Genomic DNA, 57,671 nt, shown 5'->3' with positions numbered 1-57,671 from the left:
CGATATCCCGGCTTGGCATCGCATCAACAACAGGAAGTGCTCTAGGAAGTTGCTCTAGGTTTTACGGGGGGGTGATTCAGCGCATGACGCGGGGGCCTCGGAGGGTGATTCAGCGCACGGAGGGGCGGGCGATTCAGCGTGGATAAGTCTCTGCGCTTGTGGTTTATCCACAGGGGTTGTCAATCAATCTGGCGGACGTTTGCAGTGCTCACGGAAACGAGAGTGCGAGGGATCGGAGACCGTGACGGTTGAAGAATCAGCCCGCCTGGAGCATCACGGAGCTTGGCATCCGGGTAGACGGTGCATACCTGCTGCAAAGCGTGACGGAATGCCTTCTTGAAGTCCTTGGATCGCCTGTAGTCTTGGCCGAACTGATCCTTGAGATTCGACCAACTGACCTTTGTTCCGATGGGATTGCTCACGCGCGGGAGTCGATGGGCGAGCCATGTGTAGATGTCCAAGGCGAGTGCCGAGTGTTTGAGGGCTCCAAGAGCCCGGTAGTCGAGCGGAACGGCGTGCCGTGTGAGAGTGTCGAAGAAGTCCTCCGACAACTCGAGCTCTCCCGGCCACAGCGTCCGCTGTGACCCATCATGTTCTCCATTCAGCAGCCAAGCGTCGAAACGCTTGATCGGCTTTGCGTCGATGGTTGAGACGCGGTCGCCATCGGTCATGCCGAGCGTCATGCGACAGGCTGCAAGCGCCTGAAGCTGCTTCTTGAGTGCGGTATACCCACCGCGGGGTCCGCCGCTGGTTTGTAGTCCAAGCTGCGTCAGGAATTGACGCATGCTCTCGCCCACGTCGATGACGCGGCTCTTCGTTCTGACCGCCTCGGTGCTGATGTGAACCATGACGAGACGGGGAATCGCTCCGTAGGGTAAGGGCTGGTCAGTCCATGACAGCCCGTTCCACAGGCTGCCGGCCTCGATGAGCACGCTGAGCTTTCCGTTTGAACGCTCATAGCGTCGCTCGGGCGTGTGCTTGCGTGGAAGGCCTACCTGGCAGAGCACAGAGTGAGAGAACTGCAACCGATCCGGCGGCTCCTGGCGGACCTGATCGCCGGTGATGAGCAGGCCCCACTGTTGTCTCGTGAGACCCGAGACCGGCGGCGGTGGCAACTCGTCGATGTTCACGAGACGTAGCCATGGGCTTTGAGCCACGGCTCGATCGCCTCCTCCAGGATGTCCTGAAGAGTGTTGGGTTCGATCGCCTTGAGTTGGCGTTCAAGGGATGCCCTCTTGAGGGCGAGTGCGAAGTCGGCACGCACGCGCGTGCTGATCGGTATTCGGCCAAGTCCGGCTGTGCCGCCAGCGGGTGCGGACTCCTTTCCGGCGAAGACGAAATCTCGCTCCTTGCCCCTGTCAACGGGTGGCGGTGTGGCCTTGAGCCCCTCGGTGAGTGTGCGTCTATCAACCATGGGTTCCCTCCTCTATCTGGATGTGATCTTCTGCCTCCCCGCACCGATCGCGACGGGTTTGCGAACGGCGTGCGGGAGAATCTCTCGGAACAGTTGATCCGCCTCGTCGGCGGCATCGCGGGCCCGTGCGCCCATGTCCCACACCACGGCTCCCTGGCCGGGTGCGTCCGCGTAGATTTGACGGAGGATCATCGCCGTGGAGGCCAGCGGCAATGACAGGGCCGAGGCAGCGTCTTTCATGTCTTGGGTGAGCCGGTAGTTCTTGCCCACCATGCTGAGCACGATCACGGCCTTGGGATGACCGGCGCGGATGTCCTGAGCCTGGCGGAGTACGTCGGTCGCCTTCGCCAAAGCGCGGACCTCCAGCATGCTTGCCTTGCATGGGACGATGGCAAGGTCGCCGCGGAGCAACAGAGCCCGGCTGGTCTCGGTCTGGCTGCCCGGTCCATCGGCGACAACGAAATCAGCGTCCTGGGCGAGGACCGGGAGTTCATTCAGGATGGTGTCGGGATTGTCGAGGCGCACGGTGTTGACCTGAGGCCGTGCTTCTCGAATCCACTCCGACGATGACTGCTGCGTGTCGCAATCTGCGAGCGCGACGCGATGGCCTTGATGCGAGAGCCATGCGGCGAGGTGGACGGCAAGAGTGGACTTGCCGACACCGCCCTTGGAGTTTGCGACGACGATGATCATGCTTCAACCGATAGCACGATTGCAGGCTTGCCGGCAAGCACTATTTCACGCTGGCAGGACAGCACGCTGTTCGCCTTGCTTGCGGGCGTGCTTGCATGCTGACGTGCCACCATGATGGCACGATTGGCAGCCAGCCAGCTATCCAGACAGCAGGCTGGCAGGGCGGCAAGATGGCAGGATGGCATGTCAGCCAGCCTTCAAGCTTTCACGGTGAAAGACTGCCTAAGCACCGCTTAGGGGAGACGTCTGAATCAAAGTACTCTCTGCCTGCCACCTTCCGACTTCCGGATAATCAGTCAGCGCAGACCACGCCCGTGCGTTCAGAATGCCTGCGGTTCAGGGGGTCAACGATGAGTCGTTTCGGTTGCGCTCGGAGGCCGCCAGCGCGTGCTCGTAGAGCCGGAAGGCGAGCCGCCTGGTCGCCTCCGGGTCGGGCCACTGTTGTTCATGCTCGGCCTGCTCCACGAACGCTCGTAGAGCGCATCGGTGGAAGAGGTCGTCGCAGACAGCCTTATCGCTCACCGGCGGGCCCCGTACAGCTCGCGGCGTACGACTTCGAGTACTTCCAGTCCGACTCCCTCTACGGGCACGCGAAGCGGTTGATCGATGGCCCGCATCTCCGACGCGATGACCAGGTGGTCCTTGAGGTCGCGCGAGATGAGCACGCACCGCTCTTCGGTGCAGAAGACCTGCCACGGGAATCGTTCGGCGTCTTGGCTGTAGATCACCCCGGTCACGCCGAGCTCCGCGGCGACGGCCGCCCGATACCCGGCCTCGTAGGCGTCGCCGAGCGACTGGGTGAGGCATGAGACGGACACATCGTGGAAGTCGAGAGAATCGCGGTTGCGAACCGCCAGCGTCTCGATGCCCAGCCGCTCGCGTGCGATGCCGGCCAGGATATGGGTGATGGGGTTGTCGATCGTGTTCATGGCCGCGCCTCCTTTCTCGTGGGCGTGCGTGGTTTCTCGTAGACCACGCACACGTCGTGCAGGCCGGGGATGAACGAGGATCGGTACACCTTCCGGCCGCTCGACGCGCCGTGGCTGAATCGAACGATGTCGGTGCAACACTGCACGAGTCCGGCGTCGAAGGCAAGACGTTTCGTGTGGTACACGAGCGGCACAAAGCCAGCGTCACGGTCCTGGTAGTCGCCCATGAGGATGGCCAGCTTGCCGCCGGGCCGGAGAACACCGGCCGCGGCCTCGATGAACAGCGCGTACCGCTCCAGAAATGCTCCGAGCGTCGGCGCTCGGGACAGGTCGCGTCCGTCGGCGGAGTAGAGCTTCTGCCGCCAGTAGGGCGGGTGGGCCCAGACGAAGTCGGCCAGACCCCCACCGGCAAGAGCCTGCATCGTTTCGGCACTGGTCGCGTCGAACCCTTCGTGGATGTCGCCGCTTCGGCATTCAAGCCGAAGCTCACGGCACACATCGCGGCAAGTTCCGCTCCCGCTCATCGGGTCGAGCACAAGTCGGGGCATGAAGTAGAGCAGTAGGTCGCGGATGAGGTTGCCGCCGCAGTTGCCCGGGTAGCTCCGTTTCCCGTATGCGCCCGCGTCGGCATGGTGGTACAGGCTCGTAAGCCTTGGCACGGGGCTCGTGTTGATCGGAGCCTGCGGGAGCCGGGCGAACATCGGTTCGGGCTGCCGTGATGGAACGGCGTGTCGTTCTGTACGACGGCGCATGAAGAACGGGTTGATCTCAGAAACTCTCATCGTCGCCTCCGACCTGTTCGAGTGCGACCTGCGCCTCGACTCCCTCCGGCAGCAACGCCGTGCTGACGAGGTATCCGATGCGGTTGACCAGGTGTACGCCGCTGGCGAGGTACTGCCCCCCGTCGTCGCCGTCGATCAGTGTCCAGACTGAGCGCGGGTTCTGCTGCCGGACAAAGTCCAGTTCGGGTCCGTAGGTCTCGAAGAGACAGCCGCCGGAGCCGTTCAGGCACCAGGTGGCGTTGGGATTCAGGTGATTCGATACGAGCGGGAAGAGGGCATCGAAGGCGTCTTCGGTAAGTTCGATAAAGGTCGATGTCATGGTGTAGTCCTTTCTGAAGGGTGGGCGAGCCGATCGGCCCGCCCTAGTTGATCGCTAGTCCTTGATGTCTGAGAGAACCCGAAGGCTGATCCGCCCGTCGAGAGGCACGGCCTCTATCTGAATGTTGAAGCCTTTTCCGTCAGCGTGCGGCCACGCTGAACCGATTCGGGTCCAGATGCCCTTCTTGCCCTCGCGATCACGAACCTGGTAGGCGATGTGGCTGGGGGTGCGGGCGCTGCCGCTGCTGTTGGTGGTGTTAGTGTCGGTCATGTGAAGTCTCCTTTGCTGTGTGCGGAACACGCCCATCGCGTCCCGATGGCACGTCAACGAAGCGGCGAGAGACGGTGCGCAGCGCATCGGTCAAGCGAAAGGCCGAAGGCTTCCGCTCGCGGAAAGCGGTCTTGGCAGCTTGAACGGACCGGCTGCCGATTCACAGTGCCATGAACGGGACGCGGGCGGCGTTCTGCTCGGCATGAGACTTCGCCGACGCCTTCATCACCCGGCGGCAGTGTTGACACATACTTCGCAACCATGCGATCTGCGCGGCGTAGCAGTGTGATCATCGATGCACACACTGTGCGATCGTTCAGCGTTAACGGATTGGCAGGATTTCCGTGCTAGGGTGAACCATGCTTCGCGTGACACAGAGCAGCAGCGCGGCGCGTGCCAAGAGCTACTACAGCACAGCCGACTACTACACCGAAGGCCAGGAGCTCGTCGGCCACTGGCGTGGGAAGGGCGCCGCTCGGCTCCAGCTCTCCGGGATGATTGATCGCAGTGACTGGGACCTGCTCTGCGACAATCGCCAGCCCGGAACCGGCGATCCGCTCACGGCCCGGCGCAAGAGCGAGCGACGGGTCGGCTACGACTTCAACTTCCACTGTCCCAAGAGCGTGTCGCTCTTGTACGGACTCACTCAGAATGAGCGGATTCTCTCGGCATTCCGGGAGTCCGTCGATGCGACGATGGAGGACATCGAGGCGGAAGCAAAGGCTCGCGTGAGGCGCGGCGGAAAAAACGAAGACAGACTGACCGGCAATCTCGTCTGGGGTGAGTTCATCCATTTCACCGCACGGCCAGAAGACGGCGTGCCCGATCCCCATCTGCACGCACACTGCTTCGTGTTCAATGGGACATTTGACCCGGAGGAGAACCGGTGGAAGGCTGCGCAGTTCGGAGACATCAAGCGGGACGCGCCGTATTTCGAGGCGGTCTTCCACTCACGGCTTGCGCGCCGGCTCGAAGAGCTCGGTCTTGACACCCAGCGCACCGCGACCGGCTGGGAGCTTCGGGGCATCGCGCCGGAGACGCTCGGCAAGTTCTCTCGCCGGACGGCCCGGATTGAGAAGCTCGCCAAGGAGCGTGGGATCACCAGCCCGGATGCGAAGGCTGAACTGGGAGCGCAGACCCGGTCGGGCAAAGCGAAGGAACTTTCCATGCCCGAGCTTGACGGGCTGTGGCGCTCGCGCATAACCGAACAGGAAGCCGCGGCTCTCAATAGCCTCACGCGGCGCATCGGACGTGTGTCAATCGGAGAGGATGACCGTGCGGCAGTTGACGCCGTGGAACGGGCGATGGCGCACAGTTTCGAGCGGTCCTCTGTGCTTCCGGAGCGAACCTTGCAGGCGGAGGCTCTGCGGCAGGGTGTGGGAGTGGCCTCGCGCGAGTCCATCGAACGCCTCACCGCCGCGCAGCCGCTCATTCGCGCCACTCGGGATGGCCGTCGCCTCGTCACCACACGCGAAGTGCTGGAAGAGGAGACACACATGTTGGCGTTCGCCCGAGGAGGACGCGGCTCGTGCCGGCCGATCAGCCTGGACAAGCAGCAGTGTCACCGTGAATGGTTGAACACCCAGCAGAAGGCCGCTGTCTCGCATGTTCTGCAATCGCGCGATCGGGTGGTGCTCATTCGCGGAGCGGCGGGGACGGGCAAGACCACCATGATGCAGGAGGCACGCGAGGCAATGGAGCAAGCCGGAGTGCGTGTGTTTGCCTTCGCTCCCTCCGCCGATGCCGGAAGGGGGGTCCTGCGAGAAGCGGGCTTTGAATCTGCCGATACAGTTGCCCGACTGCTCGCTGATCAGAAGCTCCAGGCTGAACTGTCCGGCGGCGTCATCTGGATTGACGAAGCCGGCCTGGTCGGCACGCGGACGATGCGCCAGGTCTTCGATCTGGCGGAGCGACAGAATGCCCGCGTGGTGCTATCCGGCGACCGGCGTCAGCACGGCTCTGTCGAACGCGGCGCCGCCCTGCGCCTTCTTGAGGATGAGGCCGGGCTGCGGCCCGCGGAAATCCGTGAGATTCAACGGCAGAAGGATCAGTACAAGGCCGCGGTGAAGGATCTGAGTGAGGATCGAACGGAGGCGGGGTTCCGGCGGCTCGATCAACTCGGCTGGATTCGGGCAGTGCCGGATGAGGACCGCTACAGGGCGATCGCGGATGAATACGTTGATGCGGTCAATGCTGGGAAGTCCGCGTTGGTGGTATCGCCCACACACGCTGAGGGCGATCGAATCACGGATGAGATTCGCTCTCGACTGCGGTCGGAGGGCAGGCTGGGTAAAGAGACGCGGGAGTTCGCGCAGCTTGTTCCCGCCAACCTGACGCTCGGCCAGCGCCATGATCCGGCCAGCTATCAGCCCGACGATGTCCTGATCTTCCATCAGAACGCCAAGGGCCACGGGAAGGGCGATCGCGTCCTCGTCGGTCATGGCCGGGTGCCGCTCGATCAGGCAGCGCGATACAGCGTCTATCGTCAATGTCGGATCGACCTGTCTCCTGGCGATCGCATCCGCATCACGCGGAATGGTGCGACAGCAGGAGGCGGCCACCGCCTGAACAACGGTGATCTCCACACAATCAAGGCGTTTGCCCCCAGCGGGGATATCGTGCTTGAGAATGGATGGGTCGTTCCGAGGGACTATGGCCATCTGACGCATGGCCTGGTCGTGACCAGCCATGCCAGCCAAGGGAAGACGTTCGACCGGGTGATCGTCGGACAGTCGTCTGAGTCCTTCCCGGCATCCTCGCGGGAGCAGTTCTACGTGAGCGCGTCGCGCGGGCGGGAGCGCGTCGTCGTGTTCACGGACGATAAAGCCGAGCTCTTGCGTGCCGTGAGCCGCAGCGAAGAGCGCCTGAGCGGCACTGAACTCGTCGAAGGTCTTGATCCAGTCCGTCATCGCGTGATTCGCGAGCGCGTTGTCGAGCAGGAAGGGCAGCACGCCGACGCTGGCGTCGGACGTGCGATTGACAGGGAGGCACTCGACTATGACCGATAGTCTCATCGACAAGTACGCCAAGCGTGGGGCTCCAAGTGAAGTCGCCCGACCCGGCTCGGAAGTCAGCGATGAAGAAGACATGGGTTGCTTCGGATGGCTTCGTGGTGTCCGCGATCGATCGATCATGCTCGAACTGCGCCGGAAGGACGGGCACGTTCTGGCCGTTGGATACGGCTGGATCGAACGCATCGAGTTGGACCCCGCGAAGGGCATCACCCTGCATCTGCCTGGACGATCCATCACGATCACAGGATCAGGGCTCAACAAGGAAACTCGCCCGACCGTTCGCCTCTTTGATGGGCTGGTGCGGCATCGTGTGCCATGGATCAAGGAGACCGAGCGAGCTGAGGCGATGAGGGCCGACCCGAGCGGCACTGTCATCGACGGCATCAAGTGGTCGTGAGTGACGCCTCGCGATCCTGCTGGCGGTTGTCACCGTGTCAGCGGCGGGCGCTGACATGGGAGTAGCGCATGGCCGGCGTCACGGGACGCCGGTACCCGGATAAACTGGGTCAGAATGAGTCCTAGGCAGACTACTCCGCTTCAGCGTCAACTCGCTGCGCTCTCGCGCGGTGAGAGCAGGCGGCTCGACCTTGGGAGCAACTCTGGGGTTACGACCTTCGGCGCCCGGGATTATCAGAGTCTTCAGCGACACGCGAAGCAGGGTGCGTTGGATCTGGTCGACACTCTCGCGTTTCGCGAAAGCCTCGTTGACCCGGAATGGTGGAATCAGCTCGTCTGCCTAAGCCCCTTCATGCCGCGCTTGACTTGCATCGATCTGTATCGGTGGGAGATTGGCGATTTGGGCGTGCGCTGTCTGTGTGACGCGGCACGGGACGGACACCTTGCGTCCCTCCGATACCTTGATCTTGGTTGGACCGGGCTGGGTGACACGGGCGTTGCCGAGCTAGTAGACGCGCGACAGTCGTTTAGCGCTCTGGAAACACTTCGGCTGGAGTGGGCGACGCTATCGGCCGCTTCCATGGAGAGGCTTGGTCGTAGTGTCCTCGGCTTTCCATCCTTACGCTCCCTCACTCTGCGAAACGTCGGCTTGGATACCGAGCGACTCCGCGCACTAATCGGGGCATGGGACGTTGCACATCCGACACTCATCGATCTCGACCTCAGTCACAATCCGATGCACGACCACGGGGCACGGCTTCTGGCGGGATGGCTTCAACGAGCAGCAACGGAGCTCCGGAGCCTTCATTTATCAAACACCCGCCTTGGCGCTGATGGCGCTCTCGCCATGGCAACGATGTGGAAGCGCGGCTTGATGCACAACGTGTACGCTCTTGATGTCAGCGCCAATTGGCTTGGCTCGTCCGGAATCGCTGCCTGGGCAGAAGCTCTGGAGAACGCGGGGAGTGAGCGCTGCGAGACCCTCAACTTCAGCGCCAATCAGGCTGGCCCGATCGGTTGCGCCGCGTTGTGCAACGCTCTACGCAAAGCGAGCACGTTGTCTGTGCTTGACCTCAGCGATAACGCGATCGGCTCTCAGGGTGCAAGGTTAGTTGCGAATCTGGACAGCCAGTGTCCGTCACTGACAACGTTGAACATTGCTCACAACGATATTGATGACCTTGGTCTGCGTCCACTACTCGATGCATTGCTCCGCGAGCCTTGGGCATCGAGCTTGAAGTCCTTTATCGCAAAGCAAAGGTGCGTAGAAGCCATTCCGCAAGAAGTGATTGAGTCCCGCGAAGCGAAAACATGGCGTGACTACGCATCACAGTTACCCGCTGTGCCAACCCAGCTGCAAGATGCGGTGACTCGCAGCCCTCGCGTTGCAAAAAGAGCCGTCGCCGAGTTTGAGAAGAGCATCCTTGCCCTGCTGGACACTTGTTTGGCGTGGCCCGAGGATGCCGTATCAGCTCGTCGTCTGGCGAGGTCCGCCCTACTCATCGCAAACAGGAAACAGGTGGGATTGAAGGACGCTGCTCTACCGGGCGCGACGACGGTACACAACCACCTCGTGTATCTGGCCAAACGTTGTGGCATGCCCACTCTGCTCGAAGTATCACAGAATCGACAAGCCGCACGATTTAAGCCTGGTGCGCTCTCCCGGTTGGCACAGTTGCGACCGAGCCTCCAGGCCGAACTTGTCAAAGCCGAGCAATTGGCGTCCGCTGGCATGTAGCACTGCCGTCGATGAAGCTTGACATACACCCACGCGTTGTGCTCATGTGCATGTCATACATGGAGTGATAACGGTGTTGTGAGCGACGGAAGCGACAAGCCTGCGAGTGTGGATTGGACGACAGTTCCATTTCCGAGTGATCGCTTGTTGTTGGGCGCAGTACGCACGCGCGCAGCAAGCGACCCCGAAGCGATTGGAGTGTTGATCTACAACCTGGTGAGCCATGAGCGCGAGCTGGCGGCCAGAGTCTTCGCTTGTGCGTTGGAGCCTCACGGTTCTGACGGCAAGCGTCTCCGCGACAGCCTAATTGAAGAAAGCGGACGGGAGCTCGCGGCTCGCTACACAGCGATGGGCGTCGCGAGTGGCAGGCATGATGGGACGCGGCTTGTGGGTGAGCTGACGGCCACGGTGAAGGCTCTGGCTCGCGAAGGCTTGGGCCGCAGTCCCACCTGAGCGCCCAATGGCGGCTGGCGATTCCTGGGAGGCTGTTCTCCTAGCACGTGTTCGGCATGTATTGAGCACGTTGTCTACCGCCAATGCGCACGTATGTTCCACGTGCTCGCCGCGGCATGTAGATCGCGGCACGAATGACACCTCTGGCGAATAGGAGCGCATTCATGGCGAATCCGATCCAGACCCTGCTTGCACGCTGTCGCACTGGCTTCACGCCCGTCGAGAAGTTCATCGCGTTTGGAGCCGGCGTGGGATACGTGCTGTGCCCGCTCGATTTCGACTTCATTCCTGCAATCGGCTGGATCGACGACGGCTACGCGATCTACCTCGTGTGGCGGGTCCTGAGCTCCCCGACGATCTCGGAGGAGGAACTCGGTCGGCAGTCCGCATCACCTACGCAAGAGCGTTCTGCTCGGAGCGATGCGGAACTCGCCCTCAAACCCGATGAGGAGGGCTGAACGATGCCGCAGCAAGTTCATGAAGCCCTAGTCGAATTGCTTGTGTGCCGGCCGCAGGTCAGAGACCGAACCGGCTTTGGAGCGGACGATCTCGCCGGCTTGGCAGCAAGCATCCGGGAGTCCGGTGGCATTCACACGCCTCTCCTGGTGCGGCGAGAGGGTGACACCCTCGTAGTGCTCGACGGTGAACGCCGAGTACGAGCCGCGAAGATGCTCGGTCTGACCAAGGTGCCGGTTGTTGTCACCGATGAGGAGCTTGGCGAGGACGATGTCATTCACCGCCAACTCGTGATCGATGCGCAACGTGTGGGACTGGGACCGCTGGAGCGGGCCAAAGCGATTGAACGGCTGATGACTCTCTCGTCCTGGAACGCAGAACAGGTCGCTCGCAAGCTCGGCCTCTCGGGGGCGACGGTGTCTCGCTCGCTCGCGCTCCTCACACTGCCGGAGTCCATTCAGGCTCAGGTGGCAAGCGGAGGCATCTCTGCGGACGCCGCGTATCACCTTGCCCGAGTCGATGACCCGCAAGAACAGGAGTCGCTCGCCGCGGAGGCGGCGGGCCGGATGCTGTCACGCGATGCGCTCACCCGGAAGCTCAAGAGCGCGCGCCGTGCGGAGGAAGCGGAGCGGGCCGGAGTCGTGCGAGCGACCGCGCTGTTGGGTGCCGACCGGGCGGTCACGATCACAGGCAAAGGGCTCACCCTCGATTCGATGATCGAATGGCTCGAACCCCTGCTGGCGCGAGCCAGGAAGGCCAAGGCACAGGGGCTCTCGCTCCACACATTCATCCGCACGCTCAAGGACCAGGCATCGACCTGAGGAGGATCAGTCATGGGATGGTTCTTCGGCAAACGGCGCAGGAAGCGTTGTCACGCGAACTGGGACTTGGAGGCGCCGCTCCTTGACTGGACGGCGGGTGCGCCTTGGTCGATCGGGTCCTCATTTCAAGGCGCACAGGTGCTTGGATCGACAGGCTCCGGGAAGACTAGTGGCGCAATGGCTGCAATGTGTAAGGCTTTTCTTGGGGCCGGATACGGTGGCCTGTTTCTCACCGCAAAGAGTGATGACCGGGCGCTTTACACGAGATACGTGCGGGATGCGGGGCGTCTGGACGATCTCCTCGTGTTCTCACCCGACGATCGCATCCGCTACAACTTTATCGCGGAAGAGCAACGGCAGAGCAGGGGACCCGTCGGGCTCGTCGAGAATCTGACGGCCCTGCTGATGACGGTGACGGAGTTGAACGATCGGCGTTCCTCTGGCGGAGGAGGCGGCGACAGCGAGCGGTACTTCCGTCTTGAAAGCATGCGGCTTGCCCGCAACAGCCTGCTCGTGCTGAGTCTGGCCCGGCCAGCCGTGACAGTGCCCGATCTACACCGTCTCATCACGACCACTCCAGTGTCGCTTGAACAGGTGCAGAGCGAAGCCTGGCAGAAGAGTTCATTCTGCTTCCAATGCCTCCAGGCGGCGGACAAAGCTCCGAAGGCGGAATCGCAGAAGGCCGACTTCGATCTTGCTCTGAGCTACCTGCTGCACGAACTGCCCGCGCTGAGTTCGCGCACCCGGAGTGTGGTGCAAAGCACGCTCACATCGGCGACCGATCTCCTGAGCCGTGGAGCGGCACGCGACATGCTCTCGTCACCCACGCCGAACGTGTCACCGTCGATGATGTACGACGGCGCGATCATGATCGCAGACTTTCCGGTGCTCGTGCATAACGAAGTCGGCGCACTGATCCAGGTCATCCTGAAGTTCGCGTGGCAACGGGCGCACGCCCGTCGCGATGTCTCCCGGAATCCGCGCCCCACCTTCATCGTGGCCGACGAGAGCCAGCTGCTTGTCGTCGATGCCGACCAGCACTTCCAAGCCATCGCACGAAGCACGCGGACGGCGGTGGTCTACGCCACCCAGAGCATCTCCGGCATGATCGACGCTCTCGGTCCACACTCCGAAGCGAAAGTACACAGCCTCTTGACCAATTTGCAGACTCGAATCTGCCACCAGCAGACCGATGTCAGGACCATCCAGTACATGCAGGAGCTCGTCGGTCGCTCCCGGCAGTTGATGATGAGCGGAAACCAGACGCGCGACGGCGGCGACTGGCTTGCTCCCATTTGGGGCGGGTCGTCCGGCGCATCTGCAGGATTCAGCGAAGTCTGGGAGCACGAACTCCAGGCCTCGGACCTCAACAGCCTTGCGAAGGGCGGGCCGCCGCACTGGATCACGGAGGCCATTGTCTATCAGGGTGGCAAGCGCTTTCCGAACGGCCGGACGTGGCTGCGAACCGGTTTCCGTCAGAGGAAGTGACCGAACAGAAGGGATCGACTCATGCAGGATCAGCAACCCAAAGGCTGGACACCAATCGAGGACGCCAGGAAGGGCGCCAACTTCATGGTGCTCGCGGCTCAGGTGCTCGCCAGTCCGATCGAAGTCTTCTTGCGCACACGATTCGGCTCACGCTACTTCGGCGCGCCGTCGGCGATCGCCATCCTCGCACTACCGTTCTGGGGTGTCTTGTGGCCCCGCGAGGACCCGCGTCCACTGCTGATCTTCTGGGGCCTTTACATCGTCATGCAGCTTCGCGCCCGCATCGAGGGCTTGCGCATGGCGGCCCGGGGTGACCATGTTCACAGCCGATACAACGGCCGGCCGCGACTAGATCGCGTCTTCCGGAAGATGCCTGAACAGAAGATCAAGGTGGTAGCCGAGACAGTGGTCGTGTGCGTGGTTGGCGTTCTGATGCTGCCGATCAGCGAATCGCTCGGAAGCTACCTCATGGTCGCGGCCTTCGCATCGGGGCTGCTCAACAGCACCATCGATGCGGTCGAGCGGGCCCGCACCGTGGAACTGAACGATGCGTGGATCGAGCAGCAGGCGCTCGCGGATCGGTTCCGCGAAATGCGGCAGGATCGCAACCGGTAATCGCACCTCAAGGAGAGTGTCCTATGAATTTGCGTGAGAACATCAGCCGGTCAAAGGAAGTCCTCGGGGCGTACTTCAGGCAGGGGCTTCACGAGCTGGGCTCGGCACTGTACGGACCCGGCACCGCCGCGCAGCATCCTGAGTACGGAATGCTGGGCACCAAGCCTCCGTCGATGGTTGTAGAAGGCTTGAAGGGTGAGCACGATGCCGTACCGTCACGAAACGACGCCGCGCCGTCGCAGCTGGAAACCCACCTAGAGCAAGCGAAGGGACGGGGGGAACCGCTTCGAGAGCCTGAACGCGATGAACGACCAATGGACCGGGAGTAACCCATGGCCCCGTGCGTGATTGCGGCCTTAATCATCGCAGCGGCGGTCTGCGTGCTCGCTGTAGCCATTGTGCTCAAAGACCCACTCACATTACTCGTATGCATTCTCGTGTTGTGGTGGTGGGCTCATCGTGTGCGAAGGGCACGCACTCTAGAAGCTCGGCCAGTCTTGGCGAATGGCGGCCCGCGAACTCAGCACGCGGTGTTTCAGGACCGGGGAGCGATCCACGGGCCCATCGACGAGAAGCGGTCTGGCTTGGAGGCGGAGAGTGGTCCGACGAGCGCACAAACCTGACGCGGCTGCCGCAGTGGGAGCGCCGGATCTCGTCCTGCCAGCCGGCGTGCCGGACTGGATCACCCCAGAGCTTGTGCGGCTGACGCTCCACGTTTGGCAGCGGTATTACTCAAAGCCACTCACCGTCGATGACGCCGTTACAATCATCCAGAACGCGGGTCGGTTGATCGACGCCCTGGTTCTGGAGGGATGACGATGAAACGCTTTGTGGCGCTCGCACGGGTCAGCAGCCGCGAGCAGGAAAGAGAAGGCTTTTCGCTCGCGGTCCAAGAGGATGCGCTCAAGCGGTACGCCGTCGCGGCGGGCGGCGAAATCGTCCGGCTCTTTCGCATCGCCGAGACGGCGAGCAAGAGTGATGAGCGGAAGACGTACCGCGAGCTCATCGCATATGCGAAGAAGAACGCGACGGAACTCGACGCACTCCTGTTCTACAAGGTCGATCGGGCAGCCCGCAATCTCTTCGACTACGTCGAACTCGAAAGACTGGAAAGCGAGCATGGTCTTGCCTTCGTGTCGGTGTCTCAGCCGACTGAGAACAATCCCGCGGGGCGCATGATGCGGCGGACGCTCGCCAACATGGCGAGCTTCTACACCGAGCAGCAGTCCGTCGATGTCCGGGAGGGCCTCGCTCGTCGAGTGCAAGAAGGCTGGTTCGTGGGGAAGGCGCCCTATGGATATCGCAACGTCCGGAAGGACGGACGCTGTGTCACCGAAGTTGATGCCGCGGCTGGGGAAGTCGTCCGTCGGGTCTTTCACCTCTACGCCTACGAGCCGCTCACGCTCGATGCGCTGCGGGATCGTCTGCACGCAGAAGGCGTGAGCTATCGAGGTGACTCTCACCGGTTCACGCGGAGCAAGCTCCACGCGATGCTGACGGATCGGTCGTACATCGGCGAGATCCCGTTCAAGGGGCAGTGGTACCCCGGCAAGCAGAAGCCGCTTGTTGACCGTGCAACGTGGGACCGTGTGCAGGCTCTCTTGGGCGACAAGGTCTACCACGCCCACCAGATGACCTACGCCGGCGACGCCATCGCCTGTGCCCACTGCGGTAGGGCGGTGACGGGCGAGAGGAAAACGAAAGGGACCAAGTCCGGCGATCGGCACTACGTCTACTACCGGTGCAGCGGATACACCGCGCCCGGGCACCCCCGTGTCCGTGTCACGGAAGCGGAACTCGATCGGCAGGTTCTCGAACTCTTCGGCCGGATGCGGATCGATGATCCGGAGATTCAGGACTGGTTCCGGGCGGTCCTCGCGTCCCAGACGCGGGACGCCCAGTCAGACGCCCGGGCCCAGCGGGAGGAACTCCTGCGGCAATCCTCGCTCTTGGTAGCCCAGCAGGACAGGCTCCTGAACCTTCGGCTTGGCGATGACGTGGATCAGGAAACCTTCGCTCGCAAGCACACAGAGCTTCGGGACCGGCTGTCGTCCATCAAGCTCCAACTCGACGTTCTGGACCGTTCGCACGACGAAACGGCCGAACTCGCGGCCAAGGTGTTTGAACTCTCGCAAACACTGCAAAACACGTGGATTTCTGCTGATTACGCCACCAAGCGGCGAATCCTCGAAATCGTCTGTTTGAACTGCACCCTTGATGGCACAACTCTTTGCCCTGTAACGAGAAAGCCCTTCGACGTGCTCGTCGAAGGGCTTGATCTCTCGAAAAGTCGGGGTGATAGGATTTGAACCTACGACCTTCTCGTCCCGAACGAGACGCGCTACCAAGCTGCGCTACACCCCGATGGTGTGTTCAAGCGGGCGATCCTACCCCCGGGGGGGGCTCCGGGACAAGGCGGGGGTGGGGAAAGGGTCGGGTGGGGGTGGAAACGGTGCTTTGAGGGCGGGGGCCGCCCCCGGGGGCTCGGGGGCGGGGGTGGTTCCGGGGGTCAGTCCTCGTCGGGGGTGGCGCGGAGGGTGATGGTTTGTTCGATGTCCAGGGCCTTCTCGGCGGTGAAGCGGAGGGTGAGGGGGGCGCCTTCGGGGGCGTTGACGAGGAAGCGGACGATGCGGCCGCCGCGGGCCGGGACGCCCTCGTTGAAGAGGACGCGTGAGGGCTCGAAGCGGACCTCGTCGGCGCTGGTCGCGCGCCAGTTGCTGAGGGTGGTGGCGGCGACGACGCTCACGCCGTTATTCCCCGTGGCTTCCAGTTTGTCGGGCTGTCCGATGTTGTTGCGTGCCGCGACGGCCAGGCGTGTGGGGATGGCGCGTTCGTTGCGCACCTCGGTGGTCACCGCCCAGAGTTGCGCGCCGAGTCGTTCGACCTTCGTGCGTCCCCAGGAGAGGACGGGCATCTGGTCGGCGTGCATGGTGGTGAAGGCGAAGTTGCGGTGGCACTCTTCCTCGAGCAGGAAGGTGGGGGTGACGCGGCTGGACCACTTGTTGGGCCCGCCCACGAGGACCTTGCCGTGCTGGGGGTGGTCGACCTCGGTGTAGTCCTTGAACTCCTGTCCGAACTGGAGGCGGTCGCGCCAGATCCAGGTCTGCTCTTCGCTGGGGCGGGAGGAGTCCTTCTGGAACATCTTGGAGGGCGTCCACATCTCGTTGGTGAAGGAGAGGATGCCGAGGCCTTCGGCGAGCCAGTTCACGAACCCGCCGTGGACGGTGTAGAGGTCTTTGTGGATGATGAGGTAGCGGTAGTAGGGGACGATCTGCTCGCCGAGTTTGCCGATCTCGTCGTAGGCGCGGATGTCGGAGGGCGGGTAGAGGTCTCCGGCGTAGGCGGCGCCGGGTCCCCGGAGGAACATGCCGCCCATGTTGTGGTAGGACTGACCACCGGCGATGTTGGGGTGCTGGAGGATGAACATGCCGATGGCGCGGGTCTCGGGCGCGCTGAAGGGGTAGGGGCCTGCGCCGCCCTGGATGTGCGTGGGCTGCCAGTCGGAGGGCCAGTTGCGGTTCATGTCGTCGCCGCCCACGCCGTCTTCGTTGGTGCGTCCGTCGCCGTCGGTGTCGATGCCTTCCTGTCCGAGGAGCGTCCAGTCGCCCTTCTGTCCGGGCTGGACGCGTGTGAAGATGCGCGGGTCGTCGAGGGAGCGTCGCCAGTCGCCGTTGGGGTCGCGCTTCCACATCATGGTGATGGAGCCGTCGCCGTCGAGGTCGTTGGGCTCGTCCTCGTCGATGAGCCCGTCGTTGTCGCTGTCGACGGGGCGTGTGTTGGAGCGCGAGGAGGAGGAGGTCTGGGGGTGCTCGAACCAGCGTTCGCGCCCGTCGGGGTTCTGGGCGGGGAGAAGGTAGAAGGCCTTCTCGTCCATGATGCGTGTGATCTCGGGGGTGACGCCGTAGTGCTTGGTGAGGTACCAGAGTGTGTAGACGACGACCTCGGCGGACTGGATCTCGTTGCCGTGGACATTGCCGTCGATGTACATGGCGGGCTTTTCGGTGTGCTTGGGGCCCTTCTTCGGGTTGACGATGGCGACGATGAGGTCGCGCCCTTCGAGACTCTTGCCGATGGTGCGGAGTTCGACGAGGTCTGGGTAGGCGGCGGCGATGTCGCGGAATTGCTGCTCGATCTGGGCGTAGGTGTAGTAGCGGTTGAAGGCGATCTCGACCTTGCCGGGCACGTGGGGCTGCGCGAGCGCGGGGGAAGAAAGAGCGGCGAGGGAGAGCGTGAGCGTGGTGGCGAGGCGGTTCATCGTCCGGCCTCCTTGGTGTCGCGCAGGGTGGCGCGGATGGTGCGATCGTCGAACTGGGGGCCGCGTGCGGTGATGGTGAGGGTGGAGTTGGCGTCGCCCGCGACGAGCCACTCGAAGCGATGGTGTGCGCCCGGGGCGATGGTTGCGGCGCGCTGGACGCGATCTCCAGCGAGGACATTCTTCATGTCGCCCTCGGGGCGGAGGACGATGGGGCGTTTGGCGCGCGACTTGACGGCGATCGCGCTGGCGGTTGGGAGTTGCCCCTCGTTGCGCACGACGACGGTGACTCGGTAGACGCCGTTGCCGACGCGCTCGACGACGGGCTCATCGAAGACGACGCGGGGGATGCGGTCGATCACCGTGGCGAGGAACTGCGTTTGCTCGTCGATGAGACGGGCGTGCTCGGAGGGGGGCGGGTTGAGTTTGAAGCCGGGGACGAAGCCGCCGATCTCGACGCGGCCGAGTTGGGGGTGGTCGAAGGGCTGCCAGTCGAGGAAGCCCTCGGCGCGCTCTTTGGCGAGCGCGTGCCACTTGGCGTCGTCGGAGTCTTTACGCGCAGAGGCGGGCGCGGCTGCGCCTGCGGGGCGTCCGGCTCGCGCCGGCTGCGCGGGTCTTGCCTGCGGCGGCGGTTCCTGTCCCTGCGCCATGGCCATGAGGCGTGCCTGCACGCTGGGGGGCATGGTGGCGTACTGGCGCATCATCTCGGCCTGGCGCTCCTCGGTGGCGCTCGTGTACTCGGCGACGAGGGCGCGGAGTTCGGCGTCGGAGGGGCCTTCGGGGGCGGCGGGCTGCGCGTCGCGTGCCGCTGGTGGGGGAGCATCCCCCTGTGCGTCGTCTTTCTTCTCGGCGTCGCGCTTGACGAGGTCGGGTCGGACCCAGACCGGCGTGCTGACGGCCCATGTCCCGGCCTGCGCGTAGGCCCAGGAGTGGAACGCGCCCTTGTTGTCTTTGGCGGCGCCGGCGGCGGTCATGCCGGTGATCTTCTTGAAGGCGTCGCTGAGTTTCTCGAAGTGGGTCTTGTCGGCGTCCTCGATGCCCAGGGGCGCGCGGTTGGTGCGGTCCATGCGCCCGGAGACGGGGAGCGTGACGAGCGTGTCGTGGGGGCCGAAGACGACGACGGCTTCGATGCGGTCGCGTTCGAGGACGAAGGTGGCGAGGGCGAGGGCTTCGGGCTCGGAGAGTTGGTAGGCGCCGGCGCCGTCGGCGTACTCGGGCCAGAGGTGGGGGAAGTTCATGTCGAGGTCGACGCCGCCGCCTCCTGCGCCGCCGACGCCGTCTTCGTTGAACCGGCCGTCGCCGTCGTTGTCGATGCCCTCGAGGAGGAGCGCGTGGTCGGCGCGTTCGCCCTTGGCGGCGTCGGGCTCGCGCATGAGGGAGGGGTTGTCGGGGTCGATGATGTGGGTGGCGCGCAGGTGGGGCGGGGGGTTCTTGACGCGCATCATGGAGACGACGCCGTCGTTGTTGAGGTCTTCGGGCGGGTCTTCGCCGGTGCGTCGGTCGCGGTCGGCGTCGACGGGCGTGAGCGTGCGCGGTCGCGACATGCGCGGCGCGTTGCGCTGGCTGTGCGCATGGGCGGCGTCGATGTTGAGTCGCGGGACGATGTAGACGGTGGTGTGTTCGAGGAGGTCCCCGTGCTTGTCGGCGAGTTGGCGCGCGACGCCGAGGGCGACATCGGAGCCGACCCAGTGGTCGCCGTGGATGCCGGCGACGAGGAGGACGGCGGGGTTCTTGTCGCGTTTCTCGACTGCGCCGAGGACGAGCATGGGGATGTCGCGTCCCTGGCCGCTCTTGCCGAGCGTGGTGAGTTGCACGCGCGGTGCGGCCGAGAGCGAGCGCAGCGGCTGGGCGATGTCGGTCGGCGCAGCTGGTGATTGCGCGAGCGACATCGTGGAGCCGGCGAGGGCGACGACCGACGCGCACGCCGCGACGAGAAGGAACGCACGGGGATGTGATGGCATGGGGGCTTCCTGCTTTCCGGCGGGGAGGGTTGCCGGTGTGCTCTCAACCGTCGAAGGGACGGAGGGATGCGGGCAGGTTACCGGGAGGGGCGTTCGCGTGCCGCCTCGAGTGCGCGGACGAGGTTATCCAGATTCGTGCGCATGGTGGCGTCCCAGTCCCCCGAACCGAGTGGGTCGAACTCGACGACGGAGGCGCCGGTCTGCGCGGCCAGGCGATCTGCGCCGGTCCGCGCGGTCTGGGGCTCGACGAACACCAGCGCGAGGGGCGCGGCGCGCAGGGCGTCGGCGGCCTGCCGGATCGCCCCGGGAGAGGGCTCGGCGCCCTCGTGGGCGTGGAGCGAGCCGGCGTTGATCAGGTTGTACCGGGCGGCGAATCGCCGGTAGGCGTCGTGCGTCGCGACGATCGCGGCGCCCTCGAAGGGGGCCAGGCGTTGGGCGAACTCGGCGTGGAGGGCGTCGACGCGCGCGAGCAGGTCGTCGCGACGGGCCGCGAGGGCTGCGAGCGCGTCGTCGTCCGCGGCGCGCCGGCGCATCACGCGAGCGAGGGCGTCGTGCGTCTCGTTGACCATGTCGCGCATCAGGGGCGGGTCGAGCCAGAGGTGCGCGTCGGTGGCGCAGGGGTCGTCGTGGGACGCGTGGTCGTGGTCGTCGTGGGAGTGCGCGTGGGCCGCGGCGGCCTGGGCGGCGACGCCGCTGGCGTTGGCGAACACGACGACGGCGCGTCCGCCCCGCGGGTTGTTGCGAAGGATGCGATCGGCGGCGGGCTCGAGGCCCATCCCGACCATGAGGACGACATCGGCCGAGGCGAACGCGCCGACGCGAGAGGGGGGCGGTTCGTAGCCGTGCTCGCTGGCGCCTGGGGGGAGCAGGGTGGAGACGGTTGCGCCCTCGGGGGCGAGCCCGTGCGCGATCCACGCGAGGGGGGGGATCGTCGTTGCCAGACGCAGTTCGTTGGTGTGGGCGTCGGCACGCTCCTCGGCGCACCCGGCGGGCAAGCACGCGAGCAGCGCGATCGCGCCGAGGGCGACGAGGCGTGCGGCGATGGTCGTGAGGGTGGGCATTGGGCGTCCAAGCGAGAACGAAAAACCCCCAACCGGGGTCGGGGGTTCACACCAGGGAAGTGGGCGCAACAGGACTCGAACCTGTGACCTCTGCTATGTGACAGCAGCGCTCTAGCCAACTGAGCTATGCGCCCATCGGGGCGGGCTGTCGCTCGCCGCGAGGGGGGAGACCAAGAATAGCCGGTCGGGGCGGGCCTTCCAGTCCGGCGCGAGGGCGAGGGAGCGGCGCCGGCGCAGAAGTCGGCCGGGCGTGGTAGGTTGGCGCCCGATCGCGGATTGTTTCACAGGTGCGCCAGCAGGAAGGACCGTTCGGCGTGGCTCGCAGAGCAGAGTTCATCGTGGTCGCCAACCGCCTCCCGGTTCGGAAGGTGAAGAAAGGCGCAGGCGAAGCGTGGGCGACGAGCCCCGGCGGGCTTGTCACGGCGCTCGCCCCGATCCTGCGCGAGCGCGGCGGGACCTGGGTCGGCTGGGCCGGCCAGCCCGACGAAGCCCCGGCGCCCTTCACGCACGACGGCATCCACATCCGCGCCGTGCCCATCTCGGCCGACGAGATCGCGACCTTTTACGAGGGCTTCTCGAACAGCACGCTCTGGCCCCTCTACCACGACGCGGTGCGCCGCCCGGAATTCCATCGCTCGTGGTGGTGGCGATACGTCGAGGTCAACCGGCGCTTCGCGGAAGCCGCGGCCAAGGCGCTCGGCCCCGACGGGACGGTGTGGATCCACGACTACCAGCTCCAGCTCGTCCCGGGGATGCTTCGCGAGCTGCGCCCGGACGCCCGGATCGGGTTCTTCCTGCACATCCCCTTCCCGCCGGTCGAGCTGTTCGCCCAGCTCCCGTGGCGCCAGCAGCTGCTCGAGGGCCTGCTCGGCGCCGACCTCGTCGGCTTCCATACGAAGAACGGGGTGCAGAACTTCATCCGCACCTGCAAGCGCTACGGGGAAGTGGACGGCACAACGACGACGCTGGCGTACAAGGGGCGCGAGGTGCGCGTCGGGCCGTTCCCGATCTCCATCGATGTCGGTGAGTTCGAGACGCGCGCGTCCGACCCGCAGGTGATCCAGCGCGCCGCGCAGCTGCGACAGATGCTGGGCGACTGGCGCAAGGTCATCCTGGGCGTCGACCGGCTCGATTACACCAAGGGCATCGACATCCGCCTGCGCGCCTTCGACGACCTGCTGCGCCAGAAGCTGCGGACCGCGAACGACTGCGTCTTCGTGCAGGTCGCGGTGCCCAGCCGCGAGCAGGTGGGGGAGTACGCCGACCTGCGCTCGCGCGTCGAGCAGCTCGTGGGCCACATCAACGGCGAGCACGGCGAGGCCGGCATGGCCGCGGTGCATTACCTCTACCGCAACCTGCCCTTCGACGAGCTGATCGCGTTCTACCTCGCGGCGGATGTCATGATGGTGACGCCCCTGCGCGACGGGATGAACCTGGTCGCGAAGGAGTGGGTCACCTGCCGGCGCGACAACACCGGCGTGATGATCCTGAGCGAATTCACCGGCGCGGCCCGAGAACTCACGCAGGCGCTGCTCGTGAACCCCCACGACATCGACGGGCTCTCCTCGACGCTCAACGCGGCCCTCTCGCTGCCCGAAGAAGAGCAGAAGCGCCGGATGATCGCCATGCGCCGGGTCGTCAAGCGAAACGATGTGTTCCACTGGGCCGCGACCTTCCTCGAGAATCTCCATCAGCAGTGACTCCAGAACTCCGTGAACGAATCGTCCAGGCGTCCCGCGCGCCGATCCTCCTCGTCGCGAGCGACTACGACGGCACGATCTCCCCGATCGTCGCCAACCCGCTCGACGCGAGGCCGCAGCGTGAGTCGATCGTTGCGCTCCAGGCGCTCGCCCAGATGCCGCAGACCCACGTCGCGGTGATTTCCGGGCGTTCGCTGCGCCAGCTCGCCGAGATGACTGGCCTTCCAGAGTCGGTGCACCTGGTCGGCAGCCACGGGAGCGAGTTCGACCCCGATTTCGCGTCGCGCCTCAGCGCCGAGCAGCAGCGTCTTCGCGACCGGCTGATCGAGTCGCTGGGCGCGCTCGCCGCGGCGCACCCGGGCTGCACGGTCGAGGAGAAGCCGGCGAGCGTCGCGTTCCATTACCGCAACGCGTCGGAGATCGACGCGCCCCGCGCGCTGCGAGCGGTCGAAGAGGGGCCGATGGCGTTCGAGGGCGTCACGGTCAAGCGCGGCAAGATGGTGATCGAGCTGTGCGTCACGCCCGTGAGCAAGGCCGACGCGCTGGAGCGCATCCGGCATCGAGTCGGCGCCGCCGTCGCGATCTTCGTGGGCGACGACGTGACCGACGAGGACGCGTTCGGCGTGCTGTCCGGCCCGGACCTGGCGATCAAGGTGGGGGAGGGCGAGACGCGCGCGTCGCTGCGTGTGGACGACACGCAGGAGGTCGCGCGGATGCTCGCCGAGCTCGCTGAGCTGCGCGAGGAATGGGTCCGCGGATGCGACGCGACGCCCATCGAGCAGCACTCGTACCTCTCCGATCAGCGCACCGGGGCGCTCGTGACCCCCGACGGTCGCGTCTCGTGGCTGTGCGCGCCGCGGGTCGATTCCCCGGCGATGTTCGCGCACCTTCTCGGGGGCGAGTCGGCCGGGCACTTCACGATCAGGCCGGCCCACCCCGACGCGAAGCCGCTCGAACAACGGTACGTAGGCGATTCGCTCGTGCTCGAGACGCGCTGGCGCGACCTGCGCGTCGTCGACTATCTCGACGTCTCATCGGGCCGCTCATCGCAGCGCGCCGGGCGCGTCGATCTCGTGCGCGTGGTCGAGGGCGAGGGCGCGGTCGAGATCACCTTCGCGCCGCGGCTGGACTTCGGGCGCGTCGGCACGACGCTCGAGGAGATCAACGACGGGCTCGCGGTCGAAGACACCCACGACCCAATCTCGCTGCGCGCGCCGGGCGTCGCGTGGACGATCACGCGCGAAGGACCGCACGACACGGCGCGCGCGCTCGTCGAAGTTTCGCCCGACCGCCCGCTCGTCCTCGAGCTGCGATACGGCGCGGGCGGCGGCGCCAGCGCCCACCCCGAGCCCGAGCGCCGAGAGCAGAGCCGGCGCGCGTGGGCGTCGTGGGCGTCGCGGCTCACACTCCCCGAGATCGAGCCCGAGCTCGTCCGGCGATCGGCGCTCACGCTCAAATCCCTCTGCTACGCGCCCACCGGCGCGATTCTCGCGGCCGCGACCACGAGTCTGCCCGAACACATCGGCGGCGTGCGCAACTGGGACTACCGCTACTGCTGGCTGCGCGACGGCGCGATGGCCGCCGCCGCCCTCGTCAAGCTCGGCAGCACCGGCGAGGCGATGCGCTTTCTCGACTGGGTGCTCGACGTCGTCGATCGCACCGATTCACCCGAGCGCCTCCACCCGCTCTACACGGTCAGCGGCGGGGAGCTGGGCGCCGAGGCCACGATCCAGGAGCTCTCCGGCTATCGCGGGTCGCGCCCGGTGCGCGTGGGCAACGCCGCGTCGCGCCAGGTGCAGCTCGACGTGTTCGGCCCGATCGTCGACCTGATCTGGCTGCTCCACGAGCGCGGCGCCCCGATCAGCGGCGAGCACTGGCGCCTCGTCGAGGCGATGGTCTCCGCCGTCCAGCGGCGCTGGCGCGAGCCCGACCACGGCATCTGGGAGGTCCGCGGCCCGCGCAGGCATCACACCCACTCCAAGCTTGAGTGCTGGGTCGCCGCCGACCGCGCCGTGCTGCTCGCGCAGCGGTTCCTGGGCCGGACGCGCGACGACTGGATCGCCCTGCGCGACACCATCGCGAAAGACCTGCTCGATCGCGCCTGGAGCGAGGAGCTCGGCGCCTACGGCGCGGCGTACGACCTGCACGAGCCAGACGCCGCGGTGCTCCCGCTCGCGATCTGCGGGCTCGTCAAGCCCGACGACGAGCGTTTCCGGCGCACGGTCGAGGTGATCGAGAAGCGACTCCGCCTCGGACCGGCGGTGTACCGCTATCGCTACGACGACGGGCTGCCCGGCCCCGAGGGCGCGTTCCACCTGTGCACCTCGTGGCTGATCCGCGCGTACCTGCTGGTTGGTCGCCGCGCCGAAGCGGAGGGCCTTTTCCGCGAGATGATCGCGCTTGCCGGGCCTACCGGGCTCCTGCCCGAGCAATACGGCCCCAAGACGCGCCGGGCGCTGGGGAATCACCCCCAGGCGTTCTCGCATCTGGGGCTCATCGAGGCCGCGATCGCGATCGATCGGGCGGACTGACTCCACAGGGAACCGTGCTCGGTCCGATACAGTGGGGGTACAGGACCATCCCTGCGCGCCCACGCTGCGCGCTCGACTCTCAGGAGCCCCTCGCATGCGCACCAGCGCCGTTTCATGGATCATCGCGGCATCGCTGCTCGTCGGCTGCGCCGGTTCGACGCGCGAGTCCCAGACCGCTGACCGTCCCCAGCCCCAGGCCGCCCCGGCGCAGCCCGCCGCGCTGCGCGAGGTGCAGCTCGCTCACCCGGCGAAGACCATCGCCGATTTCGAGCAGGCGGCGCGCGCCCGGCGCGTGCGGATCGAGATCCCCCGGTTCGAGACCACGCCGGGCGATGTCGTCGCCGCCGTCGACTCGTCGATCAACGCGGCCGAGTCCGCCATCGCGCAGTTCGTCGCGCAGGACCCCGACCGGACGACCTTCCAGACCACGGTGGCGCGCCTCGACGACATCGTGTACCCCGTGACGAATGTCACGAGCCGGCTGTACCTCATCAAGGAGTCGAGTCTCGACCCGGCGGTGCGCGCCGCCGCCACCGAGCAGGTCGCCCGCCTGCAGGAGTGGTTCGTCGGGCTGCAGTACCGCGAAGAGGTCTTCGGCGTGATCAAGGCGTTCAGCGATCGCTACGAGGCGGGGCGCGGCACGCGTCTGCGCGGCGAAGACCTCAAGCTCTACCAGGACACGATGCGCGACTTCCGGCGCGCCGGCCTGCACCTGGACCCGGCGACGCGCGCTCGCGTCGAGGACCTGCGCAAGCAGCTCGCGCGAGTGAGCACCGAGTTCGACACCAACATCACCAACGCCGATGTCAGCATCGCGTTCACGAAGGCCGAGCTCGAGGGCGTCCCGGAGCAGATGCTCGCCGGCTTCGCGCGCCAGGGCGACTCCTACACGCTTCGCCCGACCGTCATCACGAACTTCCTCGCGGTGATGAACAACGCGACGCGTGAGGAGACCCGTCGCAAGATGAAAATCGCGAGATTCTCCGTCGCGCAGGAGGAGAACACGCCGATCCTGAACGAGATGGTGCGCCTGCGCCAGGAGATCGCCGGCATACTCGGTTACTCCAGCTGGGCGGACTTCCAGATCGAGCCCCGGATGGCCAGGACCGGCGCGAGGGCGCTCGCGTTCTGCGAGGACGCGAAGCGCGGCCTTGATCCGAAGTTCATCGACGAGATCGCGCAGATGCGCGCGATGAAGATCAACGACACCGGCGACTCCAGCGCGACCATCCAGATCTGGGACTGGCGCTACTACGAGAACCAGCTCAAGAAAGCGAAGTACCAGGTCGACGCCGAGGCCCTGCGGGCCTATTTCCCGCTCGACCGCTCGCTCGCCGGGATGTTCAACGTCTTCGAGTCGATCTTCGACCTGCGCATCGAGCAGATCGAGAACCCCCAGCCGATGGCCGAGGGCGTGACGCTCTACGCGGTCTCCGACGCGCGCACCAGCGAGCCGCTCGGGCTGTTCTACCTCGACCTGTTCCCGCGCGAGGGCAAGTACAACCACTTCGCGCAGTTCGGCATCATCGACGGCAAGCTGCTCGCCGACGGGACCTACCAGCGCCCCGCCGTCGCGCTCGTCTGCAACTTCAACCCTCCGTCGGGGGATCGCCCCTCGCTCCTGAGCCACCAGGAGGTCGAGACGCTCTTCCACGAGTTCGGCCACGCGCTGCACACGATCCTCACGCGCGCCAAGTACGTCGCGTTCTCGGGCACCAGCGTCCCGCGCGACTTCGTCGAGGCGCCATCCCAGATGCTCGAGAACTGGGTGTGGGACATGGACGTGCTCAACTCCTTCGCCGCGGATTACCGCGATCCGTCGAAGAAGATCCCGGCCGAACTCCTCGAGCGCATGGAGGCGGCCAAGCTCGCGACCATCGGGACGTTCTACCGGCGCCAGCTCGCCTTCGCGATCGGCGACCTGCGCCTGCACACCGGCTCGGGCACCCCCGACGCGCAGCGCGTCGTCAACGGCGCGATGTCGGATGTCTTCCTGCCCGTCCCCGAGGGCACGCACTTCGCCGCCTACTGGGGCCACCTGTCCGGCTACGACGCCGGGTACTACGGCTACGCGTGGGCCGACGCGATCGCCGCCGACATGGCGACGCGGTTCTTCGGCGCGCCCGACGGCCTGATGGACAAGCGGGTGGGCATGGCGCTCCGCAACGAGATCTACGCCGTGGGCGGCTCGCGCGACGCCGAGGAATCGATCCGCGCGTTCCTCGGTCGTGAGCGATCGAACCAGGCGTTCTATGAGAGTCTCGGCATCACGCCGGGCAAGTGATCACCCGCCGACCGCGCGACCAACGGGCCTGATGTAGGCCACACGCTCCGAAAACTGCTCGAAGCCCGCCGCGCGGTACAGCCGCTTGGCGGGCTCGTTCCGTTGGTCGACGGCGCAGGTGATCACGCGCTCGGGGCGGCGCTCCAGCGCCCGGAGCCCCTCGTCGAGCAGGTCCTTCGCGAGCCCGCGCCCCCGGAGCGAGGGCGCGATGCCCAGATACACCAGCTCGATATGCGTGTGCTGCGGGCTCGGCGAGAAAAGCATCGCGCCCGACGGCTCTCCCCGGTCGCGCACCAGCCACCACAGCGACGGGTGAAACTCCCCGGCTGCCTTGTGGCTCTCCAGCACATCGGATGTGTCGCGCAGGCCGCAGAGCTCCGGGCAGTCGAGCGTGTCGGCGTAACTGCGTTCGAGGGCGGCGATGAAGTCCTGATCGAGTCCCGGGCGCCACTGCTCGAGCGTGACCCCCTCGGGGAGAAAGTCTCGCGACCGTTTGCTCGTAGGCGGCGCGGTGCGGCGCGAGCGCGGCGCGCGACGCCTGAGATACCCGAGCGTCGCGAGACGCCGGAACCCGGCGCGCTCGAACGCGATCGCCTGGGGGATGTCGTCCGAGTCGAGCAGTGCCTGCGCAAGCCCGCGCGTCGCGATCGCGCCGCACGCCGCGTCGAGCGCGACAGCGAGACCGTGGGCCTCCTCGGAGGTCCTGACATGCGAGGTGAAGCACATGTGCGTCCTGCCCGAGCCGGGCGTCGCGAGCGCCGCGTGCCGCACGGAGCCATGGGCGTCCAGCACGCCCCACAGGTTCGACAGGTCGAGCCCGTGCTCGCGAGCGGCGTCGAGGAACCGCCTGCCCCCGAGGCGTCGGTCCGGCTCGACCTCGGCGACGAGCGCCCCGGCGGCGTCGAGCAGCAGGTCCTGCCCGATCCGGACCGCTTCGAGCGCCTGCGCGTCGGCGTCGACCGAGAGGAGGGGCCGGAGCTTGTCGGGCGGGTTGGGCTGGGCCGTCGTCACGAACGCGTCACTCCGGGCGCTGCGGGCTGGAACCGGTCGCGCGGGGATTCCGAACCGGGGGGCTCCAGCGAACCGCGTTCTGGCGTACCGTGACGGGTCTTGCCCGATGCGCCGTTGACGGGTCCGGCTCGTTCAATAGACTAGCCGCCCACTCGAAAGGGAGTCGCCCCCTGTGAAGTCCAGCGTGAAGCACCGCCTTGTCCGTCCGATCCGGGCCCTTGCCCTCTGCGTCGCCGCGTCGACGGCGATCCTCGTGGCGACGCCCGCGTCGTCGGTCGCGGCGCCCGAGCCCAGCCCGGTCCCGCTGCGCTGGCAGCTCGACCTGACCCCAGGCCCCCTGCGCGTCGCGATGGTCGAGGTGCAGGGCCAGGGCATGCGCGCCTTCTTCTACATGCCCTACAAGGTCGTGAACAACACCGGGCAGGACCTGTACTTCGCCCCGATCCTCGAACTCTCGACCGACGAGGGCGACCTGCTCCGGGCCGGGCGCGAGGTGCCCACCGAGGTCGTCCGCTCCATCATGGACCGGCTCAGCAACCCCTTCCTGGTCGAGCCCGTCAAGGCGATCGGCACCCTCCAGCAGGGCCAGGAGTTCGCGCTCGAAAGCGTCGCGATCTGGCCGGCCCCCAACCTCTCGGTGGACCGGGTGACCGTCTACGCCGCCGGGTTCAGCGGCGAGACCCGCCGGGTGACCAAGCCCTTCGTCGAGCCCGCCGCCCAGGAAGAGCCCGACGAGAACGGCGAGGTCGACCCCCTGCGAAACCCCAACGAGGTCCTCCTGCGCAAGACCCTCATGCTCGTCCACGAGACCCCGGGCGAGCTGACCCGGATGGGCAACCAGCCCATCGCCAGGACCGCCCAGCGCTGGATTATGCGCTGAGGGGGGTCTACTGTTCGGCCCTCGCCGCACCGCGGCGGGGCTGTTGTTTCAATGACCGCACCCTCCCGCTGGGGAGTCTCCAGACATGGCACATAAAAAGGGACAGGGCTCGACCAAGAACGGTCGCGACTCCAACCCCCAGTATCTCGGCGTCAAGCTCTACGGCGGTCAGGTCGCGAAGGCCGGATCGATCATCATCCGGCAGCGCGGCACGCCCATCAAGGCCGGCTTCATGGTCAAGCGCGCCAAGGACGACACCCTGTTCGCCCTCTGCGCCGGCTCGGTGATCTTCCAGAACGGCAAGGTCCACATCGACCCGTTCGACACGACGATCCCCAAGCCCTTCTACCTCAAGACCGCCGCCACCGCCTGATACCCCCTCGTCCGTTTCAGACCGCCCACGCCCCGACGGTCGTGGGCGTTTTCGTGCGCACGCCACTCTCACGCTGAGCCACACCAGACATGCTCGCCGACAACGCGGTCATCCACATCCAGGCAGGCAACGGGGGCGACGGATGCGTCTCCTTCCGGCGCGAGAAGTACATCCCCAAGGGCGGGCCCGACGGCGGTGACGGCGGCAAGGGCGGCGATGTCATCGCCATCGGCGACGAGAATGTCCACACCCTCCTCGACTTCCGCGGCAAGCACCACTGGAAGGGACGCAACGGCGAGATGGGGCGCGGCAAGCAGCAGACCGGCGCCGACGGAGAGGAATCCGTCCTGCGCCTGCCCCCCGGCACCATGATCTACAACCATGAGACGGGCGAGCTGATCGCCGACCTCAAGCCGGGCGACCGAGTCGTGATCGCCAAGGGCGGGCAGGGGGGCAAGGGCAACATCAACTTCGCGACCTCGACCCACCAGACGCCGCGCGAGTTCACGCCGGGCGAACCGGGGGAGGGCTTCGATTGCCGGCTGGAACTGAAACTCATCGCCGACATCGGGCTGGTGGGCAAGCCCAACGCGGGCAAGAGCACCTTCCTGACGGCGAGCACGCGTGCGCGCGCGAAGGTGGCGGACTACCCGTTCACGACGCTGTCGCCGCAGTTGGGCATCGCGGAACTCGACGCCGATCGGCGCCTGGTGATCGCGGATATTCCCGGTTTGATCGAGGGCGCGTCGGAGGGCGCCGGGCTGGGGCACGACTTCCTCAAGCACATCGAGCGCACGCGCGTGCTCGTGCATGTGCTGGATGTGATGCCCAGCGACGAGACGACGCCCGAAGACAACTACCGCGCGATCCGCGCCGAGCTGGAGGCGTACTCGCCGATCCTCGCGGAGAAGCCGGAGATCATCGCGCTGAACAAACTCGACCTGCTGCCGGATGAGGAGTCTCGCGAGGAGGCGATCAAGGGCATGCGCGCGTCGCTGCGGCTGGGCGTGGACACGCTGGTCTTCGGCATCTCGGGCGCGACGGGCATGGGCGTGCGCGACCTGATGGAGCAGTGCTGGAAGATCGCGGGCACGGAGCGACTGATGCGCAAGCCGGCGTTCGTGAATGCGCCGAAGGAGTGAGGGGCTTTCTCTCCTGACTTCCCCCTCTCCTGTCGAGCGCAGCGAGATGGGAGAGGGTTGGGGGGAGGGCTACCCAAACTCCGGGCTTCCCTTCCTAATCTCTGCCTTCTCTGCCATCAAGCACGGGTACCCGCCAGCCGCGCGGTACCGACTGGTGCGTGCGCGGCGGTGGATTTACGACCGGGCGGCGTACGAGTACACTGGGCTCGGCTGGCGGATCCGCGCCCGATCGGACGACCCCTGCGGTCTTCACCATCGCACGATTTCGGCGATTCACGACTGCTCGCGGGCTTCCTGGCTTCTCTGTACGGAGACACTGAGTGCCGATGAATCATTCCACGCGTCGCTTCCTCGTGATCTTCTCGGCATTGATATCTTTCGGGCAAGGTCTCTCGACCGGGGCTTTGGGAGAACCAGAGGATCCCGTCAAGTCGGCTGCTCAAGGATGGGTCCATCAGCAGATGAACGCCATCTCTTCTGTCCACAAGCCCAGCGAGGATGATCTTGCCGCGATCGCCATGGCGCGTGCAGAAATGAAATGTTTGACATGGGAACTCGCTCAAACGCTCGTTCAGCCGGAAATCGATGCTCTCGAGCGCATACTCGCTGAGGGCTTCGACCCAAAGGCGTTCGACCCGTTCGCTCACGAGCTGCTCAAGGTTTATCGAGCTAGAGGCGACCTGGAGGCGCGACTCAGATTTATCGTCGCGGAAGATCCAAGAATTGTCGTGATGCGAGAAGACGCCGCCTTGGTCGCTAGCGCCATCCTCGCCGCCGCATCTCTTCATGGGGATCGCGAGACTCAAAGGCCCATCATCTTCGTACAACAGTCAGGCTGTGGTGGGTCACTATCCGCCTTTGCCATGAGCGTTGACCTGACATATCGGCTATCCATCGAGATAATCTTGGACGCTGTAGAGGCCCGCATTGCCTCGAAACCCGAGTTATTGCCACCGGGCGTTGACCGTCAGGCGGCGCTTTCGGCCGTACAGCAGATTCGGGCGAACTATAAACCTTCGTCGACGAACCATCCCGCGGGTGTGTCAGTATGGCCCCGCTTCGGGGATCTCGATGACACAGACCCCGGGAGCACTGATGTTGCTGTCTTGTTCTCTGCGACGGTTGGCGGCTCTCGGTTGTCCCAAGCGCGATGAGTGGTCCGCCATGAAGTCCGTGCTGATCTCGGCGGCGATGCGATGGATGTGCGAGAGCGATTCGGCGAGGGGCGCGGCGTCGCCGCGGTAGAGCCGGATGCGAGAAGAAAAAAGCAGAGGGGTCGGAGCGAAGCCCGAAGGCGGGGTAGCCCTCACCCCAACCCTCTCCCATTCGGCTGCGCCGAACAGGAGAGGGGGCGGGAAAGGGTGGCACTGGCAAGCCCAGTTTGCCTGTGCGATGTGTCCACCTTCCTCAATGGGTGGCACGGCCAAGCGAATGCTTGACCGTGCGGAATGATCGCAGGGTCGAGGCGTGGTAGATGGGGAGCCGGGATCAGGAATGCCCAAAGGCGCCGGAGATTGCCCGGCGGTGCGTGTTCGGGTGGGGGCCAACGGCCGTTCGGCCTGCGAGGACCATGGGCTCGGCTGGTAGATCTCTGCTCGATCGGACGACCCGTTGAACCTGATGGGGCGCCCGCCGAAGGAGGGGCATGTCCTGCAGGGCTAGCATTGCGTGTCGGCCGCTGCTTCGGCCATAGCTGCTTCTGCGGCGATTGAGACACTTCGCATGTTGCGATTCGGCGCTGCGTTTCTGCTCTTGTTCGTGACAAACCTGATCGCGGGGCTTCTTTGGATCCCGCCGATCGACATCGCGGTGGTGATCTTTGTGATCGCCGCGGCGTGTGCGGCGGGCGCCCTGGGCGGAGTCGTTGCGGGAATCGGGAGTGCGCACGAAGACTCCGCGCCATCTGCTGCGAGATGGGCATTCCGCGCGCCGCTTCTCGCGATTCCTCCCCTCGCGATGGCCATCAAGATCTGGGCCTTCCCATCGACGGTTCTCATAGTGGCAATGCAAGTATCCTTATCACTGCTGGCCGTGGCTGGCTTTGGTGTCTGGAGTCTGAGTTGCCGCCGGCCGGCTGTTCGTGTCTTGATGTATGCAATCGTTCTGTCATTCGGCGGCGCGATTTGCGCGATCGTCTTTCGCGGATACCAAGGCGAGATCTTTGTCAGCCCTCTGCATCGGACGGTGCTCAAAGCCGAGTCGAACGACATGCAGCATCGGTGGGAAGCCAGGCACTTTCTGCAGAATCAGCCGGAAGAGGCGTTGGCGCAAGCGTATATCGATGAACCATCGGACGCATGGAGGCGTCGATACATCGCTGCTCTCAAAGCCAATCTTCACGGCGAGGTGTTCTCCAGAGTCATGGCGACTCTGGCGGAGATGGAGAGGGTTTCAGGTTCACGAGAAGGATTCGATACAAAGTAGGGAACTTCGTGAACAGGCCGTGGACGGGCTGTGCCGCCGAGACTAGCTTCGCCTGTAGCATTGTGGATATGGCGTCCAGTTGTGCATTGCTGATCTCGGTGGATGTGCTGGAGTGATTCGATGATCGCACGGGCGCCGCAGCGGTAGAACCTGATGTGAGAAGAGAAAGGCAGAGGGGGAAGAGCGAAGCCCGAAGGCGGGGTAGCCCTCACCCCAACCCTCTCCCATTCGGCTGCGCCGAACAGGAGAGGGAGCATTCAGGAGTACGGAACACTCACACCCTCGCCAGCGCCACGATCCACTCCGCGTTGCCCTTCTTCTTGCCGCGGGTTTCGCCGCCGAGGATGGGGGACTTGGTGAGGCCGACGACGCGGACGCCCAGCGAGGGGAGGTCGGCGACGACGCGGTCCACGATGCGTTTCGCGTCGTCCTCGTCGAGCACGCCGTCTTTGAGGAGCGTGGTCTTCTCGTCGTGGTTCAGTTCGTACTGGGGCTTGATGAGCGAGAGGATGCGCGCGTCGGGCGAGTCGTGGCGCAGCCAGCGCAGGGCGGCGGGGATCGCCTGTTTCTGCGGCGTCCAGCCAAGATCAATCGAGATCAGGTCGATGGGTGTTCCCTGGCTGCCCTCGGGGAGCATCGCGTAGAGCGCGTTGGTGCGCTCCATGACGGTGACGCGCTTGTCGACGCGCAGGCGGTAGTCGAGTTGGCCGTAGGCGGTGTCGACCGCGAAGACGCGGGCGGCGCCGCGTCGGAGGAGCGCGTCGACGAATCCGCCCGTCGAGCAGCCGAAGTCGGCGCAGGTCTTTCCCTCAACGACGATGCCGAACTCGGCGAGCGCGTGGTCGAGTTTGAGCGCGCCGCGGCTGGCCCAGGAAGGGGGCGGTCGCTGGTCGGGCTGGGGCGCGTGGTCGGTCAACGGGACGATGATGGTGGAAAGTGCGCGAGAGTGCAAAAAGCAAACCGCCGCGAGGGGAGGCCTCGCGGCGATTGGTCAGATCAGATCATTCGCCGCCTTTGTGCGGCGTGGTCCTCTCTCGATCGCTTACTTGCTCGGCTTGCCGGGCTTGGAGGGCGCCGGGGTCGAGGGCTTGGCGGGCTGACCGGGCTTGGAAGGACCAGCGCTGACGGGCTTGGTGGACATTGAAAGACGCTGCTCTCGCAACGCCTCCCGGTCGACGGGCAAGTCGCCCGACCTGAGAACACCTCGGGTCACCGGCGCGCTACGGCGTCGGCATGCGGCGGCCGTCCGTCGACGCATGATTGATCGGCGGGTCGACGCGGGTTTCAAGAGGGACATCGTAAAAGTCCGCGAGATGAATGACGCGGCGGCGTCGTTCGTCATCCGTTCGCATCAGGGGCGCGGGACGCCCACCACCGCGACGCCCAGTTCGTCGGCCAGGGCCAGCACGCGCGGCTTGTCGATCAGGATGACATCCCCGACGCCCAGAGCCAGGCAGGTCCCCCCGGCGGCGTGGACATTGCGGATTGTTTCGACGCCCACGGTGGGAACATCGGCGCGCCGGTCGTGGTCGGGGGAGCAACTCTTGAGCATCGTCCATCCGCCGCGACGGCAGAGGAGGCCGGCGCGCTCGATCATCCGGTCGGTGCCCTCGACGGCTTCGACGGCGACGACATCCTTCTCGCTGACGGCGATGCACTGGCCGATGTGCAGGCGCAGGAGTTCCTGCAGGATGGGCCAGCCGAAGCGGATGTCCTCGGACTCGCCGGTGGAGGGCTGTCGTTTGGTCATGACGCCGGGCGTGGCCATGTGCTCGGGGATGTGCGCGGTCGAGTCGATGAGCGAGACCCCTCGTTCGTGCAGCGTGTCGGCGATCGCGCCGAGGATCGCCGGGGAGCGCCGGTCGTGGCGCAGGCGACGATACCACACGAGCAGCGTGGTCGCGTCGGGCATGAAGCGGATCCAGCGGAAGCGGACATGCATCATGGCGGCCTTGTCGACGCGCCCGACCATGACCGCCTCGCGGGCGCCGCTGCGGCGCAGCGTTCGAGCCCACGCGTTGAGGCGGAAGGGGGAGACGGCGCGGAACTCGTCGCAGAGCGCGGGCAGTTCGGGCAGGTACTGGCTGGTGAGCCCGACGCACGCGACGCGGTAGCCGCGGGCGCGCATGCCCTCTGCGACGATCACGGGGAGTCGCCCCTGCCCGGCGATGAGGCCGAGCACGGGCTTCGCGGGCATTCCGGGGGCGGGGGCGGGGCGGGAGGCCGTCATCGGGTCGGCAGTGTACGGCGATTCTCGACTCCTAGAGTCCTCCCGATGAGCGATCAGACGCCCGGGCAGACGGGCCAGACCAAGCCGGAGTGGTACGCGAAGGGCCTGCGCTTCGAGTGCACCCAGTGCGGCAACTGCTGCACGGGCGGGCCCGGATATGTCGCCTTCACCGAGGACGAGGGCAAGGCCATCGCCAAGGTGCTGGGGATCTCGCACGAGCGGTTCCTGAAGGACTACACCAAGCGCGAGGGCGGCGGGCGCTCGCTGAAAGAGAACAAGACGCATCGCGGCTACGACTGCGTGTTTCTCGATTTCGACGAGCAGGGTCTTGCGATCTGCAAGGTGTATCAGGCGAGGCCCTTGCAGTGCCGCACGTTTCCGTGGTGGCCTGAGAACCTGCGGAGCGAGGCGAACTGGAAACGGCTGGCGCGCGGGTGCGAGGGGATCGGGCGGGGGAACTTCGTGCCGATCGAGCACATCCGCGTCGAACGCGACCGACAAGCGGCGGACGCGGGGCTGGATATCGACGGGCCGTACCGGTGATCCCTCCGGAAGAGATCGCGGCGGCGCGCGGGTGGCTCGACGCGGCGCGGAATGAGTTCCTGTGCGCGGAACTCGAGACGATCTATGACGAGGTGCGGCGCGAGACGGCGGCGCAGAAGCCGGTGTGCGTCGCGAGCGGGCGATGCTGCCGCTTCGAGGAGTACGGGCACCGGCTGTATGTGACGGGCTTCGAGGCGGCGTACACGCTGGCGCGTCTGCCCTCGGCGCTGACGCGCGAGGCGCTGGATGACGCGAGAGCGGCGGGGGGTTGCCCGTTTCAGGTCGAGAACCTGTGCAAGGTGCACACGATCAAGCCGCTGGGGTGCCGGACCTATTACTGCGACGAGACGGCGCAGGAGTGGCAAAAGGACCTGACGGAGCGGATGCTCTGGAAGATCCGCGCGCTGCACGACCGGCACGGGCTGGAGTACCGGTACGGGGAGTGGCGGGGGATGATGGGGGTGGTGATGGAGGCAGAGGAAGTGGAGCCAAGCCAAGAGGTTGGGTAGCCCTCACCCCGGCCCTCTCCCATCTCGCTGCGCTCGAGAGGAGAGGGGGCAGAAGGAAAGGGGCAAGAAGAGAGCAAGCCCGCTTACTTCTTCAGCAACCGCTCGAGGTAGTGGATGTCCATCCCGCCGGCGCGGAAGGCGCTGTTGCGCATGAGTTCGCGGTGGAGGGGGATGGTCGTCTTGATGGGCTCGACCGTCATCTCGCGCAGGGCGCGTTCGGCGCGGGCGATGGCTTCCTCGCGCGTGTCGGCGTGGACGATCAGTTTGCCGATCATCGAGTCGTAGTTCGGGGGCACGCGATACCCGGTGATGCAGTGCGAATCGAGGCGCACGCCCGGGCCCCCGGGGGTGTCGAAGCGGGTGATCGTGCCGGGCGAGGGCGAGAAGTTCTTCGAGGGGTCCTCGGCGTTGATGCGGCACTCGATCGCGTGGCCGTTGATCTTCACATCCTTCTGCTTGAACCACAGGGGCTCGCCGGCGGCGACGCGGATCTGCGCCTTCACGAGGTCCACGCCGGTGATCGCTTCGGTCACCGGGTGCTCGACCTGGAGGCGCGTGTTCACCTCGAGCATGTAGAAGTTCTGGCGCTCGTCCATCAGGAACTCGACGGTCGCGGCGCCGGAGTAATTCGCGCGCTTGATGAGACGGGCGGCGGACTTGCAGACATCCTCGCGCCGGCGCTGGTCGACATGGGGCGCGGGCGCCTCTTCGATGAGTTTCTGGTGTCGACGCTGGGTGGAGCAGTCGCGTTCGTAGAGGTGGATCGCGTTGCCGTGCTTGTCGCCGAGGACCTGGACCTCGATGTGCCGGGCGGATTCGAGGAACTTCTCGATGTAGACCGAGCCGTTTCCGAAGGCGGCTTCGGCCTCGGTGGAGGCGGACTTGACGCCGGTGCGCAGCGCGGCTTCGTTGTGGACGACGCGCATGCCGCGCCCGCCGCCGCCGGCCGCGGCCTTGACGATGACGGGGTAGCCGATCTTGTCGGCGAGTTTGACGGCTTCTTCGATGTCTTCGATCGCGGACTCGGAGCCGGGGAAGATCGGGACTTTGGCTTCCTTCGCGGTGGCGCGGCAGGAGACCTTGTCTCCGAGTTTGGCCATCGCTTCGGGCGAGGGGCCGATGAACTCGATCTTGCAGTCGCGGCAGACGGACGCGAAGTGCGCGTTCTCGGAGAGGAAGCCGTAGCCGGGGTGGATCGCGTCGACATCGGCGATCTCTGCGGCGGAGATGATGCGCGGGATGTTGAGGTAGGACTTGTTCGCCGGGCCTTCGCCGATGCAGATAGCGCGGTCGGCGAGTCGGAGGTAGGGCGCGTCGGCGTCGGCCTGGCTGTAGACGCAGACCGCCTCGATGCCGAGTTCGTGGCAGGCGCGGATGACGCGCAGCGCGATCTCGCCGCGGTTGGCGATCAGGATGCGCGAGAACAGCGGTGTCTTGGGCACTGGTCGGGTCTCGTGCGTTGGTGTGCGGCGATCAGGAGGGACGCACGAGGAACAGCTTCTGCCCGAACTCGACGGGCTCGCCGTTCTTGACGAGGATCTTCTCGATGGTGCCGGAGACTTCCGCCTTGATCTCGTTGAAGACCTTCATGGCCTCGATGATGCAGACGACGCTGTCGCCGGTGATCTGCATGCCGGGCTTGGCGAAGGGGGGGCTGTCGGGCGAGGCGGCGGAGTAGTAGGTGCCGACCATGGGCGACGAGATAGCGACGAGGCCGGCGTCGGGGTCGGCGCTGGCAGGCGCAGGGGCGGGCGCGCCGCCTGCGGGCGCGGCGTGGTTCGCCGGCGCGTGGTGGGCGACCGGCGCCGCGGAGTAGACGACCTGGCCGCCGCCGCGCTTGAGCGAGACGGATTCCTGCTCGTCGTGGAGTTCCACCTCGGAGAGGTCGTTGTCGACCATGAGGCGGACGAGTTCCTTGAGTGTGTCGAGGTTGATCATCGTGCGCGTGGTCTATGTGGAGTGCGCCGGGCGTGCCGGCGCTGGGGTGCGTGGGAGGGTGAGCGTGAGGGGGCGAGTATAAGCGACCCGGTCTGGCGTCGCAGGGGGCGTCAGAAGCTGGGGCGGCTGAGCGGGTCGCGCATGCTGACGGGCTCGCGGAGGATTTCCGAGAGGATGATGCCGCGCCGCCAGTCGTCGGCGTCCATGCCCGCCAGGAGCGCCGCCCCGGAAGTGGTGGCGTCGTGCGCGTCGGGGGTTACGAGCGGCCCGCCCCGAAGGCCCTTGAAGGTCGCGAGCGCGGGGCGGAGGACCTCGTCGCCGGCATCGGGCGTGGCGGCGAGGGAGGGCGTGCCGCGCATCATCTGCTGACGCCGCAGGGCCTCTTCCTGGCGGAGCCGGGAGATTCGCTCGAGGTCGTCGCCCATCGCGGTGCCCGAGCGCGAGAGCGTCGTGCGCTTCGCGGCGGGGGTTGGCTGGCGTGCGGGCGCCCGCTGGGGGGCGGGGCTCGGTGGGCGCTGGGCGCTGGGGGCTGGTTGTGATCGCGAAGGACGGGAGGGCTGCGGGGTCGGCACGCGGCTGGCAGGGGGCGGAATCGGGGACTGTCGCGCCGGCGCGCTCGACGGTCCCGTCCCGGCGCGGGTTCTCGCTCTGGCCTGCGTCTCCATCTGCTTGCGACGCAGCTCCCGGAGCTGTTCCTGGCGGCGTTCGATCGCCTGTCGCTGCTTGTCGTCGAGGGCGGTGCGCGTCTGCTGCGCCTCGCGCTGTTCACGCTGCGCCGCTTCGGGAGCGCGCCCGGTGCGCAGCGCCTCCTCGTTCTTGCGGCGGGCGGCCTCTCGCGCCCGGTTGATCGCCGCCTGCTCGCGGATCCGCTGCACCACCCACTGCAGGAAGGACAGCCCGACGACCGCGAGGATGATCCACAGGTTGGGGTTGTTCCAGTTCATCCGCCCCAAGTGTAGCGGGGGGCCGGGGAACCGGTTCACTCGCCCGGTCGGTCGTCGCGGGCGCCGGGCAGCGAGGGCAGGAGCGCGCCGCGCCCGTCCTGTCGGATCGTGTCGAAGCGCGTGCCGTAGAGCGATTCGAGCATCCCCGCCGTCAGCGTGCGCTCGGTCGGCCCTCTCGCCGCGACGCGCCCGTCGCAGGACAGGGCGAGAACGTCGTCGGCGAGGCGCAGCGCCGTGGTCGCGTCGTGGAGAACGACGACGACCGTGGCGCCCCGGCGAGCGAGCCGGCGCATGTGCGAGGCGGCGATCCCGACGAACCGCGGGTCCATCGCGCTCATCGGCTCGTCGGCGAGCAGCGTCTTTCCGACGAGCGGCTCGGCGTCGTCAAGCGCGCCGAGCTGGGCGAGCGCCCTTGCGAGGGCGACGCGCTGCTGCTGCCCGACGCTCAGCGTGGCGAACGGGCGGTCGGAGAACCGGTCGAGTTCGAGCGAGACGAGCGCGTGTTCGACGAGATCGTCGCGCGCCGGCAGGGCGTGCCTGCCCAGCGTCACGACCCGGCGCGCCGTGAACGCGCCGGCGACCTCGGGGCGTTGCGGGACATAGGCGAGGCGCGCGACGCGCTCTGCGCCCGGGAGCGAGCGGATGTCGCGCGCGCCGAGCGTCACGCGACCGCTCCATGGCTTTACGAACCCCAGCGCGGCGCGGAGCAGCGTGGACTTGCCCGCGCCGTTCGGGCCGAGGATCGCCGCGACGCGCCCGGGCTCGAACGCCGCGCTCACCTCGCGCAGGATCGGCTCGGCGCGCCGGTAGCCGAAGGTGAGTGCCTCGATGGCGAGCGTCATCGGCGCAGCTCCCTTCGGAGCAGCGCGATGAAGACCGGTCCCCCGACGAGCGCCGTCAGCACGCCGATGGGCATCCGACCGGACCCCAGGTCGATGAGTTTCACGCCGGCGTCGGCGCTCACGATCGCCGCGGCGCCGAGCAGCGCCGAGCCGACCACGAGCGTGCGATGCCCGGGCCCGGCGACGAGTCTGACCAGGTGGGGACACACGAGGCCGACGAACCCGATCGGCCCGGCGAGCACGACGCTTCCCGCCGCCAGCGCGCCGGACATCAGGAACAGCGCCGCGCGCAGCGCGCCGAGGCGCACGCCCACGCTGCGCGCTTCGTCGTCGCTGAGACTCGCGGCGTCCATCGAGGGGCCAAGCCACGCGCCCAGCGCGACGCTCGCGAGCGTCATCGCGCCGACGCCGACGAGCCATCTCAGCGGCACATCGTCCGAGATCGCGCCGAGCACCCAGCGCGACGCCAGCGCGACGCCCCGGTCCGGCAGCAGGTGCTGCACGAACATGACCCCGGCGCCGCAGATCAGCGAGAGCACCACGCCGACGAGGATGAGCGCCGTGGGATCGATGAGCCCCCGGCGTTGCCCGAGCGCCCCGACGACGCCCAGGGCGCCGAGCGAACCGAAGAGCGCCGGGAGGATCGGCGCCTGGTACTGCACGATCGCGCCCGTCGCGAGAAAGCCGGAATAGATCCAGAGCACGACGCCAAGCCCGGCGCCCCCGGTCAGGCCCAGCACCGCCGGCTCGGCGAGGGGGTTGCGCAGCAGCGCCTGCAGGAACACCCCGGCGCTCGCGAGGGCGGCGCCCACGACAAGCCCGCTGGCGATCCGCCCGGAGCGGAGCTGCCACTCGATCGCGTCACGGGGCCACTCGAGGCCCTCCGGCGACGCGAGCAGGCGCAGCACGACCGCCAGTGCAGCGAACGCCGCGAATGCCGACACCGCGATCCATGGGTTGCGACGCACGGGCGGTCAAGCGTACCCGTCAGGGGACATCCGCTAGGAAAGGCCACGAGGAGATCGCCTCGCGGAGCTGGTTCGCGACGTCGATCACCGCCGGGCCGGGGACCTGCGCGCTGGGATGGTTCACGATCGCGACGCGTCCCGAGTTCACGGCGCGAAGGTCCAGCGACGCAAGGATCCCGAGCAGTTCGGCCTTGCGCGACGGGTCGGCCCCGGGGATGAACAGCGCGATCGAGTCCGGGTAGAGGCGGCGCGTGTCCTCGGCGTCGAGCTCCTGGTACGCGCGCCCGGTGTCGACGGCGAGCATCGCCCCGAGCGAGCGCACGATCTCCGCGTGGTACGACCCCGGGCCGGCGACCCCGATCGGATCAGTCCAGTACAGCAGCAGCATGCGCCCGGCGCGATCGTCGATCTGCTCCAGCGGGCTCAACGCCTCGTCCAGCGCGGCAAGCAGCTCCGACGCGCGCTCGTTGACCCCCTCCACGCGAAAGAGCGTGGTCAGGAACCCGATGCACCCCCGGATGTCGTCGAGCGTCAGCATCGGGATCTCGCGGACGACAAAGCCCTTCGACCCGGCGAAGCCGTCGAGGCGGGGCGGGGCGCCGGACGCGCTGCGTTCGAGCAGCACGTGCGTCGGCTCCAGACGGAGAAGACGCTCGTAGTCGATCCCGTTCTGATCGCCCACCACGGGGATGTCGTCGGGCCGGTTCCGGTCGAAGGCGTGTCGACCCACGACGAACTCGCCAAGCCCCAGCGCGTCGAGCGTCTCTCCGATGCCGGGGCTGAGCACGACGATCCGAGGCGTCGAGGTCGACGCGTTGGCCTCGGCGTCGGACGAGGAGCCCGGCCCGCCGCAGGCGGTCACCAGGCCCCCGAGGAGCGCGAGGAGCAGGGCGAGGGCGGCGGCAAGGCGTTGGGCTGGTCGTCGCATACCACGGATGGTATTGACAAAGGTCGCGTTGCGGCCCGCCCCCGGGTCGGCTACGGTGAGGCACGGTCGGCGGAGCCGCCCGATGGTCTGGGTATCGCCCCTGAAAGGAGTCGCCGCGTGGGCCTTCTCAAGAGCATCTCGTCCCTCTTCAGCGCCAAGCCGAGCGCCGCGGCGCCCGCGTCGTCGCAGTTCCGCCCGGCCTCGTCGCGCCCCTCCGAGCCGGTCAGGATCGATATCTCCGACGACGCCGCCCAGAGCGCGCGCCACGCGGACGACGACGACCTGCTGCGCCTCGACGACGACCTCCCCGAGCCCCGGCGCTCGCTGACGCACCTGGCGGCCCCGGCCCCGGCGCCCAAGTCCAAGAACGAGATCATCGCCGACCTCCAGAAGAACTACGCCGAGGTCATGGAGCTGATCCGCAAGGTCAGCAACCACCTCGACCGCGAGTCCGAGCGATCCGAACGCTTGATGGAGATCGCCGAGCGGATCCCGGCGGCCCTCGACACGCTGCCCGAGCTTCGCGCGCAGAACGAAGAGATGCTCCTGGCCCTGCGCGACGCGGCGTCCGACGCCGCCCGGAGAGACGAGGCCGCGTCGCAGACCCTCGAGCGCCTCGGCGAGCGCATGAACGAGGCGCGCGAGAGCGACCAGCAGCTCGTGGGGACCATGGCAGAATTCCGCGGCACGCTGCGCGAGATGGCCGACAGCAGCGAGAAGACCGGCCAGACCCTCTCGGTGATGAACGAGCGGAACGCCGCCCGCGAGCAGGAACTGCACAACATCCTGCAGCTCACCCGGCGCCGGATCACCATCGCGACCATCGTGGGCGTGATCCTGGTCATGGTCGCGACCGCCGCGGTGCTCATGCTCGCCGCTCGCGGCTGAGCGGGCTTCTTACGAGAAAAGGGCGTCGATCGCGCTCGCCAGAGACCCCAGCGCGTCGCGCGGGTGCAGCGCGAACGCCCATGTTCTGTCGTTGGCGAGCCCCGCCGCGTCGTGCCTGCGGCGGAGCGTCTCGGCCGCGTCGCGAAACCGCGTGATTTCCTCGGAGTGCGCCCCGCGGGTGCGATCGAGCAGCGCGTGCATCTCGCGGTAGAGCGCGGCTCGCTCGGCGCTCCTGCGAGGCGCCGCGGCGATCCGCGCGAGCAGGCCTCGCTTGGCGGCGGCGCCAGCGGGGTCGTCCAGCCGCGCCGGGTCGTGCGCCGCGCGGTGCGCCGCCCAGGCGGCGTCGGCGACTTCGCGCTCCGTCGGCGGCGCGTCCGACAGCAGCGGCAGGCGCAGCGTCGCCGTCGCGAGGGTCATCGGCGCGAGTTCGACGCCCAGCCACTCGCGCGCGAGCCGCTCCGTGATGCGGTCGTACTCCCACCCCCCGGCGCCGTGGATGAACAGGTCGCACGCCCCGGCGCGCACGAGCAGAGTCATGAGCAGCGCGCGCGGCGCGAGGGACAACGGCGCGACCCCCCCGAGCTGGTCCGAGAGCACCCGGCGCCTCGCCTCGCGTGCGCCGACGCGCCACAGCGGTGCCTCGTGCACACCCCTCGCGTCGTCGGTCGCGAGCATCGCGACCCCTGCGTTCGGGTGCGCCGCGGCGGCGTCGTTGTGCAGTCGGACGAACCGGGCCGGGTCCTCACGCAGGCGCGCGAGAACTCGCTCGAAGAGCGCCGTCGACGAGAGGGACGACGCCAGCACGTGCGACGCATCGCCCGTGAACGGGCGCATGAGATCGAACGACGCGAGCGCGCTCTGGGCGGCGAGCGACGACGCGTCGGCGTGCGCGCGCAGCGCGCCCACGATCGACGCGACGCCCTCGCGAACAAAGCCCCAGGGCGATCGCGCCAGCGCAGCGGCGTCGGGCTGTCGCGGCGCGCCGGGACCGACGAACCCCGCGGGCACGCCGGGGCCGGGCGAGGGCAGCAGGCGGAGCGTCGACTCGCCTATCTCGTCGTTCGCGTTGAGCGTGGGCACGCGCAGCGCGCCGGGGTCGGTCTCGTCCTGATCGACGACGAGGAACGCGGCATGAGCGCCCGTGCGCGAGGCGAGCGCGCGGGCCGCCATGTATTTCGCCAGCACCCCGGCGTGGAACACCACCGGCTGATGCCCGGTCATCACGACGGGCCTGTCGGTGGGCAGACCCAGGGATTCGCGCAGCGCGAGCCGTTCGTCGTCGTGACGGTGCGCCTCCCACGACGCGCGGAGCATTCCCGCCCACTCGCGCGGAGCGGGCTCGAGCAGGATCTCGTCGGGCGTCCCTGTCCCCGGCGTCACGCGCCGTTGCACCCCGAGCTCACGCCGCTGAGGGCGGCGGTGGGGAGCATGTGCGCGAACTTCTCCAGCTCGCAGTGCAGCACCGAGCGGTAGTGCGCGATGCGCGTCGCCGGGTCGTCGAGGGGCCCGCCGAAGGTGCGGTTGGGATCGTTATAGATGAGCCGGACCGGGATCTCGCGCACGCGCAGCTTGTTCGCCGCCGCCTGCACCCAGAACTGCAGGGGCATCGCGTAGCCGTCGACATCGAGCTTGAACTTCGCGAGGGTGCTGACGCGATAGGCCTTGAACCCGCAGAACGCGTCGGTGATGTTGTACCCGAGGCGCTCGTTCAACTCCCGGGTGATTTCGGCGTTGATCACGCGGCGCTGCGCCGGGGGGTCGTCGTCGCCCTCCATCCGCTGCAGGTAGCGAGACCCGCTGATCATGTCGGCGTCGTCTTCGAGGATCGCTTCGACGAAGCGCGGGATCGCGGCCGGTTCGTGCTGCTGGTCGCAGTCCATCGTGATGACCCAGTCGTATCCGTCGACGACAGCCCAGCGGAACGCGTCCTGGAGCGAACGCCCGTACCCGCGGTTGTGCGCGTGGCGGATGACCTCGACGGGGAATCGGGGGAGAAGGCACGGCGTCGAATCCGTCGACCCGTCGTCGACGACCAGCACATGCTCCGCGTGCTTAAGCACCTCGGTGAGCACACGCTCGACATGCTTCTCTTCGTTGTAGGTGGGGATCGCGACCAGCGTTCGCATCTCGGTCCTCGATTGGCGGGCGGCGACGCCCTGCGGTGCGGTTGATCCTAGGTCGTTCGCCCCGTTCCGGCCCGCCGATTCACCTCCCGAACGACGCCCGCTCAGCGTGGGGTCGAGATCGTCTCGAGGCCGCTGGCGCGCACGCGGTCGTTGGCGATGTCCCAGAACACAGGGTCACGCGCGATCAGGGGGGCGCCGGCCGACGGATCGAACAGCGTGATGACGTTGTTCAGCGCCGGGTGGGCCTCGAGGATGTTCCGGACCGGATCGAAGATCAGCCGGTCGGCGAGCATCTGCTTCCGCCGGTTCTTCGCGTAGACGGCGCCCGACGCCTCGATCCGATCGACCGTCAGGCGTCCGTCCTCGACGCCGGCGCCGGGGCTCTGCTCTCGCGCGATCGCGACGAGGCGCTCGCATTCGAGCTCGACCGTGTGCGCGTCGTTGAGCGGAAGGTGTCGAACGCGCACGTTGCGATCGATCGTCGCGTCGCCAGCAGCCCGCTGCGCGCGAAGCGAGCCGTCCCACTCGAACAGCGTCGTGCCGCGCGACGACGAGCCGGCGATGGGGGTTCCGGGGGTGGCGGCTGAGGTTTGCCCCGAGGCGCGCCGGTCCTCGACGAGCAGTCGTCCAGCGCCGGGCACGAGCAGCGTCTCCGCGACGCCGTCAACGCGGATCTCCTCGCCCGAGAGGTAGACGAGCTGGGACAGCGCGCCTGCTCCGGTCGCGCCGGTGTCGTAGCGCCGGGATTCGATCTCCGCCGGGGAGTCGCTGACGCCCTCGTACATCGCGCTGTAGAGCGTCGCGCTCGCGAGGCGCCGGTAGTTGTCCCCGGGGGTTCCTGGCGCGAGGATCGCGACGATGCGCTCGGCGCGGGCCGTGTCGCGCAGGTGCGCGCCGGCGTCGGCGCGCAGCAGGGCATCGCCGGCGAACTCGGCGCGCCCGGTCGAGTCGTCATACGACATCGCGTTCGACCAGCGCATCGTGACGCGCTCATAAGGCAGCGAGCCGGGACGGTCCTGGGCCGGCGCGACAGCGAGGTCGTAGGTCGCTTCGCCCTCGCCGAACGCCTCGATCGCGTTGCGGTCACCGAGCAGGCGGATCGCCTGGCCGCTCAGCGTCGCCGGCCCCCTTCGCAGCGAGGCGGGCGCGTCGGGAACGCCGATCAGCTCCGCGCGGTTGTTCCTCGGCTCGGCCCGCACGCTGCGCCCCGACGCGAACACCCGCTCGTCGCCCTCGCCCAGCGTGATCTCGACCCTCTCGTCGGCGCGGAACGAATCGACCTCGGCGCGCCCCTGCGCGTCGGTCACGAAGCGCGCCTCGACCAGCTCGCCTCGGACCGTCGCGTCGCGTCGCGCCGCGCGCACGCCGCCCTGCGAGGTCGCGCTGCGGATGTCCACGCGCTGCGAACCGGCGACGCGATCGAGGGCCAGATCGATCGTGGAGGCCGAGATGATCCCTTCCTCGCGCGCGTCGATCGTCGCGTTGTCACGCAGGAGCACTCGGGTGGGGTGTGAGCGCCCGTCGGCGTGCGCGAACTCGACGCGCACGCTGTCGGCAGTGGCCTGCCCGGCCGGGTCGCGCACCAGCACGCCCTCGCGCAGGGTCGCGTCGCGCAGCCCGGGCAGAAGCGCGCCAGCCGCGTTGCGCGCGAGCGTGAAGGCCGCCCCGCCGCGCCACGACGCGTCGCGCGCCAGCGCCTGGCCCGACGCGTCGACGGCGCGCGGATCGAGCGACTCGCCGAGCGCTCGGAGCGTGCCTGGCCCGGGGAAGGACGCGGTCCCGGCAACCAGATCGGCCTCGAACCGCCCGCCGACCGCTTCGCCCCGGGTCGGCGCGCGCACGGTCACGCCCCGGGGGCCGACGCCGCTGATCGTGAAGCGACCCGTCGTCGCGCCGTAGTCGAACGACACGCCCGACGCCTCGAACCCGCTCGCGAGGTCGCTCACGCGCACCAGCCCTCGCTGCGGCGAACTGAATCGCGCGAAGACCCGATCGTTGGCAAGCTCCGGCGCGTCGCGATCGATGGGCTGGATCTCCAGCGGGCCGGACCATCGCATGGTGACGGCGCGCCCGCTCGCGTCGCGCGCCGGGTCGCGAGCGGGGGATACGCCCCCGTCGTTCTCCGCGTCGTCGCTCGCGAAGGCGATGTCCGCCAGCGCGTCGGGCGCGAGGCGCCCATCCAGCATCGCCAGCCAGATGTCCAGTCGCTCGGCGTCCATTCTGCGCCCGTCGGACTCGATCGAGATCGGACCCGTGACCTGCGCGCGATAGCGGTTCTCACGCCCCGGCCCGGGCCTGCGCTCGCGAGCGGGCCGATCGTCGCTGGCGCCTGAACCCTCGCGCGACGCCGACCGCCCGGTCCACGCGAGCGACTCGCCCTGGTCGACTCGGAGGTATTGCAGCGTCCGGTCGCGTTCGTTGAACACGATCGTCAGGCCCTTGCCAACGAAGGAGACTTCGTCGGAATCCGCGCGGACCTCGTCGTTGGTGCGCAGCTCGCCCAGCGTCGCGTCGAAGCGCAGCGACTCGGTGCGCACCAGCAGCCCCTCGCCCGGGACGCCGCTCGCGTGCGACTCAGCATCGAGCAGGCGGATGCGCACGTCGCCGCGAAACTCGCCCGACTGGGGCTCGTTGCTCGTGCCCCGGCGCACGAACCGGGCGTTCTTCGCGAGCACCTCGATCGCGCCGCCGTCGTCGAGCAGGATCGTCGCGCGAGGATCGGTCACCGCGAAGCGCCCGCTCTCGAGGGGCTCGAAACGCGTGTACGCCAGCGTCTGGCGCAGCTCCCCGGACTTCTCGTCGAAAAGCTCGATGCGCCCCTCGGTGCTGCCTCGCAGCGACTCGATCGGCGTCGTGAGCACGTCGACCGTCGTGCTCTCCATCGTCAGGGCTTCCTGGGGGAGCGTGACATCGGCCCGGTCAGTTCGCTGCTGGCCTCCGGCAGGCGTCTGCGAGCGGAGCGCGAGCAGGGCGAAGACGCCGAGCACGCCGATGGCGACCACCACCGCGACGGCGACGCCGATCTTGCGACCGTCGACACCCGACACCGATCTGGAAGGTTCGCGACCTGGCATAGACGACGATCGTACGGCCTCAACCCCGGCCCGGAAGGCGCCCCCAGCGCCGGACCACCGCCCCTGTGCGCGAAAATCGCCCCGCGCTCAGTCCCGCACGACCTTGAGCGAGATCAGGTCCTGCACATCCAGGACGCCCACCGGGCGACCGGCCGCGTCGACGACCGGGATCTCGTCGGAACGGAACTCGCGCACCATATGGACCGCGTCGCGCACCAGCGCGTCGTCGCGGAGCGTCCGCGGCGTGCGCGTCATCACCTCGGCGATCGGGCGCGCCAGCGGGTCGCCCTGTTTGCGGCTCTCCTGCATCACCAGCCGGCGCAGGTCGCCGTCGGTGAACAGTCCGGAGAGGCGTTCCTTCGCGTCGACGAGGATGATCGCGCCCGGGCGCCGGCTCAGGGCGCTCGCCTGATCGAGGGCCTCGCCGACGGTCAGGTTGTCGCGGACCACGGGCAGGTTCTGGCCCACCACGAAGCGGAGGATCTCGGTGATGGGGCGCAGCAGCCCGCCCAGCCCGCCCCCGGGGTGGCGCTTGCGGAAGTCGTTGGCCGTGAAGAGCAAGCGGCGCGAGAGCGCCAGCGAGAGGGCGTCGCCCAGCGCGAGCGTCGCCGTCGTGCTGCTGGTGGGCGCGAGGGTCTCGGCGCACGCTTCGGTCACATCGCCGATGCTCAGCGCGACATCGGAGACGCGCGCCAGCGAAGAGGTCTCGCCACGCTTGCCGCCGACGATGGAGACCACGCCCACGCCGTCCTGCCGGAGCATCGCGGCGAGCGCGACGACCTCTTCGGTCTCGCCGGAATACGAGAGCGCCAGCACGCAGTCGACCGACCGGATACGCCCCAGGTCGCCGTGGACCGCCTCGGCAGGGTGCACATCGTGCGAGGGCGCGCCGAGACTCGCGAGGGTCGCGCTGATTTTCTTGCCGATGAGCCCCGACTTGCCCATGCCCGAGGTCACGATGGTCCCGCCGCGGCGGACCGATCGTTCGAACAGGTCGACGGCGCGCGACGCACGGTCGTCGAGCCGGTCGAGCACGCTCAGGATCGCGTCCGATTCGGCGCGCAGGCAGGCGGCGAGGTAGTCGCGCTCGCCCTCGTCCTTCACTCCCCCCCCGGCCGGCTTGACATCCAGCACCGTGTCCGAGCCCGTCCCCTGACCCGAACCGGGAGTCTGGGCCGGATCGTCGGCCTGGGCGGACGGGTCGGTTGCGCGGGTTTGTCTGGCTGGCGCGTGGCGTGTCGACACGGGCTGTAGGATAGGCCTGTCCACTCGCCCCGTAGGGAGCCCGCCCGTGCGCATCGCCGAGGATTTCGTCGTCTCGCTCGACCGCTTCGAGGGCCCCCTCGACCTGCTGCTCTATCTCATCCGCAAGAACGAGGTCGGGATCGAGGACATCCCCATCGCGCCCATCACCGACCAGTACCTCGCCCATCTTCGCGGGCTCGAGCGGATCGATGTGGACACGGCGGCCGAGTTCCTCGTGATGGCCGCGACGCTGATGGAGATCAAATCTCGCCTCATCGCACCTCCCCCCGAAGGCGAGTCGTCCGAGAACCAGAGCGACCACGAGCGGGCGCGACGCCCCGGGGACGAGGCCGACCCGCGCGCTGAACTGATCCTCCAGCTCCTCGCCTATCGCCAGTACCGCGACGCCGCCGACGCGCTCGACACCAGGCGAACTGAGTGGGAGCGCCGCTTCCCCGCCGCGAAGGCAGGCATCGACAAGGACGCCCTCCGGCAGGCGCAGCACACCGAGGCCGACGACATCGACCCCGACGACATCGACCTGCTCGACCTCGTACGCGCCTTCGCGCGCATCGCCGAGTCGGTCAACTTCGATCGCATCGCCCTCGGCGCGCACGAGATCGGCTCCGAGGAGACGCCCATCGAGCTGCACGCCGAGGACCTGCTCGAACGCCTGCGTGGCCCGCGCGAGTCTTCACGCACTTCGACTGCAGTCTCTCTGCGCGACGCGGCGACCGGCAAATCCAAGCCCGAGATCATCGGGCTCTTCCTCGCGCTCCTCGAACTGATGAAGTGCGGCGTCGTCAGCGTCAAGACGCTCCCGGACGCCAGCGACGTGATGATCGACCTCAAGCCCGAGATCGCGCGCGACCCCGCGCTCCTGTCCTCCCCGGCGTCCGAGCTGCTCGCCCGGTCGGTCAACGCGCCCGTGCCTGGCGACACGCCGCCCGCGAAGCCCGACGCGTGGGACGAGGACGACGAGTTCGCCGGCGACGAGGACGACGACGACGACGATCTCACCTGACGGCGCGCCCGCTCAGCCCTTCGGCTTGCTCGCGCGAGGCGCGCGCTTCGGCTTCGCCGCGTCGGTTGTCTCGCGCAGCTTCGCGTTCGCGATGTCGCACAGGTCCAGCGCCTCGCGCAGCGAACGCATGAGCTCCTCACGCTTTGTTTCGAGCGAATCCACCTGCTCCGCGGCGTCGAGCACGGTCCTCGCCGCGGCGCGTGACGCCTCGTCGATCTGTGCCCGCAGCGCCTCGAGGTGACGCGCCGCGTTCGCGACGCCGGCCTTCGCGCCCTCGGCCCGCGCGATCGCTTCGGCCAGATCGCCGCCCTCGCGCGTGAGCGATTTCGCCTCGCCGAGCGCCTCGCCCAGCGCACGCAGCCGGGGCTCGAGCGTCGCTTCCACCTGCTGGCGCATGACGCCGATGCGCTGCTCGGCGCTGTCGATCAGTTCGAGCGTTTCTTTGCCCACGGCGTCAATGCGGCGCTCGGCGTCCATCGCGCTCTCACGCAGCGCGCCGCCGCGCTGCTCGAGGTGCTCGGCCAGCCGGTGCATCGCGGTCTCAGCGGCCAGGGCGATCCGCTGGGTCGCGCCGTCGGTCCTGGTCTGAAGGTCCGCGGCCCGCGCGTCGAGCAGGGGGGCGAGCGCCTCGGCCCGCTCCACGGCCCGTGACAGCGCGCCGGACGCTCGCGCCGCTTCGGATTCGGCCAGTTGCGCCGCGGCCGTCGAGGCGCGGGCCAGCTCCGCCTCGAGCCGGCGCTGCACCTCGGTCGCGCGTCGCTCCGCCTCTCGTTCGAGCGCCAGCAGCCGCTCTGCGCCGCTCTGCTCCGCCGCCCTGGCGCGCGACTCGATCATCGCTTCGAGCTCGTGCAGGCGCGCCTGCACCCGTGTCTCGATCTCGTGGGCGAACCGCTCCCGCTCGCGCGACGACTCCTCGATCAGCCCGTTGAGCTTCGCAGCGGCCAGCTCGGCCTTGGCGATCGTCGCCGACGCCTCGCCCAGCCGGGCCAGCGCCTCGTCGACGCGAGCCAGTCTCGACTCCACGCCCTGGAGCGCCTGCGTGATCGCCGCCAGACGCTTCACACGCGCGCCCGCCGGGCCCCACTCCGAGTCCAGCGTCGTCGCCAGACGCTTCACCTCGACCGTCGCGGCCTTCAGCGTCTCACGCTCAGCCATCGCGGCGGTGGTCGCGTCGCGCAGCGACCCGGCGAAGGTCAGGAACGCGTCCTCGTCCACCACTCGAGGCGACACGAACATACCTTCCACCGCCGCGACAGACCGAGAAGGCGCCTTGCCCTCTACCGGAGAAGTGGCGGCGGACGGCTTCACGGTTCCCTCGGAGGGTGCACTGATAACGCGGCGGGTGTTCATCACCCTCTGAAATCGGCCAGCGACCCCCGATCCCTCGAAACGCGCCGGGCGACCGGCCCGGCCCACCTACGATCCCTTCATGCCCCCTCGCAGGCCCCGCGCCTCCAACCCCAACGCGTCCCCCCGCAAGCCCACGAAGCCTCGCGCCTCTTCGGGGGGCAAGCCCGCGCCCAAGGGCAAGACGACCAAGAAAGCCGGGCCGGCCCGCGCCGCCAAGCCCAAGCCCCGGCCCAAGGCCGCCCCCGGCGACATCGCCGGCCTGCGAGACGCATCCAGGCCGGGCGCCGTGCGCATCCAGCGGTTCATGGCCGACGCCGGCGTCGCCTCTCGGCGCGCCTGCGAGGCGCTCATCGAGGAGGGACGCGTCACGATCAACGGCGAGCGCGTCACCGAGCTGCCCCTTTTCGTGGTCCCCGGGACCGACCGCATCGAGGTCGACGGCGAGCCCATGCGCCTCCACTTCGACACCACCCGGCCCGTCGAGCGGCTCATCTATGTCATGCTCAACAAGCCCCGCGCCACGGTCACCACCGTATTCGACCCCGACGGGCGGCGCACCGTCGTCGACCTCGTCCAGCACCCCTCGGGAGTGCGCCTCTTCCCGGTCGGGCGACTGGACTTCGACACCATGGGGCTCGTCCTTCTGACCAACGACGGCGAGCTGGCCAACCGGCTCACCCACCCACGCTACGGCGTGCATAAGACCTACCGAGCCATCGTCCGGGGGCGCATCGAAGACGACCAGATCGAGGAACTCGAGCGCGGCGTCTTCCTCGCCGAGCGCCGAGAGGGGCGCACCGTGGGCGCCAAGCGCACCGCCCATGTGCAGATGAAGATCGTCAAGCGCGACGCGACCCGGACCATGCTCGAGCTCACCCTCGAAGAGGGGCGCAACCGCCAGGTCCGACGCATGCTCGCCAAGGTCGGGCACCCGGTGAAGAAGCTCACGCGCGTCGGAATGGGTCCACTGCGCCTCCGACAGGTGACCCTCGGCCAGTGGCGGGAACTCACACGCGACGAGATCCGCGCCCTCCGCGCCGCCGCCAACGCCAAGACAGAGTGAGCGCCGACCGCCCGCGCGGTATCCTCTCCCCGTGATCCTCCACCTCAACGGCCAACTCGTCGCGCGCGAACACGCCCGCATCGACCCCCTCGACCGCGGGTTCCTCTTCGGCGACGGGCTCTACGAGGGTCTCCGCGCCTTCGACGCCGTGGTCTACGGGCTCGACTTGCATGTCGAACGCATGCGATCCGGGCTCGAGGAGTCGCGCATCGACGGATTCGACGCGTCCTCCCTCGGGAAACTCTCCGAGGAACTCCTCGACGCCAACCACCTGCGCGACGCGTTCGTCTACTGGCAGATCACCCGAGGTTCCCCTGCGCCCGGCACGCCGGCCGCCCACCTGCGCAAGCGCATCCCGGGCGACGAGATCTCGCGCCCCACGGTGATGGGCTACTGCGTGCCCCTCCCGGGCATCGGCGCGTGCGTGGGGCCGAAAGCGATCCACGCCGCGATCGTCGAGGACACGCGCTGGACGCGCTGCCACATCAAGTCGATCTCGCTTATGGGCAACGTGCTGCACGCGCTCGAAGCAGCCCACGCGCCCGAGCCGGCCGACGACTCCATTATGGCGCGCGGAGGCGTGGTCTCCGAAGCGTCCTCGACCAACCTCTTCGCGTCCATCGGCGGCCGGATCGTCACGCCGCCGGTCGACCGGGGCTGGAACCTCCGCGGCGTGACGCGCGCGAAAATCCTCCGACGCGTCCCGGGGATCGAGGTCCGCGACATCACGGTCGACCAGCTCCGCGCCGCCGACGAGATCATGCTCGCCGGCACCATCACCATGGTCGCCGGCGTCACCCGCCTCGACGGACGGGCAGTGGGGGACGGGCGCCCCGGCCCGGCCTGCCGCACGCTCTACGACGCCCTTGTCGGGGATATCCGCGACGAAATCGCGTCCGCCCGTGTGTCGGCGCTCGCCTGACTTCTACACTCCCCGGCATGTCAGGCACACCAGTCCTCACGATCAACGTCGGCAACTCGCGCACGCAGTTCGCGCGCTTCGAGGGCCAGGAGCGTCGCTCCCTCGGCTCGCTCCCGAATTCGCCGAGCGAGGGGCTGCTCGACGCGCTCCTTGCCGAGATCGCGGCGCTGCGCGACGAGGGCGAGAAGCCCGTCGCGATCATCGCGAGCGTGAACCGCCCGGTCTCGCAGACGCTCGAGCGCTCGCTGCTCGACGCCGCCCCCGACGCCGAGGTGCTGGTCGCCGGGCGCGACTTCCCGATCGACATCACCCACTCCCTCGACGCGTCGGGCGAGCAGACCGTCGGGCAGGACCGCCTCTTCAACGCGATCGGCGCGTACGCGCTGCGCCCCGAAGCGAGCGTCATCGTCGACGCCGGCACCGCCGTCACCGTCGATTTCATCGACGGCCAGGGCGTGTTCCACGGCGGGGCGATCGCGCCCGGCGCACGCATGATGCTCGGCGCGCTCCACGAGAAGACCTCCGCCCTCCCCGAGGTCCCCTTCGCCGCGCCCGTGGGCGTGGGCGAGGCCGACGACCTCGAGCCCTTCGGCAAGAACACGCCCGAAGCGATGCTCAACGGGGTGTTCTTCGCGATCCGGGGCCTCGTGCGCCTGCTCACCGAGCGATACGCCGAGAAGTACGAGGCGTACCCGCGCGTGGTGGTCACAGGGGGCGACGCCCAGACCATTTTCGGCTCCGACGAGCTCATCGACGCCATCGTCCACGACCTCACGCTCCGGGGCATCGGCGCGTCGTTCGAGTCCTGGCTGCGCACCCTCGACGACTCCGACGACGAGCCGGCGCCGCACACCGAAGCACGCGACCTGGACCGGTGAACGACGGCGCGCCGCCAGCGGTCTTCTCGCTCGACACGCCCCCGGGCGCGTCGGCGATCGCGGGCGTCACCCTCAGCGGCGACATCGACCTCGCGCTCAAGACGCTGGGCATCGCTCCCGTCCGCGTGGGCGAAGCGAAGCTGCGCGACCTCGCCGGGGTGGACCGCGGCGTCGTGGCGCGCTGGTCCGAGCGGTCCGCCACCCTCATGCCCCACGCCGGCGCGATGATCGTGCGCGACCTGCTCGCGGCGCTGCGGCACGCCGGGATGCGCGAGCGATCCCGCGCCGACGACCCTCGCGCGTCGCACCCGGAAGCGTGCGACCTGTTCGAAGCGCTCGCGCTCGACGCGCTGCCCTTCATGACCAGCCCGCGCGCCGTCGACCTGCTGCTCGCCCAGCCCGGCCGCTGGCGCTCCTGGGACGCGCGGGCCCACCCGATCGAAGCCGTTCGCTCGATGAGCGCCGTGCTGAACCGGCTGCGCACGCCCCCGACGGTCGTCGCGCTCGGGGCGAGCAACATCGGCAAGAGCACTCTGCTTAACGCGCTCGCGCGGCGCACCGTCTCGATCGTGCACGACGAGCCCGGCGTGACGCGCGACCACGTGGGCGTGACGCTCGACCTCGACGCCGTCGCCGTCCGCTGGCTCGACACCCCCGGCGTGCGCGACGCATCCGACCCGGTCGAGCGCGACGCGATCGACCTCGCCGCGAGCGCCGCGGCCGGCGCCGACCTCGTCGTGCTCTGCGCCGACCACGCGTCGGGCTGGGTCGAGCCGCCCCCCGGCGTGCCGACGCTCCGCGTGGGGGTTCGCGCCGACCTGGGCGCGATTCCCGGGGCGGCGATCTCGGTCAGCGCGGTTCGCGCTCAGGGGCTGGACGACCTTGCCCTCCGGATCCGTCGACGGCTGATCCCCGACGACGCCCTGTCATGGGACGGGCCCTGGCTGTTCGACGAACGCCTGCTGGCGACGGGGGGGAGCGAAGGCGGGCCCCCGGCGACCTAGAGTCCCGTTCACCGAACAGATCCCTCGGAGCGACAGATCGCCATGGACGACCGTCAGAGGACAATCGTAGAAGGCGCCGGACTCGAAGAGTCGCGTCTCAATCAGGACTTCATCGAGTGGCTCAGGAAATGGGGCACCCCCATCCTGATGGTCGTCGTGGTCGTGTCGGGCGGGTACGCCGCGTGGAACATGTGGGCGCGTTTCCAGGAGCGTTCGCACGACGAGGCCTACGCGCAGTTCCACGCCGCCGCCGTCGCCGGCAGTCCCGACAACCTCGTCGTCGTCGCGGAGCAGCATCGCGGGAAGGGCGCGGTCTACGAGCTGGCGCTCATCGAGGCCGCCGACGCGTACCTCGCGTCGGCTCGGACCGGGGTCCGCCCCGGCGGTTCGAGCGATGTCCCCGAAGACCTGCTCGACGACGAACAGCGCGCGTCGAACCTGAGGCGCGCCGGCGAGCTCTACCAGACGCTCGTGGACGCCGCCTCGCAGACGCGCGGCCACGAGTTGCACCTGCTCAACGGGCTCTTCGGGCTCGCCGCCGTCGCGGAATCCACGGGCGACACCGCCGGCGCCAAGGCGCACCTGTCTCGCGCCGCCGAGGTCGCCGACCGCTCGCTCTACCCGAGGATCGCGGATGTTGCCCGTGATCGCATCGCGACGCTCGACACGCTCACCACCGTGACGCGCCTGTACAACCAGGCCGAGGTGCGCAGCTCCAGCGATATCTCGTCGATGTTCCCTTCGGGCGCGATCAACATGCCCTCGCAGCAGGCCCCGGTGACGCTGCCCTCGCCCGATCCGTTCACGGGCAACACCGGCCCCATCGCCCCGCCCAGCGACGACGACGCGCCCACGCCGTGACCGGCAAGCCGCGTGGCAACAAGCCGCCCCCGCGCGAGAGGGTCGTCCCGCACCCTTCCGACAACCCGCTGCTGAACCCGGGGGGCAAGCTCGACGCCAAAGCGGTCCGGGCCGCGTCGCGCGCCCACGCCGACGACCTCCCCGAGCCAGAGTCGACCGACGAGCGCGACGCCGACGCGATCGAGCAGCCCGCGGACGACGACGGGCCGGTGCACGTGCGCTTCCAGTTGTCTCGCGACCTGCAGAAGCGCCTCGACAAGTACCTCGTCGATCGCATCCCGTTCATGAGCCGCACGCAGCTGCAGCGACTCATCGAGAACGAAGCGGTGACCGTCAACGCGCGCGTGCCCAAGCCCTCGACCGTCCTGCGCCTGGGCGATGTCGTCGACGTCATCGTCCCGCCCCCGCCCCCCAAAGAAATCCTCGCGCAGGAGATCCCCCTCGCGATCATGCACGAGGACGACGACCTGCTCGTCGTCAACAAATCCCCAGACATCATCGTGCACCCGGCGCGCAGCCACCTCTCGGGCACCATGATCAACGCCCTCGCGTGGCACTTCCGCAACGCGTCGGCGCGCGGCGGCGACCTGAGCAAGGTCGGCGAAGAGTTTGCCCGACCCGGGGTCGTCCACCGGCTCGACCGGCACACCAGCGGCGTGATCGTCTTCGCCAAGCGCGACGAGACCCACTGGAAGCTCGGGCGCCAGTTCGAGAAGCGACAGGTCGAGAAGCGATACCTCGCCGTCGTCCACGGCGAACTCCGCCCGCCCATCGATGTGATCGATGTGCCGCTGGGCCCCAGCCCATCGCGCGAGAAGGGCGTCCGCGAGAAGCAGGTCGTCCGCTACGACGAACTGGGCAAGCCCGCCGTCACCATCTATCGCGTGCGCGAGCAGTTCGACGGGTACTCCCTCGTCGAGCTCGAGCTCAAAACCGGCAGGACGCACCAGATCCGCGTGCACCTCGCGCATTCCGACAACCCCATCGTCGCCGACGACATGTACGGGGGGAAGTACTCGACCCTCGAAGACATCGCCCACAGCAAGGCCGCCGCCCGCGAGGCGTCCGAGCGGTTCGGCGTCCGGCTCGACGAGCCGATCCTGCGCCGCCACGCGCTGCACGCGTGCATGCTCGGCTTCAGACACCCTGCGACCGAGACGCCAATGCTGTTCACGGCGCCCGTCCCCGACGACATGGCCCGGCTCATCGCCATCCTGAGGGCCATCGCGCCCGGGAAGGGGCGCCTTGACGCGCCGGGCTCGATGATCGATCTTGACACCGCCGTGCCCGAGCACCGCTTCGGGCAGTGAATCGTCCACGAACAAGG

52 protein-coding genes and 2 tRNA genes are annotated in these 57,671 nt (G+C 67.8%); 27 read left to right on the top strand and 27 right to left on the bottom strand.

All coding sequences use genetic code 11. The annotated features are described in order from the left end of the window. Positions 1-179 precede the first annotated feature (179 nt). From KF684_01955 to KF684_01920, 8 genes are all read right to left on the bottom strand, one after another. A complete protein-coding gene (locus KF684_01955; GenBank protein ID MBX3351671.1) occupies positions 180-1,130 on the bottom strand; it encodes a hypothetical protein in 951 nt (316 codons plus the stop codon). Then, the gene (locus KF684_01950; protein MBX3351670.1) at positions 1,127-1,414 is read right to left on the bottom strand and encodes a hypothetical protein; all 288 of its coding nucleotides are present in this window, start codon (positions 1,412-1,414) and stop codon (positions 1,127-1,129) included. The genes KF684_01955 and KF684_01950 overlap by 4 nt, the downstream gene beginning before the upstream one ends. Positions 1,415-1,426: 12 nt before the next feature. After that, a complete protein-coding gene (locus tag KF684_01945; protein MBX3351669.1) occupies positions 1,427-2,107 on the bottom strand; it encodes a ParA family protein in 681 nt (226 codons plus the stop codon). A 336-nt stretch (positions 2,108-2,443) separates the two neighbouring features. Then, positions 2,444-2,629 (bottom strand): hypothetical protein, encoded by a 186-nt coding sequence (locus KF684_01940; protein ID MBX3351668.1) that lies wholly within the window; start codon positions 2,627-2,629, stop codon positions 2,444-2,446. After that, positions 2,626-3,036: a hypothetical protein gene (locus tag KF684_01935; protein ID MBX3351667.1), complete on the bottom strand. Its 411-nt coding sequence runs from the start codon at positions 3,034-3,036 to the stop codon at positions 2,626-2,628. The genes KF684_01940 and KF684_01935 overlap by 4 nt, the downstream gene beginning before the upstream one ends. Then, the gene (locus KF684_01930; GenBank protein MBX3351666.1) at positions 3,033-3,818 is read right to left on the bottom strand and encodes a hypothetical protein; all 786 of its coding nucleotides are present in this window, start codon (positions 3,816-3,818) and stop codon (positions 3,033-3,035) included. Before KF684_01930 ends, KF684_01935 begins: the two co-directional genes overlap by 4 nt. Next, positions 3,805-4,137: a hypothetical protein gene (locus KF684_01925; GenBank protein ID MBX3351665.1), complete on the bottom strand. Its 333-nt coding sequence runs from the start codon at positions 4,135-4,137 to the stop codon at positions 3,805-3,807. Before KF684_01925 ends, KF684_01930 begins: the two co-directional genes overlap by 14 nt. Positions 4,138-4,191: 54 nt before the next feature. Then, entirely contained in the window at positions 4,192-4,407 is a 216-nt protein-coding gene (locus KF684_01920; GenBank protein ID MBX3351664.1) for a hypothetical protein, read from the bottom strand. Between the two features lie 368 nt (positions 4,408-4,775). On the opposite strand from KF684_01920, the gene KF684_01915 reads away from it, so the two are divergent. From KF684_01915 to KF684_01875, 9 genes are all read left to right on the top strand, one after another. Beyond that, positions 4,776-7,415, top strand: a complete 2,640-nt coding sequence (locus KF684_01915; GenBank protein ID MBX3351663.1) for a DUF853 family protein — start codon at positions 4,776-4,778, stop codon at positions 7,413-7,415. After that, the gene (locus KF684_01910) at positions 7,405-7,818 is read left to right on the top strand and encodes a hypothetical protein (GenBank protein MBX3351662.1); all 414 of its coding nucleotides are present in this window, start codon (positions 7,405-7,407) and stop codon (positions 7,816-7,818) included. Before KF684_01915 ends, KF684_01910 begins: the two co-directional genes overlap by 11 nt. Before the next feature lie 267 nt (positions 7,819-8,085). Next, complete coding sequence (locus KF684_01905; GenBank protein ID MBX3351661.1) at positions 8,086-9,555, top strand: hypothetical protein; 1,470 nt, start codon at positions 8,086-8,088, stop codon at positions 9,553-9,555. Positions 9,556-10,172: 617 nt separating this feature from the next. Next, positions 10,173-10,466 carry a DUF1232 domain-containing protein gene (locus KF684_01900; protein ID MBX3351660.1) on the top strand — a complete coding sequence of 98 codons (294 nt, stop codon included), beginning with the start codon at positions 10,173-10,175 and terminating at the stop codon, positions 10,464-10,466. A 3-nt stretch (positions 10,467-10,469) separates the two neighbouring features. Beyond that, complete coding sequence (locus tag KF684_01895) at positions 10,470-11,285, top strand: ParB/RepB/Spo0J family partition protein (GenBank protein MBX3351659.1); 816 nt, start codon at positions 10,470-10,472, stop codon at positions 11,283-11,285. A 12-nt stretch (positions 11,286-11,297) separates the two neighbouring features. After that, positions 11,298-12,773, top strand: a complete 1,476-nt coding sequence (locus tag KF684_01890) for a type IV secretion system DNA-binding domain-containing protein (protein ID MBX3351658.1) — start codon at positions 11,298-11,300, stop codon at positions 12,771-12,773. Between the two features lie 21 nt (positions 12,774-12,794). After that, positions 12,795-13,388, top strand: a complete 594-nt coding sequence (locus KF684_01885; protein ID MBX3351657.1) for a hypothetical protein — start codon at positions 12,795-12,797, stop codon at positions 13,386-13,388. 23 nt (positions 13,389-13,411) lie between these two features. Next, complete coding sequence (locus KF684_01880; GenBank protein ID MBX3351656.1) at positions 13,412-13,717, top strand: hypothetical protein; 306 nt, start codon at positions 13,412-13,414, stop codon at positions 13,715-13,717. Between the two features lie 489 nt (positions 13,718-14,206). Next, entirely contained in the window at positions 14,207-15,697 is a 1,491-nt protein-coding gene (locus KF684_01875; protein ID MBX3351655.1) for a recombinase family protein, read from the top strand. Here the strand turns inward: KF684_01875 and KF684_01870 are convergent. The 5 genes from KF684_01870 to KF684_01850 all read right to left on the bottom strand — a co-directional run bounded on the left by KF684_01870 (position 15,679) and on the right by KF684_01850 (position 20,796). Then, a tRNA-Pro gene (locus KF684_01870) sits at positions 15,679-15,752 on the bottom strand. The genes KF684_01875 and KF684_01870 overlap by 19 nt on opposite strands. 145 nt (positions 15,753-15,897) lie before the next feature. Continuing rightward, positions 15,898-17,643 carry a hypothetical protein gene (locus KF684_01865; protein MBX3351654.1) on the bottom strand — a complete coding sequence of 582 codons (1,746 nt, stop codon included), beginning with the start codon at positions 17,641-17,643 and terminating at the stop codon, positions 15,898-15,900. Further along, positions 17,640-19,601: a hypothetical protein gene (locus KF684_01860; GenBank protein ID MBX3351653.1), complete on the bottom strand. Its 1,962-nt coding sequence runs from the start codon at positions 19,599-19,601 to the stop codon at positions 17,640-17,642. Before KF684_01860 ends, KF684_01865 begins: the two co-directional genes overlap by 4 nt. Positions 19,602-19,678: 77 nt before the next feature. Next, positions 19,679-20,662: a zinc ABC transporter substrate-binding protein gene (locus KF684_01855; GenBank protein ID MBX3351652.1), complete on the bottom strand. Its 984-nt coding sequence runs from the start codon at positions 20,660-20,662 to the stop codon at positions 19,679-19,681. Between the two features lie 60 nt (positions 20,663-20,722). Then, a tRNA-Val gene (locus tag KF684_01850) sits at positions 20,723-20,796 on the bottom strand. Positions 20,797-20,937: 141 nt separating this feature from the next. On the opposite strand from KF684_01850, the gene KF684_01845 reads away from it, so the two are divergent. The 3 genes from KF684_01845 to KF684_01835 all read left to right on the top strand — a co-directional run bounded on the left by KF684_01845 (position 20,938) and on the right by KF684_01835 (position 27,177). Continuing rightward, entirely contained in the window at positions 20,938-22,362 is a 1,425-nt protein-coding gene (locus KF684_01845) for a trehalose-6-phosphate synthase (GenBank protein MBX3351651.1), read from the top strand. Then, entirely contained in the window at positions 22,359-24,893 is a 2,535-nt protein-coding gene (otsB, locus tag KF684_01840) for a trehalose-phosphatase (protein MBX3351650.1), read from the top strand. The genes KF684_01845 and otsB overlap by 4 nt, the downstream gene beginning before the upstream one ends. Before the next feature lie 94 nt (positions 24,894-24,987). Further along, positions 24,988-27,177 carry a Zn-dependent oligopeptidase gene (locus KF684_01835; GenBank protein ID MBX3351649.1) on the top strand — a complete coding sequence of 730 codons (2,190 nt, stop codon included), beginning with the start codon at positions 24,988-24,990 and terminating at the stop codon, positions 27,175-27,177. On the opposite strand, the gene KF684_01830 is transcribed toward KF684_01835, so the two are convergent. After that, positions 27,178-28,188 carry a GNAT family N-acetyltransferase gene (locus tag KF684_01830; protein ID MBX3351648.1) on the bottom strand — a complete coding sequence of 337 codons (1,011 nt, stop codon included), beginning with the start codon at positions 28,186-28,188 and terminating at the stop codon, positions 27,178-27,180. 172 nt (positions 28,189-28,360) lie between these two features. Here KF684_01830 and KF684_01825 point away from each other — a divergent pair, with 172 nt between their 5' ends. From KF684_01825 to KF684_01805, 5 genes are all read left to right on the top strand, one after another. Further along, the gene (locus KF684_01825; protein MBX3351647.1) at positions 28,361-29,068 is read left to right on the top strand and encodes a hypothetical protein; all 708 of its coding nucleotides are present in this window, start codon (positions 28,361-28,363) and stop codon (positions 29,066-29,068) included. Positions 29,069-29,153: 85 nt separating this feature from the next. Next, positions 29,154-29,441 carry a 50S ribosomal protein L27 gene (locus tag KF684_01820; protein ID MBX3351646.1) on the top strand — a complete coding sequence of 96 codons (288 nt, stop codon included), beginning with the start codon at positions 29,154-29,156 and terminating at the stop codon, positions 29,439-29,441. Between the two features lie 89 nt (positions 29,442-29,530). Further along, positions 29,531-30,583: a GTPase ObgE gene (gene obgE, locus KF684_01815; GenBank protein MBX3351645.1), complete on the top strand. Its 1,053-nt coding sequence runs from the start codon at positions 29,531-29,533 to the stop codon at positions 30,581-30,583. Between the two features lie 326 nt (positions 30,584-30,909). Next, positions 30,910-31,737 carry a hypothetical protein gene (locus tag KF684_01810; GenBank protein ID MBX3351644.1) on the top strand — a complete coding sequence of 276 codons (828 nt, stop codon included), beginning with the start codon at positions 30,910-30,912 and terminating at the stop codon, positions 31,735-31,737. 568 nt (positions 31,738-32,305) lie between these two features. Beyond that, positions 32,306-33,007 (top strand): hypothetical protein, encoded by a 702-nt coding sequence (locus KF684_01805; GenBank protein ID MBX3351643.1) that lies wholly within the window; start codon positions 32,306-32,308, stop codon positions 33,005-33,007. Between the two features lie 274 nt (positions 33,008-33,281). On the opposite strand, the gene KF684_01800 is transcribed toward KF684_01805, so the two are convergent. Both KF684_01800 and lpxI read right to left on the bottom strand, forming a co-directional pair. Beyond that, entirely contained in the window at positions 33,282-33,923 is a 642-nt protein-coding gene (locus tag KF684_01800) for a hypothetical protein (protein ID MBX3351642.1), read from the bottom strand. Between the two features lie 435 nt (positions 33,924-34,358). Beyond that, complete coding sequence (lpxI, locus tag KF684_01795) at positions 34,359-35,237, bottom strand: UDP-2,3-diacylglucosamine diphosphatase LpxI (protein ID MBX3351641.1); 879 nt, start codon at positions 35,235-35,237, stop codon at positions 34,359-34,361. Between the two features lie 45 nt (positions 35,238-35,282). On the opposite strand from lpxI, the gene KF684_01790 reads away from it, so the two are divergent. Both KF684_01790 and KF684_01785 read left to right on the top strand, forming a co-directional pair. Then, entirely contained in the window at positions 35,283-35,780 is a 498-nt protein-coding gene (locus tag KF684_01790; GenBank protein MBX3351640.1) for a YkgJ family cysteine cluster protein, read from the top strand. Next, entirely contained in the window at positions 35,777-36,289 is a 513-nt protein-coding gene (locus KF684_01785) for a YkgJ family cysteine cluster protein (GenBank protein MBX3351639.1), read from the top strand. Before KF684_01790 ends, KF684_01785 begins: the two co-directional genes overlap by 4 nt. A gap of 83 nt (positions 36,290-36,372) precedes the next feature. On the opposite strand, the gene accC is transcribed toward KF684_01785, so the two are convergent. From accC to KF684_01755, 6 genes are all read right to left on the bottom strand, one after another. Further along, entirely contained in the window at positions 36,373-37,716 is a 1,344-nt protein-coding gene (gene accC, locus KF684_01780) for an acetyl-CoA carboxylase biotin carboxylase subunit (GenBank protein ID MBX3351638.1), read from the bottom strand. A 46-nt stretch (positions 37,717-37,762) separates the two neighbouring features. Continuing rightward, entirely contained in the window at positions 37,763-38,227 is a 465-nt protein-coding gene (gene accB, locus KF684_01775; protein MBX3351637.1) for an acetyl-CoA carboxylase biotin carboxyl carrier protein, read from the bottom strand. A gap of 110 nt (positions 38,228-38,337) precedes the next feature. Then, on the bottom strand, positions 38,338-39,171 hold the full coding sequence (locus KF684_01770; GenBank protein MBX3351636.1) for a hypothetical protein: 834 nt from the start codon (positions 39,169-39,171) through the stop codon (positions 38,338-38,340). Positions 39,172-39,206: 35 nt separating this feature from the next. Then, on the bottom strand, positions 39,207-40,013 hold the full coding sequence (locus KF684_01765) for an ABC transporter ATP-binding protein (GenBank protein ID MBX3351635.1): 807 nt from the start codon (positions 40,011-40,013) through the stop codon (positions 39,207-39,209). Continuing rightward, entirely contained in the window at positions 40,010-40,981 is a 972-nt protein-coding gene (locus tag KF684_01760; protein MBX3351634.1) for an iron ABC transporter permease, read from the bottom strand. Before KF684_01760 ends, KF684_01765 begins: the two co-directional genes overlap by 4 nt. Positions 40,982-41,000: 19 nt before the next feature. Further along, a complete protein-coding gene (locus KF684_01755; GenBank protein ID MBX3351633.1) occupies positions 41,001-41,909 on the bottom strand; it encodes an ABC transporter substrate-binding protein in 909 nt (302 codons plus the stop codon). A 117-nt stretch (positions 41,910-42,026) separates the two neighbouring features. Here KF684_01755 and KF684_01750 point away from each other — a divergent pair, with 117 nt between their 5' ends. Further along, positions 42,027-42,797: a hypothetical protein gene (locus KF684_01750; protein MBX3351632.1), complete on the top strand. Its 771-nt coding sequence runs from the start codon at positions 42,027-42,029 to the stop codon at positions 42,795-42,797. A gap of 9 nt (positions 42,798-42,806) precedes the next feature. Here KF684_01750 and KF684_01745 read toward each other — a convergent pair whose 3' ends face one another. From KF684_01745 to KF684_01730, 4 genes are all read right to left on the bottom strand, one after another. Next, positions 42,807-44,177, bottom strand: a complete 1,371-nt coding sequence (locus tag KF684_01745) for a hypothetical protein (GenBank protein ID MBX3351631.1) — start codon at positions 44,175-44,177, stop codon at positions 42,807-42,809. Beyond that, positions 44,174-44,923 (bottom strand): glycosyltransferase family 2 protein, encoded by a 750-nt coding sequence (locus tag KF684_01740; protein MBX3351630.1) that lies wholly within the window; start codon positions 44,921-44,923, stop codon positions 44,174-44,176. The genes KF684_01745 and KF684_01740 overlap by 4 nt, the downstream gene beginning before the upstream one ends. Positions 44,924-45,024: 101 nt before the next feature. Beyond that, positions 45,025-47,997 (bottom strand): hypothetical protein, encoded by a 2,973-nt coding sequence (locus KF684_01735; protein MBX3351629.1) that lies wholly within the window; start codon positions 47,995-47,997, stop codon positions 45,025-45,027. A gap of 87 nt (positions 47,998-48,084) precedes the next feature. Then, entirely contained in the window at positions 48,085-49,242 is a 1,158-nt protein-coding gene (locus KF684_01730) for a KpsF/GutQ family sugar-phosphate isomerase (GenBank protein MBX3351628.1), read from the bottom strand. Between the two features lie 46 nt (positions 49,243-49,288). Between KF684_01730 and KF684_01725 the strand changes: the two genes are divergently transcribed. After that, positions 49,289-50,266 carry a segregation/condensation protein A gene (locus KF684_01725; GenBank protein ID MBX3351627.1) on the top strand — a complete coding sequence of 326 codons (978 nt, stop codon included), beginning with the start codon at positions 49,289-49,291 and terminating at the stop codon, positions 50,264-50,266. Between the two features lie 12 nt (positions 50,267-50,278). Here the strand turns inward: KF684_01725 and KF684_01720 are convergent, their stop codons facing one another. Next, positions 50,279-51,496 carry a hypothetical protein gene (locus tag KF684_01720; GenBank protein ID MBX3351626.1) on the bottom strand — a complete coding sequence of 406 codons (1,218 nt, stop codon included), beginning with the start codon at positions 51,494-51,496 and terminating at the stop codon, positions 50,279-50,281. A 199-nt stretch (positions 51,497-51,695) separates the two neighbouring features. Between KF684_01720 and KF684_01715 the strand changes: the two genes are divergently transcribed. From KF684_01715 to KF684_01690, 6 genes are read left to right on the top strand one after another with little or no spacing between them, the layout of a single operon-like run. Continuing rightward, entirely contained in the window at positions 51,696-52,679 is a 984-nt protein-coding gene (locus KF684_01715; GenBank protein ID MBX3351625.1) for a pseudouridine synthase, read from the top strand. A 31-nt stretch (positions 52,680-52,710) separates the two neighbouring features. After that, a complete protein-coding gene (locus KF684_01710) occupies positions 52,711-53,601 on the top strand; it encodes an aminotransferase class IV (GenBank protein MBX3351624.1) in 891 nt (296 codons plus the stop codon). A 17-nt stretch (positions 53,602-53,618) separates the two neighbouring features. Next, positions 53,619-54,479: a type III pantothenate kinase gene (locus tag KF684_01705; GenBank protein MBX3351623.1), complete on the top strand. Its 861-nt coding sequence runs from the start codon at positions 53,619-53,621 to the stop codon at positions 54,477-54,479. Then, positions 54,476-55,483 carry a 50S ribosome-binding GTPase gene (locus tag KF684_01700; protein MBX3351622.1) on the top strand — a complete coding sequence of 336 codons (1,008 nt, stop codon included), beginning with the start codon at positions 54,476-54,478 and terminating at the stop codon, positions 55,481-55,483. Before KF684_01705 ends, KF684_01700 begins: the two co-directional genes overlap by 4 nt. A 42-nt stretch (positions 55,484-55,525) precedes the next feature. Then, positions 55,526-56,344: a tetratricopeptide repeat protein gene (locus KF684_01695; GenBank protein MBX3351621.1), complete on the top strand. Its 819-nt coding sequence runs from the start codon at positions 55,526-55,528 to the stop codon at positions 56,342-56,344. Further along, on the top strand, positions 56,341-57,654 hold the full coding sequence (locus KF684_01690) for an RluA family pseudouridine synthase (GenBank protein MBX3351620.1): 1,314 nt from the start codon (positions 56,341-56,343) through the stop codon (positions 57,652-57,654). The genes KF684_01695 and KF684_01690 overlap by 4 nt, the downstream gene beginning before the upstream one ends. The last annotated feature ends 17 nt before the right edge of the window (positions 57,655-57,671 follow it).

The organism is Phycisphaeraceae bacterium (assembly GCA_019636675.1).
Lineage (GTDB): Bacteria > Planctomycetota > Phycisphaerae > Phycisphaerales > UBA1924 > JAHBXC01.
The sequence above is the reverse complement of the archived record's forward strand: the minus strand, read 5'-3'. Positions and strand labels throughout refer to the sequence as shown.

Bases quoted from the DNA above. Each gene is read 5' to 3' on its own strand.
- KF684_01865 (MBX3351654.1), bottom strand. From the start codon at position 17,643: ATGAACCGCCTCGCCACCACGCTCACGCTCTCCCTCGCCGCTCTTTCT.
- KF684_01885 (MBX3351657.1), top strand. From the start codon at position 12,795: ATGCAGGATCAGCAACCCAAAGGCTGGACACCAATCGAGGACGCCAGG.
- accB (MBX3351637.1), bottom strand. From the start codon at position 38,227: ATGATCAACCTCGACACACTCAAGGAACTCGTCCGCCTCATGGTCGAC.
- lpxI (MBX3351641.1), bottom strand. From the start codon at position 35,237: ATGACGGCCTCCCGCCCCGCCCCCGCCCCCGGAATGCCCGCGAAGCCC.
- KF684_01890 (MBX3351658.1), top strand. From the start codon at position 11,298: ATGGGATGGTTCTTCGGCAAACGGCGCAGGAAGCGTTGTCACGCGAAC.
- KF684_01820 (MBX3351646.1), top strand. From the start codon at position 29,154: ATGGCACATAAAAAGGGACAGGGCTCGACCAAGAACGGTCGCGACTCC.
- KF684_01880 (MBX3351656.1), top strand. From the start codon at position 13,412: ATGAATTTGCGTGAGAACATCAGCCGGTCAAAGGAAGTCCTCGGGGCG.
- KF684_01705 (MBX3351623.1), top strand. From the start codon at position 53,619: ATGTCAGGCACACCAGTCCTCACGATCAACGTCGGCAACTCGCGCACG.
- KF684_01740 (MBX3351630.1), bottom strand. From the start codon at position 44,923: ATGCGAACGCTGGTCGCGATCCCCACCTACAACGAAGAGAAGCATGTC.
- KF684_01920 (MBX3351664.1), bottom strand. From the start codon at position 4,407: ATGACCGACACTAACACCACCAACAGCAGCGGCAGCGCCCGCACCCCC.
- KF684_01770 (MBX3351636.1), bottom strand. From the start codon at position 39,171: ATGAACTGGAACAACCCCAACCTGTGGATCATCCTCGCGGTCGTCGGG.
- KF684_01910 (MBX3351662.1), top strand. From the start codon at position 7,405: ATGACCGATAGTCTCATCGACAAGTACGCCAAGCGTGGGGCTCCAAGT.
- KF684_01860 (MBX3351653.1), bottom strand. From the start codon at position 19,601: ATGCCATCACATCCCCGTGCGTTCCTTCTCGTCGCGGCGTGCGCGTCG.
- KF684_01855 (MBX3351652.1), bottom strand. From the start codon at position 20,662: ATGCCCACCCTCACGACCATCGCCGCACGCCTCGTCGCCCTCGGCGCG.
- KF684_01945 (MBX3351669.1), bottom strand. From the start codon at position 2,107: ATGATCATCGTCGTCGCAAACTCCAAGGGCGGTGTCGGCAAGTCCACT.
- KF684_01735 (MBX3351629.1), bottom strand. From the start codon at position 47,997: ATGCCAGGTCGCGAACCTTCCAGATCGGTGTCGGGTGTCGACGGTCGC.
- KF684_01950 (MBX3351670.1), bottom strand. From the start codon at position 1,414: ATGGTTGATAGACGCACACTCACCGAGGGGCTCAAGGCCACACCGCCA.
- KF684_01935 (MBX3351667.1), bottom strand. From the start codon at position 3,036: ATGAACACGATCGACAACCCCATCACCCATATCCTGGCCGGCATCGCA.
- KF684_01835 (MBX3351649.1), top strand. From the start codon at position 24,988: ATGCGCACCAGCGCCGTTTCATGGATCATCGCGGCATCGCTGCTCGTC.
- KF684_01900 (MBX3351660.1), top strand. From the start codon at position 10,173: ATGGCGAATCCGATCCAGACCCTGCTTGCACGCTGTCGCACTGGCTTC.
- obgE (MBX3351645.1), top strand. From the start codon at position 29,531: ATGCTCGCCGACAACGCGGTCATCCACATCCAGGCAGGCAACGGGGGC.
- KF684_01925 (MBX3351665.1), bottom strand. From the start codon at position 4,137: ATGACATCGACCTTTATCGAACTTACCGAAGACGCCTTCGATGCCCTC.
- KF684_01715 (MBX3351625.1), top strand. From the start codon at position 51,696: ATGCCCCCTCGCAGGCCCCGCGCCTCCAACCCCAACGCGTCCCCCCGC.
- KF684_01765 (MBX3351635.1), bottom strand. From the start codon at position 40,013: ATGACGCTCGCCATCGAGGCACTCACCTTCGGCTACCGGCGCGCCGAG.
- KF684_01755 (MBX3351633.1), bottom strand. From the start codon at position 41,909: ATGCGACGACCAGCCCAACGCCTTGCCGCCGCCCTCGCCCTGCTCCTC.
- KF684_01805 (MBX3351643.1), top strand. From the start codon at position 32,306: ATGTTGCGATTCGGCGCTGCGTTTCTGCTCTTGTTCGTGACAAACCTG.
- KF684_01790 (MBX3351640.1), top strand. From the start codon at position 35,283: ATGAGCGATCAGACGCCCGGGCAGACGGGCCAGACCAAGCCGGAGTGG.
- KF684_01930 (MBX3351666.1), bottom strand. From the start codon at position 3,818: ATGAGAGTTTCTGAGATCAACCCGTTCTTCATGCGCCGTCGTACAGAA.
- KF684_01810 (MBX3351644.1), top strand. From the start codon at position 30,910: ATGAATCATTCCACGCGTCGCTTCCTCGTGATCTTCTCGGCATTGATA.
- KF684_01695 (MBX3351621.1), top strand. From the start codon at position 55,526: ATGGACGACCGTCAGAGGACAATCGTAGAAGGCGCCGGACTCGAAGAG.
- KF684_01895 (MBX3351659.1), top strand. From the start codon at position 10,470: ATGCCGCAGCAAGTTCATGAAGCCCTAGTCGAATTGCTTGTGTGCCGG.
- KF684_01875 (MBX3351655.1), top strand. From the start codon at position 14,207: ATGAAACGCTTTGTGGCGCTCGCACGGGTCAGCAGCCGCGAGCAGGAA.